Below are 50,347 nucleotides of genomic sequence, written 5' to 3' on the forward strand. Positions count from 1 at the left end.
CAGGTACAATGGGCTTTGGAGACATCCTTTTATCTATACTTAATGGGGCAAGGCTGGACTTAACAGTAATGGGCTACTTCTCGCTGATACCGGGTCTAATCATCTGCCTTACTACATATTTTAAACCCATTATCCTTGATGTTATATTAAATATATACACAGGGCTTATGCTCTTTATAGCCAGCTTCATTATCGTGCTGGATTTAGAACTGTATACACATTGGAGCTACCGAATGGATGCAACTCCATTGTTATATATTGGTAAAGAAGCTGCAGGTTCAGGGGACTTTTGGACTACTGTACTATTGGTCCTGTTCTGGCTCATCCTTTTTGGATTATTTGGATGGGCTTTCTTAAAATATGTTTCCAAAAGAACAAAAAGAATGGAGCCTTCCAATTGGAAAACATCTTTAGTTATCTTGTTATTAACCGCATTATTAATTGCACCGATAAGAGGGACAGTAGGTGTAGCACCAATCAATACAGGAACTGTGTACTTCCATGAGTCTAATATGTTTGCCAATCATGCTGCTATAAATGTGGTATATAATTTTGGGTATGCATTAAGAAAATTTAATCGCTTAAAATACCCAGAAAACTATCTGGCTGAGGATAAAACTAAACAGTATTTCAAGGAGATGAATGAATCTTCTGGTGAAACGGTTAAGCTAATAAATAAGGATCAGCCTAATGTTATTATAATAGTTCTTGAAAGCTACACATTCCGCTTTATTGAACCTCTAGGTGGCTTGCCTGATATTACTCCCAACATTAATGAGTTAGTACATGAGGGAGTTTTGTTTGATAATTTTTACTCATCAGGGGATAGAACAGACTTAGGTATTGTATCAATACTCAACGGTTATCCTCGCCAGCCAAAAGGGTCAATCATCAAATTTCCTAAAAAGACGGCATCCCTTCCTTTCATTAACAAAACACTTAAGTCTAGAGGATATAACACAGCGTTTACTTACGGTTGTAATATCAACTTTGCGAATTTTCAATCTTATTTATCAAATGGGCAGTTTGACAACTTAACCCATAGTCAAGATTTTCCACAAGAACTGAACACCTCTAAATGGGGAGTGCATGATCATTATGTATTTGATAAGTTTTTGGATGAGGCCAACAATACCAATTCTCCTTTCTTTAAAATCATGATGACACAAAGTAGTCATGAGCCTTTTGAAGTTCCAATGGAAACCGTAATTGAGGGTGATGATGACGTTCATAAATTTTTAAATTCTGCCTATTATACAGACAAGTCTTTAGGTGAGTTTATTGCTAAAGCAAAGCAAACTGACTGGTGGGAAAACAGCTGGATAATCATCACGGCTGATCATGGTCATTTTATGCCAGATAATCCTGGAAACACAAATGCTGACAGATTTAAGATACCTATGCTTTGGCTTGGTGGAGCACTAGCTAAACAAGATACTGTAATTCATTCCTATGCCAGCCAAACTGATATAGCAAATACCATCTTTGGCCAGCTTGGCTTTCAAGATGAAAACTTCACATTTAGCAAAAACATTTTAGCTAACGATTACAAACCCTATGCTGTATACATTTTTAACAATGGCTTTGGGTATTTAGATAACTCTCACAAAGTAGTATTCGACAATGTAGGAGGAAATTATCTTATGAAGGAAGGTGCATCAACAGAAAAAGAGTTGGAGTTGGGTAAGGCATATATGCAAACTCTATATTCAGACTTTAATAAACGCTAATTAAGCTTTAGCCATTTTTTGAAATACAATACGCAATGAAAAATAGAGGGTAACACCAAGTGGGATAATAATAATTAACCAGGCGAAAATTCCCATTAAGTGAGCTAACCATAACTGTTTTAAGGCTAACAGAAAATCATTTTTAACCAAATCAACTAGCTCAGAAATGGTATATGGTATTGGATTAACATTTAAAATTTTTGAACCGAGGTTAATTAAAGGAATAATAAGCAGTAACTGAAGTGGGTAAACAATATAATTTATTAGCTGGACAGCTGCTACATTAAGTTTAAAGATGAGTGCAATTAATAGACATAAAACGGTAGTAGTACCGACAACAGGAAACAAACCAAGAATGAAGCCAAGTGAGACCGAAAGTGCAAGACCTGTGGGAGTCATTCCCTGTTTCAAAAAGTCAAGCAATGGCTTTAGCAGCTTGTCGTTTATCTTCTTTTTAAAATTGTTGGCCATCTATGCTTTTGGACTATTTACCGAAGATAATTGTGATATAACACGGATAAAACAAAACACTAATTAATATTTTTTCGTTGTAAGACTTTATATGTCTTAGAACTGGCTTTTTAATAACAGTTAAGAATAAAAAACTCTATGCCATGATAAACTTTTCATTAAGCAGAAAAAAGTGGGTAGTACCAAAAATTAAAGGCAAATACATTGGTCGGGCTTATTTGGAAAACTTCAATAAAGCCCTCTTGAATTTGGAAAAAAATATTCAGGAAGAAGGTAATAGTAGCCATCGCAAAATGGCTACCTAGTTAGCTTCCAATAAAAAAGCCCTGACATATGTCAGGGCTTTTTTATTCAATCGTTTTCTATGGCTTTTTTAGCTTGATTTTCTCACAGAGCCCCCGCTACTTGAGTCGGTTCTAGACTTAGAAGGATTTCCGATATATCTTATGCTTGCTCCACTACTTGCGTGGGCATCAATTTCATTCTTGGCATTTACTTTAGCTCCAGCTCCACTACTAGCTCTTACTCTTACGTTTTCAGCTTCAAGATCATAAGCATCAACACCCCCTGCACTACTCACACTAACTTCAAGGTATTTTGACCTGCCTGCCACTTCAACGTCTCCCGAACTGGAAGCCGAGACACTTAAGTCGTTAACCTCTACAGACACTTCCACATCAGCAGCACTTGACACATCTATTGTCATTCTATCTCCTTTTATCACACCATCAGCGTATACTGTTGATGCACTGCTGGCAGAAATACCTTCCAGTTCCACATAAGTAACATAAACCTTTACAGATATATTTCTATAGCGATTACCTTCTAAATGCACTTTAAGCCTACTACCTCTTACCTCAGTCAATACCTCATCATTATCCAATCCACGGGCTTCAACCTCTACACTTTCTTTAGTGCCCTTTTTTAGGTACAAGTCTATAGCTTGTGAAACCTGTACTTCGTCAAATGACCCAACATCACGCTTTTCTCTTTGCTGACCGTAACTCTGAACTGTGATAAGTAACACAGTAAAGAAAAATCCTATCTTTTTCATAATTGCCAAATTTAAATATTCACCTCAAAGACCAATGAAAAATTAATGGGTTGCATCGAGCCTGAATATTTATAGTTCTGATTCAATTTTCTAAGATAACAAGATAGCATCAATCAGCTTAGAAGGTCACCAAAAATATTAATCGGAAAACTCTGCAACCATTTCGAATTAACGGAGTCATTAACTTATCTAAAACAACAACTTAAAGGTCATGCTCAAAAACTACATTCGCGTAACTGTGCGCAATCTGTTCAAAAACAGTGTCTATTCATTCATTAACATCACGGGTTTAGCAGTCGGCATTGTATGCTGCATATTGATCCTGTTATGGGTAAATGATGAGGTTTCCTATGACAAGTTCCTACCAAAATATAACAAGTTGGCTCAGGTATGGATCAATGCAGAATTTGATGGTAAAATTAACTCATGGACATCAGTGCCTCTACCCACATATGAAGCCATGAAAACGGCCGACACAAAAATCAAAAACTCATGTGTTACGGGCTGGGGGTCCTCTCACCTTTTAACCCTGGGAGAAAAAAGAATTACCAACGATGGTTATTGGGTAAGTGAGGAGTTTCTCGAAATGTTTGAATTCCCTATGGCCTACGGTGACCCAAGTACAGTACTTGATGAACCATCATCTATTGTTTTAACAGAGTCTTTTGCAAAATCATTATTTGGTGATGAAGACCCACTCGATAAAATCATCAGACTGGACGATGAAGCTGATGTAAAGGTAACAGGGATATTAAAAGATGTGCCTTCAAACTCCTCTTTTGAATTTGAATATCTAATACCTTGGAAGCTTCGAGAACAGCTGAATCCATGGGTACGTGAAAACAAAGACAACTGGGGTAATAACTCATTTCAGGTGTTTATAGAATTAGATCAAAGTGATGATTTAATGACTATAGAAAATAACGTTAAAGATATGCTGGTTGAGCATTCGGAGCCCGGATTCATGCGCTACCTGTTTCTCCACCCTGTTGAAAAATGGAGATTGTATTCCAATTTTGAAAATGGTGTGGCAACTGGCGGAAGAAGTGATTATGTTCAGTTGTTTACCGTCATAGCGCTACTAATTATAGCTATAGCCTGCATCAACTTTATGAATTTGGCAACTGCCAGATCTGAACGCAGAGCCAGAGAAGTTGGGATTAGAAAAAGTGTGGGTTCCGGCAGAGGTCAGCTCATCGCGCAATTTATAGGCGAATCAGTTTTCATTTCCTTGATTTCTTATGTGGTAGCTATTCTGTTGTCACTCTTACTCCTGCCTTTTTATAATAATCTTGTGGAGAAAGAGCTTTTTATCGACTTCACATCTCCTCTTTTCTGGATTTTTACAGCAATAGTTATTCTGGTCACAGGAATTATTTCGGGAAGTTATCCTGCATTCTATTTATCATCTTTCAGACCAGCTAAAGTTCTAAAAGGCAAGGTGACTTTAGGTAAAAATGCAAGTACTCCCAGACAGGTTTTAGTTATCCTACAGTTTGGTGTATCGATAATATTGATCATTGGTACGATTGTAATTATCCAGCAAATAAAAATGGCAAAAGATCGAGCGTTGGGTTATGATCAGGAAAAATTAATATCTATTGATAAAACAGGTGAGCTTTCTGACAACTACGATGCATTGAAAACAGAGCTCTTGCAGTCAGGAGCAGTCGCAGGCGTAACAGTATCAAACAGCAAAATCACTTCAATAAGCTCTAACAATTTTCTAGGTTGGCCAGGTAAACCTGATGACTTAAATGTAATTTTTACGACCATCACTACAGAGTATGACTATTGCCAGACAATGGGCATAGAAGTACTTATGGGGCGCGACTTTTCGAAAGATTTTAAAAGTGATACAGCTGCTATAATAATCAATAAAGCCGGGCTCGATTTGATGGGATTGGAAGATCCTATAGGCACACAGCTTGATCTCTGGGGAAGTAAAAGAGAGCTAATAGGTGTTGTGGATAATGTACTAATGGGCTCAGTTTATTCAGAGGTCAAACCTTTGTTTATGATCATTGATGACTGGGGTGGCTCCATTACAGTAAGGCTCTCAGGTGATATTCAGAATTCTCTAGCTACTGTAAAATCAATATTTGAAAAGCACAATCCTGCTTACCCATTTGAGTATGATTTTGTAGATGTAGACTACCAGAAAAAGTTTACAACCATTAATATGACCAGCAGATTAGCTAACTTATTCGCCATATTAACAATTTTTATTACAGGGCTTGGACTTTTTGGATTAGCGGCATATACTGCGGAGCAACGCACCAAAGAAATTGGCATAAGAAAGGTGTTAGGAGCCTCAGTTGGTGGATTGATTCAGTTGATGTCCTACGACTTTTCAAAGCTTGTAATCATCTCATTTTTGCTCTCATCGCCATTGGCATGGTATCTTTTAAACAGTTATTTGGAAAGGTATCCTTTAAGAACAGAAATCATGTGGTGGATCTTCCCCTTGACAGGGTTAATAGCTCTGATTTTTGCCATAGCAATAGTGAGTACTCAAGCCTTGAAAGCTGCAACGGCAAACCCGGTAAAATCACTTAGGAATGAATAAAATTGATCTAAAAAAGTACATCCTGAGGGGTGTTCTTTTTTTAAACAATTCTATTATACAAATAAAAAAATTGGCTATATTGGTAATGTATAAAGAATTTATTTGTCACCCTAAGTGACAATCAAAGGATAAAAAACTAGCTAAAATGATAAAGGAACAATTAAACGTATTAATTCAGTTGGCGGCTAGCGATAGTAATGTTGCTGAAAAAGAAGCTAAATTGATTCAAATGATTGGTGTTTCTAATGGGATACCTAAAGAGGATATCGATGAAATGCTAAAAAACCCATCTCGACCAATTGGAGATTTAGGAACCCTTACTGACGATCAAAAATTTGAGCACCTTTATCAAGTAGTGCAAATGATGAAAATTGATGGCCAGGTTTTTAAAAGCGAAATTGTTTTCTGTGAAGACATAGCTGGTAGACTAGGTTATAAGAAAGGGGTAATTGCAGAACTTTCATCAAAAATATTCAGTGATCCGTCAATAACCGCTGACAGAGATGCTTTGAGAAAGAAAGCGCAGAAATTCTTGAAGTAAGAGGATTTCTTTTAACTAATAAAAAAATGCACGCTAATTAGCGTGCATTTTTTTTGAGTAATGATCTAAAACGGTTCCTTCAAAAGTTTGGTATTCTCCCAAGCAGTCAGCTGTCATACAAGAGTGCACTGGTAGAACTCCAATAACATCTCCTACTTTCCATTTACTTAATTCTTCATCAGGCATGTATATCAACCCATGTTCTTGTGACACACTTTTAAGATAAACACCTTTTACTGGTGCGCTCCAACCATCACTTGAAACTTTAACTATCTGCCCGAAGCTGTTGTGTCCATCAACTTGTATAACATCTTTAGCAAAATGAACACCGCCCCCGTAGATGCATACCTGGTTGTTTTGGCTATTGATAGACACTATAGGACAAGCGACTGCAACACCAACTTCCTCCATAACGCATGAACCGATTTGTTCCTGCATAATATCGTAAAAGACAAAGTTCCCAGGGCTCATAGCATCAATACATTCAAACTTGTCTATAACGCTGCAAGTTGGTGTATCACCATAACATATCTCAGCATCAGGATAAGCTGACTTTATTGGTTTTAAGCATTTAATTGCTTCAGTATATATTTTCGTGATTTCTGCTTCACTTCTTGCTCCATAGGAATGACCAGCGTGCAGATAAAACCCATTGAAGTGCAGCCTTTCAAATGATTTAACCTTATTTACTAGCTGATCAATAACGGCTAAGTCCTTGGCATTAACCCCAGTTCGTCCTTTCCCAGAGTCCAATTCAATTTTTACTCCTAAATCATAATTAAGTTGGCTGGAAAGTAGATCAATAATTTCTGCATTATCAACAAGGACAGTTAGATTAATGCGGGAAGCAAGATCATTGATTAAATCAATCTGTCTGATATTACATGGGAATGCGACTGTTATATTCTTCCAGCCATCTTTAGAAAAATAATCAGCCATGCCCAATGAGCTTACCGTAATATGCTCTACACCTACTTCTTTAAACCATCTGCCTACATCATGGGATTGATGCGTTTTAAAATGAGGTTTGAAAATTAATCCATTAGCCTCTGCTTTATCCGTCATTTTACGGATGTTACTTTTGCAAATGGACTCATCAATCAGAAGTGTGGGCTTAACAATATTCATTATTTCAATTCTTTGTTCTTATAAACTACTTCTCCACCAACAATAGTCATGGCCACCTTAGTGTTTAAAATATCATTTTCTGGAATGGTCATTATGTCATCAGAAAACACAGTAAAATCCGCCAGTTTACCTTTCTCTATTGATCCTTTTACATTTTCCTCGAAAGCACCATAAGCAGCATTCCAAGTGTATGATTTTAGAGCCTGCTCCCTTGTTAGCTTCTGCTCTGGCTCATAGCCTCCTTCAGGAGTACCGGCTAATGTCTTTCTTGAAACACTAGCATAAAATGATGCCAATGGATCTACGGGCTCAACAGGCACATCTGTACCATTCACCAATACTGCACCTGACTCAATCAGTGCCTGCCACATATAGGCACCTTCAACAATACGCTTCTCACCAAGACGATCGATAGCCCAGGGTCTGTCTGAAGACATATGTACAGCCTGCATAGCAGGAATAACCTTAAGCTGACCAAAGCGTGGTATATCATCAGGGTGCAGGTGCTGCGCATGCTCTATTCTGTACCTAACATCACCTACATTTCCATTCTCATCGAATGCACTTTCATAGCGATCTAAAATTTCTTTGTTAGCTCTATCTCCAATGGCATGTGCGCATACCTGGAAACCATGCTCAAGTCCATCTTTTGATGTTTGAGCAACAAACTCCATTGGTAGGGTTGGCATTCCAAAATGTCCGGGGCGATCTGTATATTCCTCTAACAACCAGGCACCTCTTGAACCCAAAGCACCATCACAGTTCAGCTTGACTGATCTAATGGTTAACAGGTTATCAACTGTGTCAATCTCAGGGCCTTTCTCATACCACTCTGCTAAAAGTTCTTTGTCAAAACCCGTAAGCATTACATATAACCTAACACCCAACTTACCTTCTTCTTTGTAACTCTTGTAAAGATCTATTGTCTCTCTGCCTACTCCTGCATCATGAAAACTGGTTATTCCATTTCTCCAGCTCGCCTCAATAGCTAACTGCAGCGCTTGTCTGTCTCGCTCTTCAGTATTTTCAGGAATATTTTTCGTGATTAAAGTCATGGCTCTTTCATTAAATATCCCTGTTGGATTACCCAGCTCATCTCTAATAACCTCACCACCTTCCACTTCTTCTTCTGTCAGGTTTTCTTTAGACATCTGCAAAACTCCTGCTACTTCCATAGCTTTGGTGTTGGCCATACCGGCATGTCCACTGGCATGTCTTAGGTATACAGGATTATCAGGTGAAACTGCACTTAGTTTATCATGAGTCTGAAAACCTTTGATCATTGTTTCATTACTATTATCCCATTTACTTTGGTGCCATCCGCGACCGACAATCCACTCACCAGGTTTAGCATTGGCTACAGCCTCCTCCACTCTTTCTACCAACTCGTCATAGCTTTTAACATCCATAAGGTCAAGGTTCAGCTCATTGTAACCAAGTCCCATAAAATGACCATGCCCTTCTATAAAACCAGGGGTTAGCGTCTTTCCTTCTAAGTCTATGATCTTAGTGTTTTCGCCCTTGTACTTCTCCATATCAGCAGTTGCTCCTACATCGAGAATTCTATCACCAAGCACGGCAATAGCCTCTGCTTTTACATTGTTCTGATCAACAGTATAGATATTCCCATTCTTTAAAATGGTATCTGCAACGGGCAACTCTTTATCACTACATGAGAGTAGCACAATGGACACCATAAACAGATTCAAGAGGTTTTTTAGGTAGTGGTTCATATTAAAGTTTTAATTTTCAGGTTGAATTCAATGTTTTGAATTTATCAAATAGCAGTCAATAAAAATATAAATACTTCCATAATGCTCAAGAAAGCTTTACAAACGGTAGCGGTAATTGTTATTTTATTTTCCAGTCAAAGTGCTTTTTCTCAGGGTGTAGGTGTCTCCTTTTCATACTTTCTCCCTAAAAATGGATATTTCTCTACACCCATAAGTCCATTTTCCTTGCGCGGTTTAGGTGTTAATATTGGTGACTACATGGCTTTAAACAGCGGCTTCTCTCTTTACAGAATGTCTGGGATGAATGTGATTGATATGGGAGAATTAGAAACTAAAGACCCCATTGCAGGACCCAACTTCACGCTACTTGTGCCACTTGAGCTTGTATTGCAGGTTGCCTTTCAAAATCAGGAATTTAAATTAAAGGGCGGTGGCTTTGCCTTTAAATCATTTGATGATAAAATAAACTATGGAAATCTGGATAAAGCCATAAGAAAATATGAAGGCTGGGCAGTGGCCAACTCAAATATTGATTTTGATGCAGGAATTGGGCTAGGTTATTTCTTTGGTGCAGAATATATTATTTACGTCACTCAGCAATGGGGCCTTTCTCTTGAAGCCAACTACTTTATTGGAGATGCAGATTTCCCAATGACCGGCAGCTATACGGGAGGGAATTCTGTTGGGTTTCTAGAAACAAAGCCCATAGACTATAAAGACGCCAAGATGGATTTTACGGGACTAGAAATCTCAATTGGAGTTATTATTACGCAGTAAAAAGGTTTAAGACATAAGATTTAAGTACACTATTCTCATATCTTATGTCTCGTTTCTAACATCTCACTTAAAGATCGCTGTTCTTTAATTTATAATGTATTGCAGCAACAAACAGCACAATGTATAAAATCACAACGGCTACAGCATCAAATGCCACATAGTCTTGTATCTCCTGAAACCAATAGCGTGGAAATGGCACCTCAATCAATGCACTGAAAGCCTGCATTGGGAGGTAGTCCCCTATAAAATCAATACTATCTGGCAACAGGCCAATTATTGTTCCTTCAATTGGTCGGTATAACAGCAACATGAAAACAGTTAAGGCTGACCTCTTAAAAAGTACCGTTAGGAAAAAGGCAAATATCAAATAAGCCAGCAGGTCAAGGAAATAAGCAAACACAAACTCAGAACCTGTAAAAACATCTCCAAAATCTAAGTCCGGGGTATATATCAACCCAGTAACAAGACAAGTAAAGAATACTAAAACCGTAGACCCTATTGATAAAAGTAAAATAGTGGCCAATTTCGATTTAAGAAAATCTACTCTGCTAAAACCGTCAATGATATTTTGTCTTACTGTCTTATAGGAAAACTCATTAGAAACTGAGATTATAATTACAATTGCCAGAAATATCTTTAGAAAGGTGTACACATATGTTACGTTCTGCCAGATATCCGTAAAGTGCAGTACAGGTATTTTCATTGGGTCAAACCCATCAAATTCCGCACCCTTCACTTTTAACCATTTAAGGAATTCAATAACAGTTATCGGAATACTTACTATCAATACTGCATACAGAATATTAAGCACATTGAATGCCCTGTAATTAGTAAGCTTTATGAGGTCTATTTTTAATAATCTAAGCATTGTCTGATACGGCTAAAAGTTCAAGGAATTGTTTTTCAAGGCTCTTGCGCTGAGTCACCAAATGCGACACACTGATACCCTTACTAAATAAGAAAGCATTAAGGTCTGAGGCAGTAACTCCATCTTCAAGATTTACAATATACCTGTTACCTTCCTTCTCAACTTTAAGTGTCTTATCATAACCAGACAGCACCTCCTTAATATTTTCATCATCTGCCATTAGCTCTACAGAAGATGCACCTTTACTCACCTCATCTACACTACCAACATGTATGAGATTGCCTTTTTTAAGCACACAGAAATGAGTACAAACCTTTTGCACCTCATCTAGCAAATGGCTTGCAAGTATTATCGTTTTACCTTCATTAGCTATTTGCTTGATCAGTTCACGTATCTCAGCAATACCCTGAGGGTCTAGACCATTTGTAGGTTCATCAAGTATCATTACCTCTGGGTCGCATAGCAATGCCGAAGCAATGGAAAGCCTTTGCTTCATCCCCAAAGAATAGGTTCTAAACTTATCATCTTTTCTATCCAACAGCTCCACCTTTTTTAAAGCAGGCTCTATATTGGACTTTGGTGCGCCTTTAATCTCGGCAACAATTTCAAGGTTTTTGGCCGCTGACAGGTATGGATAAAAAATAGGCGTCTCTAAAATCGCACCTATCTTCTTACGCATCTCTTTGCTTGCGGGCTCACCAAACCAGGAGAATTCTCCACTGGTTTTATTTATGACATCCAACAGAATACCTAGTGTGGTGGTTTTACCACTCCCGTTGGGGCCTAATATGCCAAACACCTGGCCTTTACTAACCTCTAAAGAAAGGTTATTGACTGCTGTAAGACGGCCATACCTCTTGGTTAGGTTTTTAATTGATAATACTGATTCCAAATTGACTTCTGATTAATTTCTTAATAATACGATAATTCTATGACTATGACTTTCAATCAAAACTTAAAGGGTTGATTTTATGATGATTGGTACTTAGTTCACCTGAATGAATAGCTTATCATTGTTGATAAGTGTTAATGACACCAACAAAATAGTATTTGAATTTATAAAGACTGTTTTGAGTCTTGAGCTAATAGAATGATAAAAGGCAGATTACCTTCTTTTCTTTACTCATTAAGAGCCTTTACTTTTGAAATAATACTCCCAATTTTATTTAGAGGAATAGAGCCTTTGATATCTAAAACTGATACGCTCTCATCATCCTGCATGAGCATAACGATTCCTGTTGTCACACCATCATCTTCTTGAATGTAGGCATTTACATTCATACCCTCGTGGCGCATAGTCATAAGGTCTTCGAAATCTTCATCTTTATAGTCATCTACCAGGTCATTGTAGTCATCTTTATCGAAATCATCTGCCTTCTTATCTACTCTCACAAACTTCATTTTCTCAATTTGCTTTATCATTTCGGCAAATTCAGGATCATCAGTTTGGTTGAGCATTTTTAAAGTGTTGCTGTAGAAAAACAACACAAATGCATCTTCGTGGTCTTTGTGAAATGACTGTGTAGTTTTGCTTTGAGCCACTCCCAACAAGGGTGACATGACTATTAAAAAAACAATGATTCTTTTCATGATAAAAAATTAAAGCCCTAAAGATAATGCCCGCCATTAAAATGGCAGGCAGAAAAATTCTGATTAATATTAAATGCTATGACAAATTAATGAATTAATGCCAGTCATCATGGTTTTTAGCCATATAAGCCAAGTCTTTCATTTCAATAATTCCATCAATATTGATTAAGGTGAAATCATCATTATCACTATTGATTAACATTAACATGTTATTGATCTTGTCACCTCCAGTTTTAGCCATAAAGTAAACTCTGTCGCGGCCTTCACGCACTGTCATAAGCTCTTCATATTTCTCTGACTTCAACTTGTTCTTCAAATCATCGATATCCGCAACTTCAAGTCCTGATCTGTACATTGGTATCGACAATATGTTCATTGATTTGATACCTGAGGCTAATCTACCTATTACCTCAGCATCTTCATCATCATCAGCAAACTGAGCTATGTTGGCAACTAATTCAAAAATTCCTCCATTCAATGACACTACCTTAGCATCTCTATCATTTTTGAACTTGTTGCTAAAATCTTCCACTGCCTTGCTTTGACCAAATGAGAACGTTGCAATTGCAGAGAATAAAATGATTGACATTAACTTTTTCATAATCCTATCTATTTTGAGTTGTAAATTGTTGTTTAAAAGTTGTTCTAGTTGTTTTTATCAAGCTTGTTGAGATTGTCCAAGCCATCTATATCCATAGCTTTAGATATTTTAGCTACCTGCTTAAGGTCTATTTCTCCAAAAATGGTCAGAATAAAGAATTGAGAATCACCGCCCATCAGCATCACCAATTCGCCAATCTTTCCATCCTTTTCCTTAATCATAAACTTCATGTCCTTGTCTTCATCACGTACAGACATCAATTCTTCAAACTCGGCTTTTGGCAGCTTAGACAAGGCCTCCTTGTAAAGTGACTTACCATTGCTGATATCTTCTTTGGCTAATATTTTAAGTCCCTTCAATTTCCCAATAGCATCCATTATTTCTTTATCTTCCTGCGACTCCATTTCTAGGTCAGTAAAAAGACCGAACATGCGGCTGGTGATAGTCACATTAGTAAATGACTGATCATCGGCATATTTTTCAAAAAATCTGGAAATAGCATCTTGTGCATTTAGCTGTACAGCACTGGCCATCATCGCTATTATTACTACTAACTTTTTCATGTCTATATATTTAATTTCTTAATTCTATAATTGATTATCTGCTTTCACCTTCTCCTGAGCTTCATTGAAAGTGGAAAGCTTTCTCACTTCTTTTCTTCCTTTGTTAAAGTTTTTGGAGATCATTTGTAAAGCCTTTTTGGTTTCTTCAAAGGCCTTTTCCGGATCTTCAAATGTATCTGAAACGTAAGGCTTCATCTCCTCTTTGCTTAACTCCTCTTTGATAAAATATCCTGCAGTGATAAGTATTAATCCTACTGCCGCCACTTTGGCTATATTTCCAAACAGAGCAATTATATTTCCTTTCTTCTCAACTTTTGGCTGTACATTTTCTATTTCAGCCATTATCCGCTGATCAAAAAAACTATCAAGCCCTCCTATCTTTTGCTCTCTTTCATAGTGTCTGAAAAGAGGGGCTACCTCAGCATATTTCTTATCATATTCTGTCTTATTGAAATATGCTTTCAGTTCTTTCTCTTCCTCTAATGAAGTTTCGCACTCCCAGTACTTCTCTAACAAGTCGTCTATTCTATTGGAGTCCATAAGCATTCATGTTTAATAAATTTTCTTTTACTGCCTGTCTCGCTCTAAACAAGTTCACTTTCACTTGATTCATATCAATCTCGAGAATGTCACCAATCTCTTTGTAACTGTACCCTTCAACATCTCGCAGCTGTATTATCTGCTTTTGCTTTTCGGGTAATGAAGCTATGAACCTGCCTATATTCTTCATGGTATCATCCATTTCTGTAGAGCGGTAGGGTGTTAAACCATCGCCCTGACTAACATCAAAACCTTCCTGAATATGGTCTGTCATTTTACGAGTCTTAGACTTTATCTTGTCCAATGAAAGGTTTCTGGTTATGCGCATGCACCATGCCTCCATATTTTCCAGCTGGTCCATTTCTTCGCGCTTATTCCAAACTTTAATAAACACCTCTTGCACCACATCTTGAGCTTCATCCTGATCGCCAAGCATCTTAAATGCGAAACGATAAAGTTTATCTTTAGTGGGCAGTACTCGGGTTTTAAAAGCTTCCAAACTCATATTCATAGGCAAGACGACCAAGTGTGTGGGATGTTACAAGGTAATGAAAAAAAAAATTAACATTCTTCGAGATAGTGAATTAAAACTCAAACAGCCAGCACTTTACCTTCCACAATTGGAAAAACTTTATCAGACTTTTTAATAGATAATTTGTGAAGACCAGTGAACTCACCGAAGGCAGGCAACAGCCCTTGTTTATCACCAAAGTGAAAGCAAGGTAGTCTTATTCCTTGTCTGGCTTTGCCTCTTAGTACTACACCAGGGTGAATATGACCGGCAAGATTATAGCCATCGAAAGTCTCCATAGGCTCATGAGAAATAATAAATGGTCCAATTGTCAGCGGGTCTTTATAAATATTAATACCATATTTTGTGTATTGATGTTCACTCATGATATCATGATTACCAATTACCAAGTCAAATGTTATTTCCGGAAACGAGTTTATGAATGTGCCAAAATCCTCCCATGAAGGATTATAATGACTGTGAAACAAATCGCCCATAAACAATACCCTTTCTATCCGTTCTTCTTGAAGCAGTGATATTAGGCGTTCTATGTTTTGGTCATTAGATTTTGAAGGAACAGCTATACCAGATCTTCTAAAATGATTTGCTTTGCCAAGATGAAGGTCGGCAATTAATAGCAATTGGTGCTTTTCCCAAATAATGCCCTTTTCTCCGAGCAAAGTCAGCTTTTCTTTTTTAAGTTCAATTTCAAGCATAGTACTAATTAAGAGTGTCTTGCGTCAATTTAATTTAAACTCAAAAGTCTTTTAGATTAATTATATGTTATCAATATTGTTCATAAATCTATTTAATTTAAAGCTTAACAAGCTTAAAAATGAAAGACAAAAGCAATACTGACAAAGAGCAGCCCAATAACCCTTTGCATGGTGTAAAGCTGGCAGATATCATGGAGCAACTTGTAGACCATTATGGTTGGGAAAAATTGGCCCAAAAGATCAATATCAATTGCTTTAAGAATAACCCCACGATAAAGTCAAGTCTTACATTTTTGAGAAAGACACCGTGGGCAAGAGATAAAGTTGAAAACCTTTATCTGAGAATGATCAGGAAATAACCTCATATCATTTTAAAACCATTACTGGCAAACAGGAGTTACTATAGCTTAAAATAACATTTTATAAATGAAAAAAATCATAGTAAGAACGCTGACAGGCCTACTGTCAATAGTGTTACTAGTAATAATTATTGGAGTTCTATTTATCAACTTCTCACCTGCATTTGGCGATGCTCCCTCTGGTGAGTCCCTCGAAAAAATAAAGGCTTCTAAAAACTATGATGGAGAAAAGTTCGTGAACCTTATCGCCACTGAAGTTCAGACTCCAGATCCTCAAAACGAGCAGTCCATGGCAGGCTTCATTTATAAAAATTTCTTCCCTCCTGAAGACAAGAATCCGTCCAAGCCGCTACCGTCAAAAGTACTTAAAGGCAATGAATTGGAAGAAGGTCATTTCGCATGGCTGGGTCATTCCACAATACTTATGAAGAATGATGGAAAGGTAATTATCACTGATCCGGTTTTTAATAATGCTTCGCCTGTACCTGGTTCCGTAAAGCCTTTTGATATGGAAAATACTCCAACTATTGATGATTTACCATCTAAAATTGATGTGGTCTTGATATCTCACGATCATTATGATCATCTGGATTATAAGGCCATACAAGACTTGGATGAAAGAGTGTCTAAGTTTTTAGTGCCACTGGGAGTTAAGGCACATTTGCTTTCCTGGGGAGTTGCCCAGGAGAAAATTGAAGAAAAAGATTGGTATGAAGGCTTTGAGTATGATAATATAAAGTTCACCTTAACCCCGTCAAGACATTTTAGTGGCCGCGGATTAAGCAACAGTTTCTCAACACTTTGGGGGTCATGGGTTATCCAGTCTGACAGCCTGAACATATTCTTTAGTGGAGACAGCGGCTATTTTGATGAATTCAAAAAGATTGGTGAAAAATTTGGCCCTTTTGACATTGCTTTTATGGAAAATGGCGCCTATAACACCAACTGGAATCAAATACACTTTATGCCAGAGCAGTCCGTACAAGCCAGCATAGATTTAAGAGCAAAGCTCATGTTCCCTATCCATTGGGGAAAGTTTGACCTGGCACTACATAAATGGACGGAACCTATAGAAAGGGCAAGCGATGCTTCGGAGGTGAAAGGAGTGAGATTAGCAACTCCATTTATTGGTGAAATCTTTGATTTAGAAAATCCTCCGAACAGGGTTTGGTGGGAGTTTTAATTACTAATTCGAATGTCTATGAAAGTAATATCGAGCAACAAGATTTATGAAATACTAGAAGTAATTAGAAGAAAACCTCACTTTTATTTAACATCTAAATCCATAACTTCATTACAGAATTTTCTTAATGGCTACTTACTAATGGCTGGTTTTTCTAATGATGCTTACAATTCGGGGGATCCAAAAATTGACGATTTTAAATACTGGATTTTAAACAAAAGTAGCACTCAAGATGGAGTTGGCAACCCTTACTCAAATACCTTACTTCTGGAATGCAAGGGAGATGAAGAATTGGCTTTTGAAAGGTTCTTTGAATATTTGGACGAGTTCAGAAAGCTAAAGAACGATTAATAAATGAGTTAACTAAAAATTCATTAACTCCACTAAGGCCCCAATTGATTTCAGCAACAAATATCTTAATACCTGCCTTAGTTTAAGTATTTTAGAGAAGCATACTCAAAAACACTTCAACATGCAGAACCTCAGTCTTAACAAAAGCTTTCTTGCACTAATCATCCCAACCGCTTTATTTTTTACTCTCATTCTTTTGATTAAGTTAACATCAATCAATGAAACTGGAGTATTGGATTTTGCCATTACAGCCGATTTACTTCTAACAGTACCGTTGGTTTATTTTCTCTTGATTCGTAAAACGGCAATACCTAATACTACTACAATACCTGTAATGATTATTGGGCTTCTTATAGGCTCTTATCTTATGCCGGCTGAAAGTCAGACTTACCTTTCGCTGTTTAAAAACTGGGCCCTACCTATTATTGAGCTTTCTATTTTGGTTTTTGTCATTATAAAAGTAAGAGCTACCATTAAAAAATTTAGAGTAATCAAGGGCAACTCCGATGATTTCTATTCAGCTTTAAAACATACTTGTTCAGAAATTCTGCCTGCGCCAGTTGCAACATTGATGGCTTCTGAAATAGCAGTACTATATTATGGCTTCTTTAATTGGGGCAAAAAAGTTTATAAGGAAAATGAGTTCACTTATCACAAAAATAGTGGAGCTCAGGGCCTGTTTGGTGGATTTATTCTAGTCATTGGCATAGAAACTTTTGTACTGCACAATCTGGCGGCCAACTGGAGTATAATAGCTGCCTGGATTCTTTCCGGCCTAAGTATTTACACAGCCCTCCAGTTGCTTGGATTTGCTCGATCATTAGCAGCAAGGCCAATTACCATTGGTGAGAATAGTGTAAACCTGAAGTATGGAATCATGAATGAGGTGTCTATTCCTTTTGATGAAATAGAAAGTATAGAAATTTCTAGTCGGGAATTAGATAAAGGTAAGCTTGAAAAAAAACTTTCCTTGCTAGGTGAGCTTGAAAGCCATAATGTTATTATTCAATTGAAAAATGAGCACCAACTCGCTGGGCTATATGGAATGAAATCAGAGTTTAAGGTACTTGGATTTTATATTGATACCGCTTTAGAATTTAAGGCCAAACTGGATGATTTAATTCAAATTGGAGATAACAAAAAGGCTTGAGATTCATGTGAACCTCAAGCCTTTTTTAATGTAGCTTAAATTCTTATTCAGACACCTGATTCAAAAGCACCTCAATTCCTTTTTCCAACTGCTGATCTCTACCTTTGTCAATAACACCAGGCATATTCTTTAACAGAATAGTAGGTTCCGTCTGGTTGTTTTCCATCCAGTTGCCTGCCATATCTTTGGCGCTTACCGGTACGGTTCCCCAGTAGCTTCCATCAGACAAACCTTCCCAGCCTGCAAAGCTGCAGGTACCTGGCACAGGCATACCAATAGTTGTTCCTATTTCTAAATCAGTATATCCACAAGCGTAGCAATGACCATCAGAATACATACTTTCATTGAACAGCGAAACCGTTGGCTTGGTCCACCTTGAGGTTGGCTCACCTCCTACCACTTTTTCTGCGGTAGCGTAAGTAATAAAATGTGTTCCTGTAAAGAACATCGCCAAATCAGCAACAAGATCTCCACCACCATTAAAACGGGTGTCAACAATCACTCCTTTGGTGTCAAAATACTTGCCCATCATATCTTCATAAATAGAGCGGTACGGGCCATCTCCCATGCCTGGGATATGTACATAGCCCAATTTTCCGCCACTCTTCTCTTCCACCTCTTTCTGGTTGATTTTAACAAAGCGTTTGTACAATAAACCTCTTTCTTCACCTAATGTGATAGGTTTTACAGTCAATTGTTTTGCTGGCTGTCCGCTAGCACCTACTTCTAAAAGCACAAACTTATCTGCCTTATGATTAAGATAACTGGCAATATCTCTATTGGCTGATATCACTTCTCCATCAATAGACTTGATAATCATACCAGCTTTAATATCTAACGAGGCTTTATCCAAGGGTCCGCCTTTTATTACCTCAGTTATTCTGATACCACCCCCTGTGTAATCATAATCCATAAATATCCCTAATGAGGCTGTTTCATCCCCATTCCTATTATTGCCTCTGTTGCCAGCTCCTGTATGCGAACAGTTCAACTCTCCCAACATCTCAGAGACCATCTCTGTGAACTCATAGGAATTACCCAAATGCGGTAAATACTTTTTATACTGCACATAAAGGCTGTCCCAGTTATTACCATGGAATGTTGGCTCATAAAAGATGTTTTTGGTACGAATGTAAATGTGTTCGAACATGCTCGCTCTTTCTGCATCCTTATCAAAGTACATATCGCCCGCGATCTTGATGCCCTCAGATTTGCCTCCGCTAACGTCTAATTTAGAGATGTTACCTCCTGAAAGTAGATACAGGTTTTCCATCTTCTTATCCCAAACAAGGCTACCGCCTCGTGCATTGAGTTTGATACTTATTTTGGTCTCACGAGTACGTAAATTAGTTTCCCATAAGTTAGCCTTGTCTTCAAACGTTGCCAGGTAATACAGCTTCTCCCCATCTTTGGATAACACCGCATCTCCCAATCTGCTGGAGTGCGTAGTGATTCTTTCTTTTCTATCTTCTAAACCTTCCCAATCAAATTTCAAAGGCTTTACTTCATCTTTAGGTTTATCTTCATCTTTGCCCTTTTTTCCTTTCTTGTCTGTAGACTCATCTTCTTTTTTATCCTCCTTTTGAGCCTCCTCAATGGCCTTCATCAGTTTATAATCTTCTTCTGACATCTTAAATTTATCATAAGCTTCCTGAGTGAAAAACATCGTATAAACATCATCTTCGCTTCTTCCGCTGGTGGCATAACTCTTCAGTCCATTTCTGTTACTAAACCAAATCATCTGCTTGCCTTCATTAGCCCATTTAGGTGCATTATCATAATAACCACTCTCGGTCAGATTTTGCTTTTTGCTGCCATCAGCAGCAAGTAGCATCACCTCACTATTACTCAATGTTTTACTCCAACCCATCAATAGCCATTTGCTATCAGGACTCCATGTAAAATATTTATCACCATCACCCATAGTGAAAAGGTCCTTTGGTGTCATCAGGTCAATTTCACTACCAGATGCGACATCACGAATTTTTAAGGTTTTTCGTCCTGCTATATAGGCTAGCTTCTTGCCATCAGGCGAGTAAGAAGGCAAATAACTATCTGTTGCATTTTCAATAAGGCTAGTTTCCTTTAACAAGGTAGACGCATAGAAAAATGGCTCTTCTGACCTTACCTTTTCAGTTTTATAGATATTCCATTTGCCTTTTCGCTCACTGGCATAAACCACACCCTTACCATCAGGGGTGAAAGTCACAAAGCTCTCCTGCTCGGGAGTATTGGTAATTCTTTTGGTCAGCGAACCATCTACTGAAGTCACAAACACCTCACCTCGGGCAATAAAGGCTATTTCTTTACCATTGGGCGAAACCTCCATCTCCTGGACCCCATCTCTGATGCTGATAAAACTATCTGAATTATCTTTAGCCTGAGTTCTGATATTCACCAGTACTTTTTTAGGCTCTTCTCCCTCTTTCATGGTGTAGAGTTCACCATCATAACCAAAAGAAAGCACCCCATTACCAATGCTTAAAAAGCGGACAGGGTGCGTTTTGAACTGAGTCAGCTGGGTGTCCTGAGCAGGGTTAGCTAATGCCAGCTTATGTACATTAAAATTACCGCTCTTCTCACTCAGATAGTAGATCTGGTCTTCAGCACCATTAAAAACTGGCTGACGATCTTCACCATTAAAGGAAGTGATCATTTTATGCTCATCTGTTGTTGCATCGTACTTCCAAATATCTCTGGTGATAGAAGAAACATGGTGCTTGCGCCATTCATTTTCACCACCTTTTTTATCATGATAAATCATAGTTTTACCATCTTTACTCACTTGTACGAACTCAGCAGGTATGGTGAAAACCTGATCTACCCGCCCTCCTTTCGTGGGCACCTTGTACAATTCTGGTTGTGATCCCGTTGGGAACTGGCGATGCTCGGCTAAATCCTGACGTACTCCACCAAAAATCACTGACTTATCATCTGCAGAAAAGCTATAAGGCTTTTCATCATTGCTATGGAAAGTAAGGCGCGTTGCAGGGCCACCCAAAGCATCCATTACGTAAACATCGAAATTACCATAACGGTCAGATGCAAAGGCGATGGACTTACCATCCTTACTCCAGACAGGCATATAATCATGTGCCTTATGAAAGGTAAGTTGAAGAGCATCTCCACCGGAAGCTGAGACCCTGAATAGGTCACCTTTGTAGGTAAATACGATATTTTTACCATCTGGAGAAATGACCTGATAGCGGATCCATTGTGGAGTTACCTGGCCAAAGCACAGGCCTGCTGCAAGCAATAAAAAAGAAAATGAGAAAAGTGATTTCATATCAATTAAGGGTCGGTTTAGTCTTAATAAGGAATGTTTGGCTAAAGATGAATAAAAAATGCGAAGTATGGAAAACCGCTGTTAATATAAGTCATTAATAATGACTTGATTAAGAATGGTTATTGATATTGTGGCGAGGTGGGTATTATCTCATTCAACTATTCCATATTCTTAATCCGGAATTATTATCAGAGGGTCATTGGTCCAATGTTTCAATAAGAATTAAAAATCCTACAATCCAAGCTTCGGAATTGCAAATTCCGAAGAGCACAATGTAACTATCTAAAAAGCTACACCAGCGGTTAGTCTATAATTCTCTTTAATCCCTACTTTTAAGGATTATGAAAAAGCTATCTCTACTAACTTCAATACTCGCATTATGCACCTCCCTTGTTTCTGCCCAGCAGAAAGAGACTTATGATTACAATCAAGCAAACCGGGAAATGATTCAGTATGGCGTACAGGCCATACTCACCTGCAATGGACTGTTCACTTCAGACCGTACTCTTGAGCAAGTGTACGATCAGGAGCTTAAATACCTTAAAGCACCCATAGGCACTGCTGAAGGTGGAGATTATTTGATAGACTGGAATAATAAAACAGTGACCATCGGTACTACCGAAAATACACCCAATATGAGAGCTGCTTACAGAGAAGGCATTGGCTGCGTTATTCTGGCCCCAGACCAGACATTTGAAATCATTGATGATCTGCCTTTTCAAACCCTGTCTCCACTTTCAGGAGATGCAGCTTCCATACCATGGCCGGAAGGTGATTTGGTAAAAAAGCAAAAGCTGCCAAAATATATTGATAAGGATTTGTTGACAGCAGCTTCCAATTGGTCTTTTGAAAGAGAATCTCCAGAGCAGGTTACACTTAGCTTAATGGTAGTTCATAAAGGCCAGATCATTCATGAACGTTATGCTGATGGTGTGGATATGAACACTAAAACGCGTACCTGGTCCACTGCTAAGAGTATTGCCGTGACTTTGATAGGCATGCTGGCCGATCAGGGGAAGATGGATTTAGATACGCCACTTGGTTTAGAATGGCTACCCAAAGAAGTTACCGCTGACAATGATCCTCGTTCTGAAATAACTTTAAGAAATGTGCTGAACATGTCCAGCGGACTGTATACTGTAGATAGCAGAGGTATGGAATATGCCACAGGGTCAGGATTGGCCTATTGGGCAGGAGCAAGCTCTGTAAATGGAGCCAGAAACAGAGGTCTGATCAGAAAGCCTGGCACCTTTTGGGACTATGAGAACTATGATACCATTCTTGGGGTGCTGGCCATGAAGAACACACTTGGTAATGATGAAACCTATTTACAATTTCCAAGAACCGCTTTGTTTGACAAAATCGGTATGCGTAACACTTTTATTAGCACCGACAGGTTTGGTGATTTCATATTGAGCAGTCAAGTATACACCAATGCTCGTGACCTTGCCAGGTTTGGTATGCTTTACCAACAAAACGGAATGTGGAATGGAGAAAGACTCCTTTCTGAAAAGTGGATAGACTTTGTGAGAACTCCAGCACCTTCTACTGCGGATAGGGGTAACTTCTATGGAGGACAATGGTGGCTGGTTCCAGATGATCGTAATGATGTACCAAAAGATGCCTATTCAACTGCTGGTAACAGAGGTCAGTTTGTGATTGTGGTTCCATCACATGACCTGGTAATTGTTAGAAGAGGCTTAGACTATGGCAGACAAGGTTTTGACCGCTGGGATTTGACGAGAGAGGTACTGAAGGCATTTCCTACTGATTACAAGTGAGCGGAAAAATAAGGTTTAGATATTCTTAGTTGTAAAACCAACAACCTATAAGACAGTAGTAAAATGAAGCAAGTAGAACTATCAGAATTGACCGATCAAGAATTATTGCAAGAGGCAAAAAACATGAAGCCCACAAAAGTTTACGATTCAACCATATTTGGTGTTTTGACTGGGATAGCAATTTACAGTTCGGTCGCCAACGGTTTTGGTTTACTCACTTTTCTTCCTTTGGTATATATACCCATAGCCAATAAAAATAAGGCGAAACGTAAAGAGCTAGAAAGGCTTCTGGAAGAAAGGAAGTTGAAGTAATTTTTTCACGGGTCAACAATAAAATCTATCCAAAGCCTTCCAACCTCTAAGACGAATTCGGTGTCTTAGAGACAGACCATTTTATACATCATGAAAAAACTCTTAGCTTCCTTCGCACTTTTACTTGTACTGTCTGGGTGCAGTACAGATGGCGATCCTCAACTTGAAACATTTACGACAGCTATTGAACCTATTATAATAGGACAAGGCAACCTTTATGGTAATGGAGAAGAAAATATCTCAAAACAAAATCTGCTAATTAATAATGTGGATGATTGGAACCAAATCATCAGCAAGATGAATACTGTGAATACTGAAACTGATAACTTCTCGGAAACCGATATCGATTTTAGCACTCATCAAATAATTGCAATTTTTGATGATATCAAGAGTACTGGAGGTTATTCATTAGAACTGAATCTCACTCAGGAAAGTCAACGGATCGTTGCTGAAATCACTTCTCAGGCTTTCGAGGGCGCTGCCATTACAGTAATCACCCAACCCTATTTAATTGTGAGCATACCACAGTCCGATTTACCTGTAGTGTTTCAATAAAAAAGGTGAGCTTAAAGCTCACCCATATTGCTCTATCACCTGCTTAAGCTGTGCTGGTTGAACCACACCTGACTGCTGCCATTTGATCTGGCCGTTTTTGAATAATATTAATGTAGGTACACCGCGCACATTATACTTAGCTGCAGCAGCCTGATTTTTATCTACATCCACCTTCACTATTCTGGCCTTATCACCTATCTCACCTTTGAGCTCATCTAGCATTGGCGCCATCATTTTACATGGACCACACCAGGTGGCAAAAAAATCGACCAACACAGGTTGGTCACTATTAATCAGTTCACTAAACTTTGACATACTTTATAATTTACATTTAGTAAACACCTTATGAGATAGATAAGATTCCCATTATCACATAAAAATTTCATTATTTCTGCGAGTCGCAATAAGTTATTTATCTTCGCCCTTTTATTGAAGATAGCACGGTGCAGCAAATAGACGAACAACTCAAAAAACTACTTACCCTCCTCAAAAAAGAAAAGGATGCTGATCTCGAGCATTACAAGCTCAAAATGACCAGTACTTCTTACAATGAACGCAGGCGACAAGGAGTTTGTTGGTATCCGGTACACGTAGAAAAAACAGATTTTGATGCTGGTGAAAGGCCTATTTTAAGAGTATCTCGTCCGCCAGAGCACCGTGAGTCGCACATGTTTCAGTCGGGCAAGTTGGTCAGTTTCTTCTCCAATGCACAGGGCAATGACGAAACTTCAGAAGCCATCACTGGTGTGGTCAATTCAGCAGGAGAATCGCATATGATGATCACGCTCAACAGTGACGACAAACCCAGCTGGATTCGTGATGGAAAGTTAGGTGTACAGCTACTCTTTGATGAAAACAGCTATCGCGAGATGGAGCGTACCATTAAGCAACTGATCAAAACAGAAGATTTTAGAGTAAAGCATCTAAAAAATGTATTACTTGGTGACAAGCAGGCACAATTTGATGAAGCAGCACCAATCAACATTCCAGGGCTTAATCCAAGTCAGAATGATGCCCTTAACAAAGTGCTCAACGCTCATGATGTGGCGATCATCCATGGCCCTCCCGGCACAGGAAAGACCACAACAATCATTGAGTCCATCCTTCAAACGCTAAAAACGGAAAAGCAGATTTTAGTTTGTGCACCCAGTAATGCCGCTGTTGACCTTTTGGTAGAAAAGCTAAGTGATAGAGATATTAACGTGCTACGTATTGGCCACCCCGCTAGAGTAACGGAAGAAATGCTAGGCAAAACCCTGGATGCACGAGTTGCTAATCATCCTGACTTCAAAGATTTGAAAGGCATGCGTAAAAAGGCCGAGGAGTTTTTTAGTATGGCAAAAAAATACAAGCGCTCCTTCGGTTATGCCGAGCGTGAACAACGTAAGCTTTTATATGATGAAGCGCATCAGCTCAAAGATGCTGCTGATCAACTTAACTATTACATTACCAACGATATTATAGACAAAGCTCAGGTAATAGCCTGCACCTTGGTGGCTGCCAACAACTACAATATCAAAGGCATCAAATTCAAAACTGCCTTTATTGATGAGGCCGGACAGGCATTAGAACCGGCCTCCTGGATACCGGTACTAAAAGCAGGCAGGGTGATTTTTGCAGGAGATCATTTTCAACTTCCCCCTACCATCAAATCTTATGAAGCGGCCAAAGCCGGATTGGAAGTCACCTTATTTGAGAAAGCTATTAATGGCAACAAGGCCGATGTAATGCTGAAAGAGCAATACCGGATGAATGAGGCCATCATGCAGTTCTCCAGTAATTACTTCTATAAAAATGAGCTCAAAGCCAATGCTTCAGTAGCACATTGGACAGTTTTTCAGGGTGACACCCCCATTGAATTTATTGATACCGCTGGCACAGGTTTTTTTGAAAATGTAGATCCTGAGACGCGCAGCAGTTACAATGATGAGGAAGCCAATTTGCTGCAAAAGCATTTCAACCTTTATATAGAAAATCTGGATGCCATGGATCACCTGAAAGATGTTGACAATATTGGTATTATCTCCCCTTACAAGGCTCAAGTCACCAGATTAAAAGAACGATTTGCCGCAGAAGGTGCTGTTCCAGAAGTATTAAATAAAAAAGTCGTAGTCAATACCATTGATGCTTTTCAGGGTCAGGAACGAGATATCATTTACATCAGTCTGGTGCGTTCTAATGAAAGAGGGGAAATCGGTTTTCTATCAGATACCAGAAGGATGAATGTGGCTATAACCCGAGCCAGAAAAAAACTGGTATTGATAGGTGATAGTGGCACCATTGGGCAAAACCCTTTCTATGCCGCCTTTCTCGATTATGTTAATGAGAATGGGTATTACAGAAGTGCCTATGAGCTAATGAGTTAAAAAGTACTATTTAAGGTAAAAAATTACATTACCGCTAAATATACCTTTCCGTATTTCAGCTTAATCATCATCATGATTATATTGCATTAAAACAATACTAAAATCATGTTGTCCAGGCTTTTTACATTATTACTCACCCTTAGCTGTATAACAGGTTACAGCCAAACTGAAAAATCCATTCTTTATGAAGTTTCCGGCAACGGGCTGGAACAATCATCTTACCTGATGGGAATTGTCAACTTTCTGCCTGCAGATCAGTTTAAAGTGCCTTCTAAAGTCAAGGAAGTTATGTCTAAATGCGAGGTATTTGTTACTAAAACAGACAATAACAAAAAGACACAAAAGAAATTTACTGAAGCCGTAAAAATCCCTAATAATGGTTGGATCAATGATTATTTAACCGATGATGAGTTAAATCAACTTCGTTTGCTCATGCTTCTGGATTTAGAGGTAAAAGAGCATGCCTATCATGATTTTTATAGCAGATTACAGCCTATCATTTTAGTAACCACCACTGCCGCACTCCATCTTAAGGAAAACATAGTTTATACAGAACAAGTACTTCATGATGTGGCGCACAACAACAAGCTAAAGACAGAATCATTGGGTACAATTCAGGAAGAGATAGATGCATTTCAAAAATTTCCGATTGAAGATCAGGTGGAGGCGTTAAAATATACTGTCACCAACTTTTACGAGCATATCAATGATTACCAAAAAATGGTAGATGCTTATATCAATGATCAGGATCTGGAATTTGTAAAGAACGAAACCTTTAAGGCTACCAATGAGAGCCAGGCTTTTAAAACTGTTTATTACGATTCAAGAGCACTGGAATGGCTTCCTAAAATAGAAAAATTGATGCGCGACAAACCAACTTTCGTTGCATTGGGTGCGCCATACCTAATGGGTAGCGTAAGCCTGATCCAGCTTTTAAGAACAAAAGGTTTTGATGTAAAACCAGTTAGTGTTAAATTTTAAAAACACTAATCACTTCATTCAATCTACAGCTCTATGAAAATCAAATTGATATGCTTATCATTAGCACTCATGGCTATCTCATGCAAAAAAGAAACTCCGAAGTATAATTCATATACCGAATACCCGTCCATAACAGAAACTGATCTATGGCCAGAGTACTCAACTTCTAAGACAACGTTTAAGCTGTGGTCACCAGCGGCAGAAGAAGTCAGTCTTTTATTTTATGATAAAGGTGATGGTGGTGAGGCTACAGCAACCCAACCGATGGAAAGAAATACTGATGGCTTATGGGAAATTTCAGTTGAGGGTGATTTGCATGGGCAGTATTACACTTATCAGGTGAAAGCAGATGGACAATGGTTGGAAGAAACTCCTGGCATTTATGCTCAAGCCGTTGGCGTGAACGGTATGCGCGCTATGGTGGTTGACTTGAACAAGACCAACCCTGACAGTTGGGGTAATGATAAAGGTCCTGCGATCAAAAAGCCCAATGAAGCGATTATTTATGAACTGCATGTTAGAGACATTACAATCGATAAAAGCAGTGGATCGTCACACCCAGGCAAGTTCATCGGATTGGTTGAAAAAGGCACCATTGGTCCGGATAGTGTAAAAACTGGTATTGACCATATTTCTGAACTCGGAGCAACGCACGTTCACTTGCTTCCTTCATTTGATAATTACTCTATCAAAGAAGATCAGCTGGACAGCCCGCAGTTTAACTGGGGCTATGATCCTCAAAACTACAATGTGCCAGAAGGCTCCTTCGCTACTGACCCTTTCAATGCTGAAGTGCGCATTAAAGAATTTAAGGAAATGGTCAAAGGTTTTCATGATAATGGTATCGGAGTAATATTGGATGTAGTATACAACCACACCGGAAGAACAGAGAACTCCAATTTCAACCTTGAGGCACCCGGCTATTACTACAGACAATGGGAAGACGGAAAATGGTCTGACGCCTCGGCCTGTGGTAATGAAACAGCCTCAGACCGACCGATGATGCGCAAATTTATCATCGAGTCTATTTTATATTGGGCTAAGGAATACCATTTAGATGGCTTCCGCTTTGATCTGATGGGTATCCACGACATTGAGACCATGAATGCTGTTGCAGAAGCTGTTAGAAAGGTGAATCCTAATATCTTCATTTATGGAGAAGGTTGGACTGCCGGAGACTCTCCCCTTCCAGAGCCAAGTCGTGCGTTGAAAAAATACACATATGAAATGCCTTTGATCAGTGCTTTTAGTGATGACCTGAGAGATGGCTTAAAAGGATCTGTATTTGATGATAAAGATACTGGCTTTGTCAGTGGTAAAGCAGGAATGGAAGAATCTATTAAGTTTGGTGTAGTTGGTTCCATCGAACATCCACAAATTGATTATAAAGCTGTCAACTATTCTGATGCCGCATGGACAACAGAGCCGTGGCAGGCAGTGTCGTATGTGTCTTGCCATGACAACCATACCATTTATGACAAGCTAAAAATCTCTAAACCTGAGACTAGCGAAGAGGATATTATTGAGATGGATAAATTGGCCAATGCTATTGTATTGACCTCCCAAGGGATGTCCTTTTTACACGCTGGCTCAGAGCTATTAAGAACCAAAGGTGGTGAGCATAACTCCTACAACCTACCCGATAGTGTCAACAAAATTGACTGGAACTGGAAGTCTGACAACAAATCAGTTTTCGAATATTATAAAAACCTTATTGCTCTTCGTAAAAATCATCCCGCCTTCTTTATGCCAACTGGCGAGTTGGTAAGAGAACATTTGGCTTTCTTTAAAACAGAACCTGGAATTGTAGCCCATACTATTAGCGATAATGCCAATGGTGATAGTTGGAAAGATATATTGGTGATCTACAATGCGAATGAAGAAGAGGTTTCTGTAAATGTACCTGGAGAATGGAGCGTTGCTGTTAAAGGTGACTACTTCAATGAAAAAGGCATTGAGAAGGTAAAAGGAACTGTAAAAGTACCAAGACTTTCTATGTTGGTGGGGTTTAGGAAGTAAAAGACAATTGCTAAATGTAACACCATGAACAGAAGAGACTTTATCCAAAGAACCAGTCTTATTGGAGCCGCAGCATTGCTACCATTGCCAACTTTCTCAATGATGGAGAAACCAAAGTACAAAATGGGCTTGCAGCTATACACCATTCGTGATGCCATGGCTGCAAATCCTCTCGCTACTCTCAAGGCAGTAAAAGCTATGGGCTATGAAGATTTTGAAGCTTATGGTTTTGATAGTGAAAAAGGCACTTTCTATGGGTACAAATCGGCTGAGTTTAAATCAATTCTTGATGATCTTGAACTGTCCGTAACCAGTGGGCATTATGGGTTTTCACCTTATCTTGATAAATCCGAAGATGAATTAAAGCGATTTGTTGACTTATGTATTGAAGGTGCCCACGCTTTAAACTCACCATATATCACCTGGCCATGGATAGCTCCCGAGCAAAGGACAATGGATAATTTCAAACTGATGGCCAAGCTGCTTAACATCATTGGTGAGCAGGTGACAGCCTCGGGTTTGGGTTTTGCTTATCACAATCATGGTTTTGAATTTGAAGATCACAATGGCGATAATGGATATGATATCATTCTTAATGAGACAGATTCGGATCTGGTCAAACTACAAATGGATATGTATTGGGTAATGCACTCGTCAAACACTACTCCTAAAGAACTGGTTGACAAGCATCCAGGCCGTTATGTTATGTGGCACATTAAAGACATGGATAAAGTTAGTCGAGATTACTCTGAATTGGGTAATGGTTCCATTAATTATGTTGATATACTGCCCGACCCAGAAAAATCGGGATTAGAATTTTACTACCTAGAGCAAGGCGGAAATTTTGAGAAAAGCTCTATGGACAGTGTGGCTACAAGTGCTAAATATTTTAAAAAGCATTTACAGAAATTTCTATAAATGGTGTGAGTTGATTTTAGCAAATGAGCTGATCAATAAAAAAACAATACCTTTACCCTATGTCATTTATTGAAAATCCAATATATGTACTCGGGGTTTTGTGTTTGATGGTAATACTTTCTGTGTATGCTGGCAACACAAAGTTTGGTGAAAAATTCGGAGCGGCATTGCTGGTCATCATCTTTACCGCTGTAATCGCCAATCTCAACCTTATACCTTCAGCTTCTAATAGTATCGACCTGTATAGTGGGATATTTACCTATCTGGCACCAATTTCAATCTTTTATCTATTGCTTCAGGTCAACCTCACTTCACTGAAAAAGGCTGGTGCACCCATGATCATCCTATTCCTCATCGGGTCATTTGCTACAACCATAGGCATATTATTGTCTTGGTATATTGTGTCACCACAAAATACATTAGGCGCTGATGCCAGTACCGTAGCAGGAATGTTAACAGGCACATACACCGGAGGAAGTGTCAATTTTAATGCCGTTGCCTTGGAGTATGACTTTCAGGAAAAAGGAATTTTATATGCCGGCACCATAGCGGTTGATAATGTTGTCACTACCATATGGATAATAATTACCCTTACCATCCCTACCCTTCTCAGGAGATTTTGGATGGATAAAAAAGTAAAAGTAAAAGAACATAAATCCAGCTTAAGCGATATCGACCAAATGGATATGCGCTCATTTATGTGGCTCATCTTCTTAGGAGTAGCGGCTTATTATGTTTCAGAACTGACAGCAGAATTGCTCCCAAGTATTCCCTCGATTCTAGTACTATCCACTTTTGGGATTCTTTTAGCACAAACCAAATTCATCAAAAGCCTTAATGGCAGTCACACGCTGGGGCTTTACCTGGTGTATATATTCCTGGCGGTCATTGGTGCATATTGTGAAATAAGCTCAGTTATTGAGCTTCAGCAGGTTGGAATAACGCTTCTAATATTCACGTCACTGGCTGTTTTTCTTCATGGCACTATTAGTATTATTATTGGAGGTCTTGTCTACAGAGACTGGGAAATGGTGGCTATATCAAGCCAGGCAAATGTTGGTGGTGGCACCACCGCTATGGCGCTTGCTGAAACCTTTAATCGTAAAGAACTAATCTTGCCAGCCATACTGGTCGGCACGCTGGGCAATGCCATAGGCACCTATCTGGGGTTTTTAGTTATTGGTATTTTATAGATTTAACCAATAGGTAATCTTAAAAACCAGTGCTCTATTCTTCTTAATAAAGCTTGTTTCTCCAAACTGATCTTCAGTGCCATAATTGTCAGTATACACTAAGAATATATCTGAAACCGGTTTAAATCGCCATTGTAGCCTTGCATTGATATTAACATTCTCAATCTGGCTGTTGTATTGCACGAATGTCGTAAGGAAGAGCTTCTTAGTCATGGTAAGATCAAACCTGGGTCCTATTAAAAACAGATCAGCACTATTATAGGGAGCGGGAAGCTCAATCTTATTATAGTTTACAGTTAATGCTAAGGCTCCATAAGGCTGAAATCTCATATTAATATCGCTTCTTAAATTATACCGACTCCCGTTAAAGTATTCACCTATGTAACCTCCCAGGGAATAGCCTATTTTCCTTCTAAAATCAGATTGATAATTGAACTCAAATGAATTGTAGGTATAATCAGTACCCGCTGCTAATTCTATTCCTTCTGTACGTGTTGGATCAAATGGTTCAAACAAAAATGTATAGCGTTGATTTACAGACAGTTGAATACTTCCTGTATTTTGAAGTTGGATGTTATAGTTAGTGGAGTATCTGTGATCGGTTTTTTTACCTTGTTTCCAAAAGTATTCTGCATCTGCTGTTATACTATGCTGATTAATCCAACTTGATTTTGGGAAAAAGTTATGGCCAATTTCAGGGTTAATTCTAAAAAAATCATTCCTAGGTGCGTAACCCACATGGGCGTCATACTCATCACCAACTAAAACCTGAGCATAGCTAAATGTCCAGGTTTTTGAATTATAAAGGATATAGGCAGCATGAGAAAAATTACCATCACCCCCATCTTGATCAAACTCCCGATGATAGAAAATCTTGCCCGTCCACTTATTATCCATCGATGCAAGGTTATAATCTATACCCAACACCCTTGAGTAGTTATTCTTATCTATAGAAAATTCACCTGTGCTATCTTCTACCACCTGACGGTTTACAAATATTGCTCCAATGTTAGACCTACCAAAAACCTTTCTTTGCAAGGCTGCCACCGTGTAATTCGTACTTGGCAAGTTGATATCCTCTTCTTTTGCAGCCTGCATGTTCAAAACGCCAATACGCCAATTATTATCTAGTTTGCCACTCAGTCTGGCGCCAAAATGGATTTTGTTTTGGATATTTTGACCTGTGGAAGTGTCGATGGCTACTCCTATCCTTCTTGAGAAAAATGGTCGTGACAGTGGGTGTCCAAATTCAGCAAAGAGATCAGCATTTTCTAAAAAGAACTGCCGTTTTTCCGGGAAGAAAATCTCAAATCGATCTAAGTTTGTCACCTGCTGATCTACCTCCACCTGAGAGAAATCAGGGTTGATGGTTAGGTCCAGATTCAGAGAGGGGCCAATACCAATCTTGGCATCACCGCCAACAGACACATTGCTCTGCGCTTCGTTTTGTTCAGGATCATCAAAGTCCCTATTAATGCCGCTGGCTACGTATGGTATCAACACTACATTGGTAGATGGCTTTTTTAGTGGTTTGTCAAAAACCAATCGATTCATAAATGCCAAAGAAAAAATTCTGAAATTCTGCGGTGTGGCGGCTGACACTGATCGTTCACCCGTTTCACTATCCACCCTGTAAAATTTAATATTCCACTTACTTGCATCCTTTTTATATCGTAAGCTTTTAAAAGGAATGGCTCCTTCTGCTATCCAATAACCTTCATATTGTTTGGCCTCTACCTTCCACTTATTATCCCATGATAAGTCCAGATCGTCACCTCTGGTTCCACCGTTAGAAAGTAAACCTTCCCGCTGCACTCCAAAAGGGTTTACACCAAACTGAAAGGCATTGGTATTATCTAAGAATGTATCAATGGTAAAGACAAGGGCGTCATTAGCAGCTCCTCTGAAATCCCTTCTTAAAGATGGAGTCACGTAAGTCCTGTCCTTTTTTTGTGCATACATTTTACCGGAGAAGTAAATATACTGATCATCATAAGTAATCCTTACTTCCGTTTGCGACTCAGCTTTCAAAGAATCGGTAGGGAACTGCTGCATAAAATTGGTAAGCACCTGAGCTTGCTGCCAGTCAGCTTCATCCAAAACCCCATCAAGCACAATCTTTTGAGTGCTCTTTTTTACAAAGTAGCCGCCATCTTGAGCTTTTACTTGTCCGAAGCTTATAATAAAGAGGAGAAAAGCAATTCTATACACGAAAACAAAAATAACCCAATATGGGTGACTGCTCGTGAATATTTTACCAATGGTCAATTGGTTATATAAACCATTTACCTCTCAAACCAACAAATAGTAACTGACGGAAAAAATATTTAAATTATCAGTGTAACCATTTTGGGGTTACGCAGTTTCCCCTTCGAACCCAGAATAAAAAAAGTATTGGAAAGTATTGGCGACAATGCCTTAATGTTGAAAGTCAAGACAGGTGAATTAGACCATTTGGGCTTGTTATACGAACGCTACAAGCGGCCACTATTTGGCTATTTCTATCATATGAATAATGATAAGATGCTAGCGGAAGATTTAGTGCAGGCGGTATTTATGAGAGTGATTAAGTATAAACACAGCTTTAGAGGTGACGGTAAATTTAAAACCTGGGTGTTTCATATTGCACGCAATGTGAATACTGACCACCATAAGAAGCATAAAAATTATACCGATGATATTGAAGACGAGCATAATGAGCTTCCCGAAATGGAAACGGGAATACATGCTAAAGAAGAGCAGCTCACACAAATGGAAAGAGCATTGACAATGCTTGATAAGGATAAAAGGGAATTACTAACCCTTAGCAAATTGAAGAGCATGAAGTACAGGGAAATAGGTGAACTCTATGACAGCACCGAAAGTGCGATCAAGGTGAAAGTATTCAGAGCCATGCAGGCGCTAAAAAAACAGTACGAGGCATTAGAAATGACAGAATAATGGAAAATCAGGATATAAAAATATTGATCGAAAAGTTCAACTCAGGCAGGCTGAGTGATAAGGAAGAACTGGCTTTGGAAGAAATGATTGCTACCGGAGAATTGAGCCTTGATGAGCTGCATTTTAATCAAAACCTTGAGGCTATTCCTACTCCGGAACCCGGTAAAAAAATGGATGAAGGGTTTTACAGCATGTTGGCTGATGAAAAATCGAAAATCAATGCTAAACCTACTTTGTCTATTATCGAGTGGTGGAACAGCATTCGCCAGAGTCAATGGCAGTGGGCTTATAGTTTTGTAATTCTAGCTATCGGACTAATAGCTGGTTATTTAATTAACAAACCATCATCAAACAACATAAGCACTTTAACTGCTGAAGTGCAGGAGATGAAAGAAATGATGATGCTCTCCATGTTGGAGAAGCAATCTACGACCGAGCGGTTAAAGGCGGTAAGCCTAACCTCTGACATGCCAGATACCAGTGATAAAGTGGCTGCCGCGCTAATTAATACACTAAGAACAGATGAGAATAACAATGTGCGCATGGCGGCTATTGAGGCATTGGCTAAATACACCAATATGCCGACTGTGAGGAAGGAGATCATTGCTTCGATCCAATATCAGGACTCACCTTTAGTGCAGCTGGCTTTAGCAGAACTGATGGTGGCTATGGAAGCCAAAGAAGCACCAGATGCCTTTAGAGAATTGTGGGAAGAAGACAATACGCCAAAGGAAGTTCAGGAGGCGATAAAAACTAAAATGCAACAATTGATTTAAAACAATAACAACTCAAAATAAAATGAAAACAATAACAACACTCAGTATTATGTTAGCTTCGGCCTGCGGTCTTCAGGCCCAGCAACACACCGAAACGGTAAAAAAGGAGTTAAAATTTGAAAAACCCAGCAGCACCAATGTGCTTTATATCGCCAATATCAATGGGGATATAGAAGTAGAAGGTTATGATGGAGCTACTATTCAAATTGAAGCTTACAAAAAGATTGTAGCTAAATCTGATGCCCGTTTAGAAGAAGGAAGAAAAGCAGTTCAGGTAAGTATGATTGAATTGATGGACACACTTATCGTTTACGGTTCTCAGCCGTGCTGCCCATTTACCCAAGCTTTTGACAGAAGCCAGAGCAAAGGTGGGTGGGACTACCACTGGTCAAGACAGAATGACGGTTGCAGAGAAAATTTCAAGTACAAAATTGACTATAAAGTCAAAGTGCCGAAAAATACCAGCCTGATGGTTTCTACAATCAATGATGGTGACATCATAGTGGGCAATGTTTCCGGAGAGGTAAAAGCTTGGAACGTTAACGGCTCCATTGCTTTGAATAAAGTGGCCGATGCTACTTATGCCAATACCATCAATGGCGATGTGACTTTAAACTTTACCAATAACCCTAAGAAGGATGGTCGCTTCTATAGTCTCAATGGTGACATCAATGCCAACTATCTACCAGGGCTGTCTGCAGATATGAGCTTTAAAAGCTTCAATGGTGAGTTCTACACTAATGTGCAGTCGCTAGAGCAGATGCCTTCACAGCTAAAAATGGAGAAAGCCAGTAAAGGTAAAGGCATTGCCTATAAGCTGGATGGAAAAACTATGATGCGGGTGCGCAATGGCGGTATCTACCTCGATTTTGAAACCTTTAACGGGGATGTTTATGTCAAAGAAAATTAATTGTATGGAGGCCATACAGCCAATAATTGAGAATAGACTATCGCTACCTGAAAACAGGTATCAAATCTCAAAATCTGTAATTACTAAAAAGCATTTAATAACGAATAAAAATAGAAGGATGAAAAATATAAAATCAATAGCATTAACAGCAATAGTGCTACTATCAAGTGTGGTTGGATTTGCTCAGGACAAAGGAGAAATAGTTATTCCGTTATCTAACCCCGGTGCTGCATGCAGCCTGAAGGTGGATGTTAAAAGAGGCTCTATCTCCGTGCAGGGCACCGACAGAAAAGATGTGCTGGTAAAATACGAAGCCATGGAGTCTAAAGAGAAATCTAAAAGCAACAGCTCTAAAAACGGTTTACAAAAAATCTCCAGTGGCTCATTAGACCTTGAAGCACGTGAAAGCAACAATCAGGTAATTGTAGATTCAGATTCCTGGAATAAAGGTTTGAACCTTACCATTGAAGTGCCTAAGAACATTAATCTGAACCTTGATACTTATAATGGTGGAGACATTTATGTAAACAACATTACTGGCGAGGTGATTTTAGAAAACTACAATGGCGAGATTTCCGCTAAAGGCATCTCTGGCTCAGTATCCGCAGACACTTACAATGGTGAAATCACCATAGAGCTTTTAAAAGTAACTCCTGATACGCCTATGTCATTCCAGACTTATAATGGTGATGTGGACATCACCTTCCCGGCCAGCTTTAAGGGAGATTTAAAAATGAAGACCAATCAAGGTGAGATCTATTCAGGTTTTGAGATGAGCATGGTAAAGTCTGATCCGGTAAAGAAAAATGACAGCAAAACTGGCACCTACAAGGTGTATCTTGACGACTGGGTGAGAGGCAAAATCAATGGTGGCGGACCGGAGATCACTATGAAAAACTACAATGGCGATATCTATCTAAGAAAACAATAAGGTATTTTAATCAGAATAGGAAAACCACCCCGCATGTCGGGGTGGTTTTTTTAATAAGCTGTCATTCACAGGCCAGCTTAGATTGACGGAGTAAAATATATAATATTTACCTTCATATTACTTTTGAAAACAATTAAGACCAATGTAAAATAATTTATATTATATATTCATAAAAAACATAATGGATATAACATAGCTTTTTTTATCATGATGTTACCGTCAAGTTGAAGGCAATATTTTCTTGAATTATAAAATGAATGAAATAGAATATTTATACAATTTTTTCACTTTTTTATTAACACTGCTGTTTTCGCTGTATCTGTTTTTCAATAAAACAAAGGAGCGTTCAAGTAATATCTACATCGGCTATTTTATTTTCTATATGGGCTTAGAAAGCCTTGATTCACTTTTGGTTCAGTCGTCATTTTATCTTGATAACCCAAATTTATATTTATTAATCCCTTGCCTTGGATTGTTATTGTATCCTGTCATTTACTATTATATCAAGACTACTGCCTTCAAAGGAATTAAGCTAAAATGGCTGGATTTGATTCATTTCACTCCCTTCTTGGTGATTTTGGCAGTTCTCCTTTTTGAATATTATTTACAATCTACAGAAGCCAAAGTGGAAATAATGACTAATCGTGGTGATATGCCCTGGTTTATTAGTATGATTTATTATGTATTGAGAATTCAAGGATTGATATACATGATCCTATCTATCAAAATAATTTTAAGATTTAGAGCTATAGTAAGAGAAAATTACTCAACAAAAAATAAGAGGGATTATAAGTGGTTGTTACAACTTACCATCGTATTTGTTTACTACGCACTATCTACATTGGTTTTTAATATTAATCGTTTTGGTCTCCATCTCCTCTCCAATGAAGTAGTTTTTTATATCTCAGCATCAGTCTCGCTTATATTTCTTATTTGGATTATATATAAGGCATTGTCACAGCCATATATTTTTAATGGTGTTGATGTCAATATTAAATTGCTTAAAGAATACCTTGCTGAAAGGGAGGAAAGCAAAGAGTTACCAATGCGAGCAGAAGATAATACTCAAAACCTGGCCATAAAATCAAAACTGGAGGCATATATGGACACGCATGAAGTTTACCAGAATCCATCCTTGACAATATTTGAACTTTCGAAAGGAATTGGTTTATCAAGCTCAGAATTGTCACACTTCTTGAATAAATATATGGGCAAGAATTTCTTCGAATTTACTAATGAATACCGCATTGAAAGGGCAAAAAAAATGCTAAAAGATACTGAGAATAGGCAATTGACTATTCTGGAAATACTATATTCCGTAGGTTTTAATTCAAAATCTTCTTTTAATACAGCTTTTAAAAAGTATGTAGGCAAAACTCCAACTGAGTACCGTAATGAGTATGTAAAATAGACAGTTACAGAAAAGTCGAACGTAGCATTATAAAAAGTCGAACCCATTTTATCTAAAAATAATGGTTCGACTTTTTTATTAGGTCGACTGGCAATTGACCTTGAGTGATATTTGAACCCTCATTATCTAAACTCAAATACCATGAAAAAAATAAGTTCGCTTGTCATTATAATGCTTGTATCATTGCTGGCTTCGGCACAAGACAAAATTGTTAAAACTACGTTGAGTGATTTAGAGCAATCAGTGAATAACGGTGACATAGACCAGTCACTAACCTTCTTTAATCATGATAAGGCCAATTTGAATAAAGAACAAAAAAGATATTTGACCAATCTGGCTAAGCGAGACAGCCTGGAATATAGTTTGAATGTTCATACAATACTCCATTCGGAAAATAACAAGGCCGCTACTGCAATAGTATTGGAAACAGCCCAATATTGGAAATATGGTAGGACAAAAACAGATATTGGTTTTAAGACCTATAATTTGAAGCAAATTAATAATCAATGGGTGATTGATGCAGTGGAAGAACGAGTGTATTTAAAAGGAAAGCACCATCATATTGAGGCAGAATTCTCACCCAAAGAAGGAACCATGAAGGCGATGGCTGCAGTTGACCTTGAAATAGTAGAGGATGGTGAAAAGACAATTCTTTTTTGGCTAAACAGAGGTTTAAAAATAGATAAAATTGAAGATGCTAAGGGCAATGCCATTTCATTTAAACGCAAAGATCTTGCGGTAATTATTCCCTGGAAGCGAGAGCTCAAAAAAGGGGAAAGTCTGTCTTTGACTATCAATTATTCAGGGTACTTCTATAATGAGTTTAAAGAACTAGGTTATGGTTTAGTAAATATCAGTGAAGAAGGAGTATTTGGTAGCTGGGGAACAGATTGGTATCCCAAACTAAATGGCACGTTGTCTAAGGCAAAAGCATTGCTCCAATACACAGTTCCTTCTGAATTAACAGTAGCATCAGTAGGCCGTTTCGAGGGAAAAATTGAGCATAATGGTAAATCAACCTACACCTACAAGGTGACTACCCCTATGGATTACACTTTTAATGCCAACCAATTTGTTCATTACAGCAATGAGATTGATGGGATACAAGTAAATGTCTATTTACTTAACGGATCTTTAGAAAAAGCGGAAATGTATGCGGATAGGGCTAAAGAAATGATTGAGTACCTCATACAGATTTATGGAGTTTTTCCTTGCGATAGTTATGGGATTTCTGAAGTGCCGATGGAGAAAGTGTTAGGTCTTGGCGGTTCTGGCGGGCAAGGATTGAACTATTACCCCACACATACATTGAGAGATGATACTTTTGAGTTCCCGCTTATTGCTCATGAGGTAGGACATATATGGTGGGGTGGTCTGGTCAATTGTGATATACATTCTGGCAAGCTCCTTGAAGAAGGTATGGCGCAGGTAAATGCATTACTTTGTTATCGACATTTTTACGGTGAAAATTCTATGTGGGATTTTATCAATAATGGAAGTAGCATGTTCTCTAAATCGGCAAAATTTTATTTTAGGCAGTTCAATAGCAACAATGACTTCCCCATTGGTGTGTATGATGAAGAAAGGTCACATGACTATGCTGTAATATCTTACCTAAAGCCGCACTTTATCATGGCTATGCTGATGGAGACTGTTGGATACCCCACTTTTATTAAGGGAATAAAAAGGATAATAGCTGAATATTCTGCTAACAAACGCTTGAATATTGAGGCAATAAGAGAAGTTATGGAAGAGGAAAGCCATCAGGATTTAGGGTACTTCTTTGATCAGTGGTTTTATAAGGCAGGTGCACCAGAGTTTGCTTTACAGTACAAAGCGACCAAAACAGAAAATGGTAGATATCTTGTAGAAGGAAGGGTCAATCAGTTAAGGGAAGTGTTTAAGGTTAATGCAGAGATCGTACTATCAAACGATTTGAATACAATCACAAAAAAGCTCGACATTGAAGAATCAACTACCTCGTTTTCTTTCCTTATTGATTTTGAACCCAAATTGGTTCAATTTGACCCTCATCATAAAATCCTCCGATGGTCGGACAAGGTAAATCACTTGAATTTGCTGAGTGAAGGGCTAAAAGCATATTACTCAGGGAACAAACAACAAGGGCTTGATAAGCTTAATTCATATATTCAACACTATCCTTATGACCCAACCGGGCATGTGCTGATAGGAGAAATATACGTAAATGAAAAAAAGTATGATTTGGCAAGAAAGCACCTTCAGTTTGCTATTGATGAATATGAAACACGTGGCACAATGTCCTATAGTACTCCCCTGGCCTATGCCATATTAGGAAATTTGAACGAAATAGAAGGAAAGCTTAATGAGGCCAATAGATGCTTCACTAAAGTACTCAGCATGGTAAATATCGAAGGATCACATTCGATGGCTCAACAGTATTTTTCTAAGATCAATAAATAACATAGTTTAATAAGAATGTGAAAAACTTTCCATTTTAGAAGGATAAAATGAGTATAATGGCAACTGAAACTTATACCTGCCGGTAACATTTCATGGACTAAACGGGCGTGATAGTGGTGAAATCAGAAGGTATGCCTAGATTCATAATGGTAAAGGTTTGAAAGCCTTTTAAAGCATCAAGTGATCTACATTGTATACTAAATACTAAACCATTACCTACAAGCAAAAATAAGACTCAACATGAAAAGAACCCCTCTCTGGTCTAAGCATCCCGCTTAGACCTCAGCTATTCCAGATTTATAGTCTGGAATTTTTATCGAAAGATCCGTTAAACCCTCTTCTCAAAACATAAACTATTCTCTACTCCGGCATACTGCCCATAGTTGGGTATTCTTTTATAACCTCTTCTTTCATAGAGGGCCAATGCCTCTACCTGTTTCAGTCCGGTCTCTAACACACAGGAAGTATAACCCAGCATGCGGGCCCATTCTTCCAATTCTGCTAAAATTTTAGAGGCTATACCGCTACCGCGGTGTTCGGGTAAAACAAACATCCTCTTTACTTCAACAGCCTCTTTTGAAAACTCTTTGATAGCACCACACCCCACGGGTTGGTCATTTTGATAAGCTACGACTGCATATTTAATACTGTCAATTTTATTGAATTGATCATAAAAAGCATGGTCATCACCATCCTTTATGGCCAGATCAGCATCCAGGTGGCTTACCAGGTTAATGAAATCAGTATTTTTTGAGTCGGTTCTTAGGAGTTTCATGATCTGTAAAAGTTTCAAAAGAGATTTCGGACAAATTTCACTTATAAAAAGGCAAGTCAAAATTTTCCAGAATGACGAATCAATTTATTTAGTCAAAAACGGCCACTGCCCTTACTGGTGATCCTGTACCTCCTCTAATCTTCAGCGGCAGCCCGATAAATTTAAAGCTGCCCCTGCCTACTAAAAGGTGCAGATTAATCATATTTTCATAATGGGTAAAGCCCATCGCTCCACAAAGGCGGTGCACTTCTCTGTTAGACACCCCAGAAACACCGGGCGCCATTGTTTCCACACCAAAGGCAGCAATCTTCTGATCACCGAGCCATTTCGTAGCTTCAGCACTCAATCCTGGTCCTTTTGGCCAGTCCTCACTATCAAAATATTTCCTATAATGGTCGGTATAGATCAGCACGGTGTCACCCTTTTCAATGATGAGGTTATACTCTTTCAGCGCTGCCTCTAAATCTTTAATCTCAATCAACTCTTGCTTGCCTTTAGCAGATAGGTCAAGGCAAATGCCTCGAGTATAAAACATGCTCAAAGGCATGGTGTCAATAGACTGCCCCTCTTGCTCTATCGACATATGGTTTAGGGCATCTACATGGGTGCCTGTGTGCTCGCCCATCTCCAACAAGTTGACACTGGGTGTTTGCTTCTCAGAATTTTCAATGCCCATCCATTCTTCGTGAGAGACATACATTGATATAGATACCTGTGGTAATTTCTTGAAAACAGGCATTCCAGAGTATATCTCCTGACTTAAATCTATAATCTCAGCCACAGCTATTGACTTATTCTACTTCCAGCACCAAGTCATCCTGGCTCACCATATCGCCAGCCTTCAGTTGTATATGAGCTACCTTTCCAGCTCTTGATGAAGTAATGGTAGATTCCATCTTCATTGCTTCGATAGAGAATAAAGGCTGATTTTCTTTCACCTTGTCACCTACTTTCACCATAACTTCGGCTATTCTACCCTGCAGTGGAGCGCCAATATGGTTAGGGCCGCTTACTTTTACATTGGCAGATTTTAGAGATTTTACTGACTTATCTTTAACCTGAATCACCCTGGCCTGTCCATTCATTTCAAAATAGACATTGCACATTCCGCTTTCATCTGGCGCAGACTTATAGAGTTTTTTGATAATAATGGCCTTACCCTTACCTATCTCCACAAAGATCTCCTCATTATTTTTCAAGCCATAAAGGAAAGATGTGGTTGGTAATCTCCACACTTCACCATACTCCTGCCAGTACTGATAAAACTCTTTAAATACTTTAGGGTACAGCTTATAAGACAAGAAATCCAGCTCATCACAATACTCATCAAACTCCTTATGAAAAGCGGCATACTCTTTTGTAAAGTTAATGGGCTCCAAATGTGCATTTGGCCTATCAGTAAATGGTTTTTCGCCTTTAAGGATAATTTTGGCAACATCTGCCGGAAAACCTTTATATGGCTGACCCAGCTCTCCTTTAAACAAGCTCACCACTGATTCAGGAAATGAAAGTGACTCACCACGCTCCATAATATCCTGAGTAGTAAGGTTATTTGAAGTCATGAATAAGGCCATATCCCCCACTACCTTAGATGAAGGCGTTACCTTAACGATGTCACCAAAAAGCTGATTTACAGCAGCATAATTTTCCTTAATCTTTTCAAACTTGTCTTCTAAACCAAGCCCTCTGGCCTGAGGTCTTAAATTAGAATACTGTCCACCAGGAATTTCATGCTCATAAACTTCAGCAGTACCTGCTTTCAGACCTGACTCAAATGGATAGTACCATTCGCGAACAGTTTCCCAGTAGTTGGAATATTTATTTAGTGACTTTAAATCAATTTCATTTTCTCTTTCATGTCCCTGCAGGTTAGCCACAAATGAATTGAAGTTGGGTTGCGATGTTAGCCCTGACATAGAGCTCAATGCCACATCTACAACATCTACACCCGCATTGACAGCCTCCATGTAGGTTAAGCTCTGAATGCCAGCCGTATCATGCGTATGCAAATGAATAGGAATATCAATGGCCTTTTTCAGTTCAGTAATCAGGAGTTTGGCACTCGATGGCTTAAGCAGCCCCGCCATATCCTTAATGGCCAAAATATGAGCTCCTTCATCTTCCAGCTGGCGTGCCAGATCAAGATAGTACTGAAGGTCATATTTGGTATCTTTTCTTTGTATATCTCCAGTGTAGCAAACGCAGGCCTCAGCTAATGCTTCGGTACGCTCACGTACAGTTTTGATGCTCACTTTCATGGCCTCAACCCAGTTAAGAGAATCGAAAATCCTGAAGATATCTATCCCTGTCTCCCAGGATTTTACAATAAACTTCTCTATCAAATTATCCGGATAAGCCTTATAACCAACCCCGTTAGATCCGCGAAGTAGCATCTGCAACAAGACATTTGGCATAGCAGACCTGAACATTCTCAATCTATCCCATGGGTTTTCATGCAGGAAGCGCATGCACACATCAAAAGTGGCCCCACCCCAAACTTCCATACTGAATATGTTAGGATGCTGCTTAGAGAAGCCTTCAGCTACTTTTAACATATCTATGGTCCTCACACGGGTAGCCAACAACGACTGGTGCGCATCCCTAAATGTCGTATCTGTGTATTGAATGGGCTTTTCCTGTTTCAACCACTGAACGAAATTATCCCTGCCCATTTCGTTAAGCCTGTCTTTGGTACCCTTGGGGTGCTTAGAAAGCTTGTCATAAACAGGCACTTTAGCAGGACGAAGCACTTGACTTTCATCCACTCTTTTCACCATTGGGTTGCCATTAACAGCAACCTCAGCCACGTAATTCAACAGCTTGGTACCTCTGTTAAACCTTCTCGGCATTTTAAAGAGATCAGGATGATCTGCAATGAAATTCACCGTGGATTCGCCCTTATAGAAGGTCGGTGTGGTGATAACATTCTCGAGGAAAGCAATATTGGTTTCTACACCCCTGATTCTAAATTCACTCAATGCCCTTGATAGTCTTTCAGAAGCTCCTTTTAAAGTACGGCCCCATGAGGACACTTTTACAAGCAGTGAATCAAAGAATGGTGAAATGGTAACACCTGCATAGCAGTTACCGGCATCCAACCTGATGCCAAATCCACTGGCACTTCTATAGGCGATGATAGTTCCATAATCAGGTTTGAAGTTCTCCGCTGGATTTTCTGTAGTCACGCGGCACTGAATAGCATAGCCATTACACTTAACATCCTCCTGGCTCTTAATAAATATTCTAGGATCAGGCAGATCATGTCCTTTTGCAATCAAGATTTGTGAACGAACAATATCAATTCCAGTAATCTCTTCAGTAATAGTGTGCTCTACCTGTACACGAGGGTTTACCTCAATAAAGTAAATATTCTCGTCTTTATCTACCAAAAACTCTACTGTACCTACGTTATTATAGTTTACGGACTTGGTTATTGCCAGAGCATATTTATAAAGTTTATCCTTAGTCTCCTGCGATATAGTAACACAAGGTGCTATCTCAACCACTTTCTGGAACCTACGTTGCACAGAGCAATCACGCTCAAACAAATGCACCAGATTGCCATAATTATCCCCCATAATCTGCACTTCGATGTGCTTTGGGTTATCAATATATTTCTCAATAAAGACCGTATCATCACCGAAAGCATTACCTGCTTCCTTTCTCGCCTCCTCAAAACCTTTAACTAATTCTTCATCATTGCGGATAACGCGCATGCCTCTTCCTCCACCACCAGCAGCAGCTTTCAGCATTACTGGGTAACCAATTCTCTTAGCTTCTTTAAGCGCTATTTTGTCATCTGTCAATTCCTCTTCACTATCCTGAATGATAGGCACCTTCGCTTCTATAGCTACTAGCTTAGCAGCAACCTTATCACCCAATTTCTCCATCACCTCTGGTTCTGGCCCAACGAATATGATACCTTCTTCCCTACACCTTCTTGCAAACTTTACATTTTCAGATAAAAACCCATAGCCTGGATGAATAGCATCCACATCATTACGTTTTGCTACAGCAATTATCTCTTCAATATCCAAATATGGTTTTAGAGGATCATCATCAGCTCCAATTTGATAGGCCTCATCGGCTTTATACCTATGCAAAGAATAGCGGTCTTCATAAGTAAAAATGGCTACTGTTCGAATTTTTAATTCTGATCCTGCACGGAGTATTCTGATGGCTATCTCGCCTCTGTTAGCTACTAATAGCTTTTTGATTTCTTTAAGTTTTATTGACATCGAAAAAGTAAAATGTTAGAAGATTGGTGAAAAGTTAAGTCATAACTTTGGTTTACCAAAAAAGGATTATCACCGATTGTCATTATTCTTTATATTTAAGTGCATAAATTGAATAAAATGAAGTTATCCACTAAAGTATTGCTCGGTTTGCTCGCCATTTTGCTGGCAGCACAGCTATTTCAAATTGACAAAGAAAACCCGGTTTATAATCTGGAAAATGATTTACTGGCTCAGGTGGATGCACCTGGTGAAGTAAAGACTATTTTAAAGCAGGCATGTTATGATTGCCATTCTTATGAAACCAAATATCCATGGTACACCAGTGTGGCACCGTTATCCTGGTGGATTGATGAGCATATTCAGGATGGAAGAAAGCATTTCAACTTTTCTGAATGGGGCAACTATGACCTAAAAAAGAAAAAACACAAACTGGAAGAGTTGATTCATGAGGTTGAAGAAGGTGAGATGCCATTGAATAGCTACACTTGGGCTCATAGTGAAGCTAACCTTTCAGAGGAACAAATTGAGGCACTGATAAGCTGGACAAAGGCGACAATAGAGGATTTATAAATGGACAGTGAAGAACAAGGAAAAATAGAAATACCGAAAGAGTTTCATTCGTTTTCAACAGGAGCCCCTTTTGAGCGTTGCATTGAATGCGACAAAAATCTGATTGAAGGGGAGCAGGAGTACTTCATCGAAAAGGCCGTTAAGCAGTATGAAGGCTTTAGTGCTCATGATGTGATTTTTGAATATGCCATTTGCCTTTCTTGCGCTGAAAGAATGCGTAATTCTATGTCCAAAGAGTCTATGAAGAGCATTGAGCTGTACTTTTCTCAAAACCTTGATTTTGGTAGACGCATGAAGCTCATTCAGGATAATATTGAAAACCCCATTGCGTGGATGGATGAATGTTTATTGAAGGGCACACAAAAGAATACAATAAATGAGTATCAGATTTATGCTCATTGTAAAGGGAATCATCTTGATGTTTCACAAATGCCTTATATGGTCAGTGGAGCGGCATTAGAAGAGATTTCTTCCTTATTATCTAATGAGACGCTTGATGAGCTAGATGGCTTCTCTCAAAAGCATTTTGGACCGCCACCTGAGTTGGCTAACCCAACACCTTTTAGAAGAGTAGTATTGATTTAATCCTTAGGTTTGATCTCTCCGATCTCTCCATTACCACCAACTTTAGTAGTAATGTCTCTAATAACCTTGTCCAATTCTGTAGTAGAGGTGAACAGATGAGAAACAATATCTGCATCCTTCTTAGGCAATTCTGAATGCTTTAGAAGCTCTATTAGTCCCAAAATATTAGCTACAGGAGCTCTTAACTCATGGGCATGGAAAAATGCATAATCGGATAACACCTTATTTTGCTCTCTTAATTGCTCTGTTCGCTGCCTGATTTTCTCTTCAAGATTCTGATTAGAGCTTTCAAGATTTTCATTCATCTGCTGAAGTTTTACAGATTGCGTTTGAAGTTCATCTGCCTGTTTGGCAATCTGCTCACTCTTAGATTGCAATGACTTATTGGCCTGCTTTTGAACTGTTCTCTGATTATAGAATGCATTTGCCAGCGCTATGGTTAATATCAAAAGCATGATAACAGCAATGATCATCGTATTCTTTTGCTTTACATCTGCCTTCTTTGCTTCATTATCCTTTTGCAAAATTTCAGTTTCGTACTCAGTCTGGATTCTTGCCAGCTGGGCTGATTTTTCTAAATTAAAAACACTATCCTTTAACTGTGCGTGTTTTTTATAGTGATAATATGCTCTGGCATAATCTTCATTTAGAGAATCTACCTCAGACAGGTATTTCAATAGATTAATTTTCACATCGCTTGCACTTGCACTCTCTGCACTTTTAAGGCCTTTTCTAAAATACTGCTCTGATGAATCCAGTTGATTTAAAGCCATATATGTACGGCCAAGATTTGTATATACGTAAGACAATCCCCTTACATCTTCACTTTTCAGTCTGGCATTAACTGCTAATTCAAAATACTTTATTGCTCTTGAATAATTATTCTGTTTAAAGTGTATGAGGCCTAAACCGTCATATGCATAAGCGAGAACGCGCTGGTCATTTAACTTTTGAGCTCCTGCAATAGCAATATTGTAATTTTCCTCTGCGCTATCATACTGTCCCATCAGAGTATATAGCTCACCCAAATTGCTATTAGACAAAGGTGACCCACCTACACCATATAATTTTTCCTTTAATGATAGCGCATGCTTAAGGTAGTCTAAGGAATTCTGATATTCTCCCAGCTTTTTATAGACCTCACCAATATTATTAAGGCAATCTGACCTGCCCTTCAAATCATCAAGTTTTTGGTATTCTTTAAGTGCATCTAAGTAATGTAAAAGAGCTTGTTCATAATTACCAAACCCCCAATAAACACCTCCCATCACCGCCAAAGAACGTGCCTGTCCTCTGACGAATTCCATCTCTTTGGCAGCATTGTAAGCAATGGTTACATCATCCTTAGCTACCAGAGGATTAATACTTATATTGTTAAAGGCTATTTCATTGAGCAACATAACGCGTAATGAATCATCTTCAGCAGTTTTTAGTGCTAGCACCAAACTGTCTAATTGTACCCGCTGAGCCAGTGCTGATGAAAAAAGAGCGATAACAAGTATGACTAACAATCTTAACCTTAGCATAGCCACAAATATACTAATTTGATATACTCTTACGCTGAGCGCATAAATTAATCACTTTTCGTTGAGTCCGTTATTAGGATATGAGAGAGACGGTTAAAGAATATCAAACTAACTACAGTGCGAGGGCAATATAGGTCTAAGGTTTAATTTCTCCATTGCCACTTACTTTAGTGGTAATATTTCTTATCACCTTGTCTAACTCAGAAGTCGCGGTATACAAATGTGCTACAACATCTAAGTCCTTTTGCGGTAGTTCTGAATGTTTAAGCAGTTCAATAAGTCCTAATATATTGGCTACAGGAGCCCTTAACTCATGCGCATGGAAAAACGCATAATCAGACAGCACCTTATTCTGTTCTCTGAGTTGTTCCGTTCTCTGTCTTATCTTCTCTTCCAGGTTCTGGTTTGAGTTTTCAAGATTATCATTCATCTCCTGAAGCTTCACAGATTGTTTCTGTAGTACTGCCGCCTGACTCTCTATCTGCTCACTTTTTGATTTTAAAGCTTTATTCGCATTCTTCTGAACAGTTCTCTGATTGTAAAAAGCATTGGCCAAAGCAATAGCCAGTATCAGCAACATAATCACCGCAATGATCATGGTGTTCTTCTGTTTTACATCAGCCTGTTTTGCTTCATTATCTTTCTGCAAAATTTCTGTTTCATATTCAGTTTGTATTCTTGCCAGCTGTGCCGATTTCTCTAAATTAAAGATGCTATCCTTAAGTTCTGTATGTTTTTTATAATGATAAAAGGCTTTAGGGTAATCCCCGTTCAGAGAGTCTACTTCGGATAAATTCTTGTAAACATCTATCAAAATATCATCGGCATTTAACGTAATAGAAGTAGCCAGACTTTTTCTTAAGTAATACTCAGCGGAGTCAAGTTCATTAAGGCCTTGAAATGCACTACCTAAATTGAAAAGAGCATAAGCAATACCTCTTTGGTCATCTAGCGATTGTTCTACTTTAATAGCCTCTTTAAAGTAGCTGATGGATTTATTAAACTGACTGGTTTTCAAATACAATGAACCTAGCCCATTGTTAACGTAAGCATAAATGCGACTACCCTCCTCAATTTTACCATTTAAAGCTGCCATATAACTGTTCTCGGCATTTTCGTATTGACCCATTAGGGTATACAATTCACCAAGATTACTATTAGCCAAAGGAGAGCCTCCAACACCGAGTACAGACTCCTTGAGAGATAGTGCATGCTTAAGGTAGTTTAAGGCGTTATCATAATCGCCAATCTTTTTATATACCTCTCCAATATTATTAAGACAAATTGAACGACCTATAACATCATCAAGCTTCTGATATTCCTTTAAAGCCGACAAATAGTTCTCCAATGATTTTTGATAGTCACCAAATCCCCAATAGGCGCCACCTGTTACAGTT

Annotated in this window: 44 protein-coding genes; 24 read left to right on the forward strand and 20 right to left on the reverse strand. The window is 38.6% G+C overall.

Annotation, left to right across the window (positions count from 1 at the left end):
• Positions 1-1,730, forward strand: a 1,730-nt coding sequence (locus tag E1140_RS17895; protein ID WP_155187220.1) for an LTA synthase family protein, incomplete at its 5' end; no start/stop codon positions are given.
• Here the strand turns inward: E1140_RS17895 and E1140_RS17900 are convergent.
• Both E1140_RS17900 and E1140_RS17905 read right to left on the reverse strand, forming a co-directional pair.
• Positions 1,731-2,201 (reverse strand): DUF2062 domain-containing protein, encoded by a 471-nt coding sequence (locus E1140_RS17900; protein ID WP_155187224.1) that lies wholly within the window; start codon positions 2,199-2,201, stop codon positions 1,731-1,733.
• A 373-nt stretch (positions 2,202-2,574) separates the two neighbouring features.
• The gene (locus E1140_RS17905) at positions 2,575-3,255 is read right to left on the reverse strand and encodes a head GIN domain-containing protein (RefSeq protein WP_155187227.1); all 681 of its coding nucleotides are present in this window, start codon (positions 3,253-3,255) and stop codon (positions 2,575-2,577) included.
• 211 nt (positions 3,256-3,466) lie between these two features.
• Here E1140_RS17905 and E1140_RS17910 point away from each other — a divergent pair, with 211 nt between their 5' ends.
• A complete protein-coding gene (locus E1140_RS17910; RefSeq protein WP_155187230.1) occupies positions 3,467-5,824 on the forward strand; it encodes an ABC transporter permease in 2,358 nt (785 codons plus the stop codon).
• A 145-nt stretch (positions 5,825-5,969) separates the two neighbouring features.
• Positions 5,970-6,365, forward strand: coding sequence for a TerB family tellurite resistance protein (locus E1140_RS17915; protein WP_155187233.1), 396 nt, complete (start codon positions 5,970-5,972; stop codon positions 6,363-6,365).
• Between the two features lie 33 nt (positions 6,366-6,398).
• Here the strand turns inward: E1140_RS17915 and E1140_RS17920 are convergent, their stop codons facing one another.
• Together E1140_RS17920 and E1140_RS17925 are read right to left on the reverse strand one after the other, a co-directional pair.
• Complete coding sequence (locus tag E1140_RS17920; RefSeq protein WP_155187236.1) at positions 6,399-7,493, reverse strand: alanine racemase; 1,095 nt, start codon at positions 7,491-7,493, stop codon at positions 6,399-6,401.
• On the reverse strand, positions 7,493-9,226 hold the full coding sequence (locus E1140_RS17925; protein ID WP_185153663.1) for an amidohydrolase: 1,734 nt from the start codon (positions 9,224-9,226) through the stop codon (positions 7,493-7,495). Before E1140_RS17925 ends, E1140_RS17920 begins: the two co-directional genes overlap by 1 nt.
• Before the next feature lie 81 nt (positions 9,227-9,307).
• On the opposite strand from E1140_RS17925, the gene E1140_RS17930 reads away from it, so the two are divergent.
• A complete protein-coding gene (locus E1140_RS17930) occupies positions 9,308-10,003 on the forward strand; it encodes a hypothetical protein (protein WP_155187239.1) in 696 nt (231 codons plus the stop codon).
• 67 nt (positions 10,004-10,070) lie between these two features.
• Here E1140_RS17930 and E1140_RS17935 read toward each other — a convergent pair whose 3' ends face one another.
• From E1140_RS17935 to pdeM, 8 genes are all read right to left on the reverse strand, one after another.
• Positions 10,071-10,871: a hypothetical protein gene (locus E1140_RS17935; RefSeq protein ID WP_155187242.1), complete on the reverse strand. Its 801-nt coding sequence runs from the start codon at positions 10,869-10,871 to the stop codon at positions 10,071-10,073.
• The gene (locus E1140_RS17940; RefSeq protein WP_155187245.1) at positions 10,864-11,763 is read right to left on the reverse strand and encodes an ABC transporter ATP-binding protein; all 900 of its coding nucleotides are present in this window, start codon (positions 11,761-11,763) and stop codon (positions 10,864-10,866) included. Before E1140_RS17940 ends, E1140_RS17935 begins: the two co-directional genes overlap by 8 nt.
• Before the next feature lie 227 nt (positions 11,764-11,990).
• Complete coding sequence (locus E1140_RS17945; protein ID WP_155187248.1) at positions 11,991-12,461, reverse strand: DUF4252 domain-containing protein; 471 nt, start codon at positions 12,459-12,461, stop codon at positions 11,991-11,993.
• A gap of 94 nt (positions 12,462-12,555) precedes the next feature.
• Positions 12,556-13,062 (reverse strand): DUF4252 domain-containing protein, encoded by a 507-nt coding sequence (locus tag E1140_RS17950; protein WP_155187251.1) that lies wholly within the window; start codon positions 13,060-13,062, stop codon positions 12,556-12,558.
• A 44-nt stretch (positions 13,063-13,106) separates the two neighbouring features.
• Positions 13,107-13,625 carry a DUF4252 domain-containing protein gene (locus tag E1140_RS17955; RefSeq protein WP_155187254.1) on the reverse strand — a complete coding sequence of 173 codons (519 nt, stop codon included), beginning with the start codon at positions 13,623-13,625 and terminating at the stop codon, positions 13,107-13,109.
• A 24-nt stretch (positions 13,626-13,649) separates the two neighbouring features.
• Positions 13,650-14,165 (reverse strand): hypothetical protein, encoded by a 516-nt coding sequence (locus E1140_RS17960; protein ID WP_155187256.1) that lies wholly within the window; start codon positions 14,163-14,165, stop codon positions 13,650-13,652.
• The gene (locus E1140_RS17965; RefSeq protein WP_155187259.1) at positions 14,152-14,670 is read right to left on the reverse strand and encodes an RNA polymerase sigma factor; all 519 of its coding nucleotides are present in this window, start codon (positions 14,668-14,670) and stop codon (positions 14,152-14,154) included. The genes E1140_RS17960 and E1140_RS17965 overlap by 14 nt, the downstream gene beginning before the upstream one ends.
• Before the next feature lie 86 nt (positions 14,671-14,756).
• Positions 14,757-15,392 (reverse strand): ligase-associated DNA damage response endonuclease PdeM, encoded by a 636-nt coding sequence (gene pdeM / locus E1140_RS17970; RefSeq protein ID WP_155187262.1) that lies wholly within the window; start codon positions 15,390-15,392, stop codon positions 14,757-14,759.
• A 119-nt stretch (positions 15,393-15,511) separates the two neighbouring features.
• On the opposite strand from pdeM, the gene E1140_RS17975 reads away from it, so the two are divergent.
• The 4 genes from E1140_RS17975 to E1140_RS17990 all read left to right on the forward strand — a co-directional run bounded on the left by E1140_RS17975 (position 15,512) and on the right by E1140_RS17990 (position 18,435).
• Positions 15,512-15,751 carry a VF530 family protein gene (locus E1140_RS17975; RefSeq protein WP_155187265.1) on the forward strand — a complete coding sequence of 80 codons (240 nt, stop codon included), beginning with the start codon at positions 15,512-15,514 and terminating at the stop codon, positions 15,749-15,751.
• A gap of 67 nt (positions 15,752-15,818) precedes the next feature.
• Entirely contained in the window at positions 15,819-16,934 is a 1,116-nt protein-coding gene (locus E1140_RS17980; protein ID WP_155187268.1) for an MBL fold metallo-hydrolase, read from the forward strand.
• Between the two features lie 18 nt (positions 16,935-16,952).
• Positions 16,953-17,285 (forward strand): hypothetical protein, encoded by a 333-nt coding sequence (locus E1140_RS17985; RefSeq protein WP_155187271.1) that lies wholly within the window; start codon positions 16,953-16,955, stop codon positions 17,283-17,285.
• Positions 17,286-17,481: 196 nt separating this feature from the next.
• A complete protein-coding gene (locus E1140_RS17990; protein ID WP_246203020.1) occupies positions 17,482-18,435 on the forward strand; it encodes a hypothetical protein in 954 nt (317 codons plus the stop codon).
• 43 nt (positions 18,436-18,478) lie between these two features.
• On the opposite strand, the gene E1140_RS17995 is transcribed toward E1140_RS17990, so the two are convergent.
• Positions 18,479-21,721, reverse strand: coding sequence for a S41 family peptidase (locus tag E1140_RS17995; protein ID WP_155187277.1), 3,243 nt, complete (start codon positions 21,719-21,721; stop codon positions 18,479-18,481).
• Positions 21,722-22,062: 341 nt separating this feature from the next.
• Here E1140_RS17995 and E1140_RS18000 point away from each other — a divergent pair, with 341 nt between their 5' ends.
• The 3 genes from E1140_RS18000 to E1140_RS18010 all read left to right on the forward strand — a co-directional run bounded on the left by E1140_RS18000 (position 22,063) and on the right by E1140_RS18010 (position 24,369).
• Positions 22,063-23,502: a serine hydrolase domain-containing protein gene (locus E1140_RS18000; RefSeq protein ID WP_155187280.1), complete on the forward strand. Its 1,440-nt coding sequence runs from the start codon at positions 22,063-22,065 to the stop codon at positions 23,500-23,502.
• A 63-nt stretch (positions 23,503-23,565) separates the two neighbouring features.
• Entirely contained in the window at positions 23,566-23,814 is a 249-nt protein-coding gene (locus E1140_RS18005; RefSeq protein ID WP_155187283.1) for an FUSC family protein, read from the forward strand.
• Between the two features lie 90 nt (positions 23,815-23,904).
• Positions 23,905-24,369, forward strand: a complete 465-nt coding sequence (locus tag E1140_RS18010) for a protease complex subunit PrcB family protein (protein WP_155187287.1) — start codon at positions 23,905-23,907, stop codon at positions 24,367-24,369.
• Positions 24,370-24,387: 18 nt separating this feature from the next.
• Here E1140_RS18010 and trxA read toward each other — a convergent pair whose 3' ends face one another.
• Entirely contained in the window at positions 24,388-24,684 is a 297-nt protein-coding gene (gene trxA, locus E1140_RS18015; RefSeq protein ID WP_155187290.1) for a thioredoxin, read from the reverse strand.
• A 128-nt stretch (positions 24,685-24,812) separates the two neighbouring features.
• On the opposite strand from trxA, the gene E1140_RS18020 reads away from it, so the two are divergent.
• From E1140_RS18020 to E1140_RS18040, 5 genes are all read left to right on the forward strand, one after another.
• Positions 24,813-26,735: an AAA domain-containing protein gene (locus E1140_RS18020; RefSeq protein WP_185153664.1), complete on the forward strand. Its 1,923-nt coding sequence runs from the start codon at positions 24,813-24,815 to the stop codon at positions 26,733-26,735.
• Between the two features lie 105 nt (positions 26,736-26,840).
• A complete protein-coding gene (locus E1140_RS18025) occupies positions 26,841-27,716 on the forward strand; it encodes a TraB/GumN family protein (RefSeq protein WP_155187293.1) in 876 nt (291 codons plus the stop codon).
• A 33-nt stretch (positions 27,717-27,749) separates the two neighbouring features.
• The gene (gene pulA / locus E1140_RS18030; RefSeq protein ID WP_155187296.1) at positions 27,750-29,735 is read left to right on the forward strand and encodes a type I pullulanase; all 1,986 of its coding nucleotides are present in this window, start codon (positions 27,750-27,752) and stop codon (positions 29,733-29,735) included.
• Between the two features lie 24 nt (positions 29,736-29,759).
• The gene (locus tag E1140_RS18035; RefSeq protein ID WP_246203022.1) at positions 29,760-30,653 is read left to right on the forward strand and encodes a sugar phosphate isomerase/epimerase family protein; all 894 of its coding nucleotides are present in this window, start codon (positions 29,760-29,762) and stop codon (positions 30,651-30,653) included.
• A gap of 59 nt (positions 30,654-30,712) precedes the next feature.
• Positions 30,713-31,846, forward strand: coding sequence for a DUF819 family protein (locus E1140_RS18040; RefSeq protein WP_221412718.1), 1,134 nt, complete (start codon positions 30,713-30,715; stop codon positions 31,844-31,846).
• Here the strand turns inward: E1140_RS18040 and E1140_RS18045 are convergent.
• On the reverse strand, positions 31,841-34,057 hold the full coding sequence (locus E1140_RS18045; RefSeq protein ID WP_221412719.1) for a DUF5916 domain-containing protein: 2,217 nt from the start codon (positions 34,055-34,057) through the stop codon (positions 31,841-31,843). The two genes, E1140_RS18040 and E1140_RS18045, sit on opposite strands and share 6 nt — an antisense overlap.
• Before the next feature lie 183 nt (positions 34,058-34,240).
• On the opposite strand from E1140_RS18045, the gene E1140_RS18050 reads away from it, so the two are divergent.
• The 6 genes from E1140_RS18050 (at position 34,241) to E1140_RS18075 (ending at position 41,256) form a co-directional block, all read left to right on the forward strand.
• The gene (locus E1140_RS18050) at positions 34,241-34,786 is read left to right on the forward strand and encodes an RNA polymerase sigma factor (protein ID WP_155187302.1); all 546 of its coding nucleotides are present in this window, start codon (positions 34,241-34,243) and stop codon (positions 34,784-34,786) included.
• Entirely contained in the window at positions 34,786-35,562 is a 777-nt protein-coding gene (locus E1140_RS18055) for a HEAT repeat domain-containing protein (RefSeq protein ID WP_155187305.1), read from the forward strand. Before E1140_RS18050 ends, E1140_RS18055 begins: the two co-directional genes overlap by 1 nt.
• Before the next feature lie 22 nt (positions 35,563-35,584).
• Positions 35,585-36,472, forward strand: a complete 888-nt coding sequence (locus E1140_RS18060) for a DUF4097 family beta strand repeat-containing protein (protein ID WP_155187308.1) — start codon at positions 35,585-35,587, stop codon at positions 36,470-36,472.
• The gene (locus E1140_RS18065; protein WP_155187312.1) at positions 36,456-37,403 is read left to right on the forward strand and encodes a DUF4097 family beta strand repeat-containing protein; all 948 of its coding nucleotides are present in this window, start codon (positions 36,456-36,458) and stop codon (positions 37,401-37,403) included. The genes E1140_RS18060 and E1140_RS18065 overlap by 17 nt, the downstream gene beginning before the upstream one ends.
• A gap of 253 nt (positions 37,404-37,656) precedes the next feature.
• Positions 37,657-38,814, forward strand: a complete 1,158-nt coding sequence (locus E1140_RS18070) for a helix-turn-helix domain-containing protein (RefSeq protein WP_155187315.1) — start codon at positions 37,657-37,659, stop codon at positions 38,812-38,814.
• Between the two features lie 141 nt (positions 38,815-38,955).
• A complete protein-coding gene (locus tag E1140_RS18075; RefSeq protein ID WP_155187318.1) occupies positions 38,956-41,256 on the forward strand; it encodes a M1 family aminopeptidase in 2,301 nt (766 codons plus the stop codon).
• Positions 41,257-41,584: 328 nt separating this feature from the next.
• On the opposite strand, the gene E1140_RS18080 is transcribed toward E1140_RS18075, so the two are convergent.
• The 3 genes from E1140_RS18080 to E1140_RS18090 all read right to left on the reverse strand — a co-directional run bounded on the left by E1140_RS18080 (position 41,585) and on the right by E1140_RS18090 (position 46,269).
• Entirely contained in the window at positions 41,585-42,031 is a 447-nt protein-coding gene (locus E1140_RS18080; protein ID WP_155187322.1) for a GNAT family N-acetyltransferase, read from the reverse strand.
• Positions 42,032-42,119: 88 nt separating this feature from the next.
• Positions 42,120-42,812 carry a cyclase family protein gene (locus E1140_RS18085; RefSeq protein WP_185153665.1) on the reverse strand — a complete coding sequence of 231 codons (693 nt, stop codon included), beginning with the start codon at positions 42,810-42,812 and terminating at the stop codon, positions 42,120-42,122.
• Positions 42,813-42,822: 10 nt separating this feature from the next.
• Positions 42,823-46,269 carry a pyruvate carboxylase gene (locus E1140_RS18090; protein ID WP_155187325.1) on the reverse strand — a complete coding sequence of 1,149 codons (3,447 nt, stop codon included), beginning with the start codon at positions 46,267-46,269 and terminating at the stop codon, positions 42,823-42,825.
• Between the two features lie 117 nt (positions 46,270-46,386).
• Between E1140_RS18090 and E1140_RS18095 the strand changes: the two genes are divergently transcribed.
• On the forward strand, positions 46,387-46,839 hold the full coding sequence (locus E1140_RS18095) for a heme-binding domain-containing protein (protein WP_155187328.1): 453 nt from the start codon (positions 46,387-46,389) through the stop codon (positions 46,837-46,839).
• The gene (locus E1140_RS18100; RefSeq protein ID WP_155187330.1) at positions 46,840-47,424 is read left to right on the forward strand and encodes a hypothetical protein; all 585 of its coding nucleotides are present in this window, start codon (positions 46,840-46,842) and stop codon (positions 47,422-47,424) included.
• Here the strand turns inward: E1140_RS18100 and E1140_RS18105 are convergent.
• Positions 47,421-48,950, reverse strand: a complete 1,530-nt coding sequence (locus E1140_RS18105; protein ID WP_155187333.1) for a tetratricopeptide repeat protein — start codon at positions 48,948-48,950, stop codon at positions 47,421-47,423. The genes E1140_RS18100 and E1140_RS18105 overlap by 4 nt on opposite strands.
• Positions 48,951-49,086: 136 nt before the next feature.
• Positions 49,087-50,347: tetratricopeptide repeat protein (locus tag E1140_RS18110; protein WP_155187336.1), on the reverse strand; the 1,261-nt coding region annotated here is incomplete at its 5' end.

It is taken from the genome of Fulvivirga lutimaris (assembly GCF_009711525.1).
Classification (GTDB): Bacteria; Bacteroidota; Bacteroidia; order Cytophagales; family Cyclobacteriaceae; genus Fulvivirga; species Fulvivirga lutimaris.

Excerpts from the sequence above, each read along its gene's own strand:
- E1140_RS17900 (WP_155187224.1), bottom strand. The coding sequence starts at position 2,201 with ATGGCCAACAATTTTAAAAAGAAGATAAACGACAAGCTGCTAAAGCCA.
- E1140_RS17905 (WP_155187227.1), bottom strand. The coding sequence starts at position 3,255 with ATGAAAAAGATAGGATTTTTCTTTACTGTGTTACTTATCACAGTTCAG.
- E1140_RS17910 (WP_155187230.1), top strand. The coding sequence starts at position 3,467 with ATGCTCAAAAACTACATTCGCGTAACTGTGCGCAATCTGTTCAAAAAC.
- E1140_RS17915 (WP_155187233.1), top strand. The coding sequence starts at position 5,970 with ATGATAAAGGAACAATTAAACGTATTAATTCAGTTGGCGGCTAGCGAT.
- E1140_RS17920 (WP_155187236.1), bottom strand. The coding sequence starts at position 7,493 with ATGAATATTGTTAAGCCCACACTTCTGATTGATGAGTCCATTTGCAAA.
- E1140_RS17925 (WP_185153663.1), bottom strand. The coding sequence starts at position 9,226 with ATGAACCACTACCTAAAAAACCTCTTGAATCTGTTTATGGTGTCCATT.
- E1140_RS17930 (WP_155187239.1), top strand. The coding sequence starts at position 9,308 with ATGCTCAAGAAAGCTTTACAAACGGTAGCGGTAATTGTTATTTTATTT.
- E1140_RS17935 (WP_155187242.1), bottom strand. The coding sequence starts at position 10,871 with ATGCTTAGATTATTAAAAATAGACCTCATAAAGCTTACTAATTACAGG.
- E1140_RS17945 (WP_155187248.1), bottom strand. The coding sequence starts at position 12,461 with ATGAAAAGAATCATTGTTTTTTTAATAGTCATGTCACCCTTGTTGGGA.
- E1140_RS17950 (WP_155187251.1), bottom strand. The coding sequence starts at position 13,062 with ATGAAAAAGTTAATGTCAATCATTTTATTCTCTGCAATTGCAACGTTC.
- E1140_RS17955 (WP_155187254.1), bottom strand. The coding sequence starts at position 13,625 with ATGAAAAAGTTAGTAGTAATAATAGCGATGATGGCCAGTGCTGTACAG.
- E1140_RS17960 (WP_155187256.1), bottom strand. The coding sequence starts at position 14,165 with ATGGACTCCAATAGAATAGACGACTTGTTAGAGAAGTACTGGGAGTGC.
- E1140_RS17965 (WP_155187259.1), bottom strand. The coding sequence starts at position 14,670 with ATGAGTTTGGAAGCTTTTAAAACCCGAGTACTGCCCACTAAAGATAAA.
- pdeM (WP_155187262.1), bottom strand. The coding sequence starts at position 15,392 with ATGCTTGAAATTGAACTTAAAAAAGAAAAGCTGACTTTGCTCGGAGAA.
- E1140_RS17975 (WP_155187265.1), top strand. The coding sequence starts at position 15,512 with ATGAAAGACAAAAGCAATACTGACAAAGAGCAGCCCAATAACCCTTTG.
- E1140_RS17980 (WP_155187268.1), top strand. The coding sequence starts at position 15,819 with ATGAAAAAAATCATAGTAAGAACGCTGACAGGCCTACTGTCAATAGTG.
- E1140_RS17985 (WP_155187271.1), top strand. The coding sequence starts at position 16,953 with ATGAAAGTAATATCGAGCAACAAGATTTATGAAATACTAGAAGTAATT.
- E1140_RS17995 (WP_155187277.1), bottom strand. The coding sequence starts at position 21,721 with ATGAAATCACTTTTCTCATTTTCTTTTTTATTGCTTGCAGCAGGCCTG.
- E1140_RS18000 (WP_155187280.1), top strand. The coding sequence starts at position 22,063 with ATGAAAAAGCTATCTCTACTAACTTCAATACTCGCATTATGCACCTCC.
- E1140_RS18005 (WP_155187283.1), top strand. The coding sequence starts at position 23,566 with ATGAAGCAAGTAGAACTATCAGAATTGACCGATCAAGAATTATTGCAA.
- E1140_RS18010 (WP_155187287.1), top strand. The coding sequence starts at position 23,905 with ATGAAAAAACTCTTAGCTTCCTTCGCACTTTTACTTGTACTGTCTGGG.
- trxA (WP_155187290.1), bottom strand. The coding sequence starts at position 24,684 with ATGTCAAAGTTTAGTGAACTGATTAATAGTGACCAACCTGTGTTGGTC.
- E1140_RS18025 (WP_155187293.1), top strand. The coding sequence starts at position 26,841 with ATGTTGTCCAGGCTTTTTACATTATTACTCACCCTTAGCTGTATAACA.
- pulA (WP_155187296.1), top strand. The coding sequence starts at position 27,750 with ATGAAAATCAAATTGATATGCTTATCATTAGCACTCATGGCTATCTCA.
- E1140_RS18035 (WP_246203022.1), top strand. The coding sequence starts at position 29,760 with ATGAACAGAAGAGACTTTATCCAAAGAACCAGTCTTATTGGAGCCGCA.
- E1140_RS18040 (WP_221412718.1), top strand. The coding sequence starts at position 30,713 with ATGTCATTTATTGAAAATCCAATATATGTACTCGGGGTTTTGTGTTTG.
- E1140_RS18055 (WP_155187305.1), top strand. The coding sequence starts at position 34,786 with ATGGAAAATCAGGATATAAAAATATTGATCGAAAAGTTCAACTCAGGC.
- E1140_RS18060 (WP_155187308.1), top strand. The coding sequence starts at position 35,585 with ATGAAAACAATAACAACACTCAGTATTATGTTAGCTTCGGCCTGCGGT.
- E1140_RS18065 (WP_155187312.1), top strand. The coding sequence starts at position 36,456 with ATGTCAAAGAAAATTAATTGTATGGAGGCCATACAGCCAATAATTGAG.
- E1140_RS18070 (WP_155187315.1), top strand. The coding sequence starts at position 37,657 with ATGAATGAAATAGAATATTTATACAATTTTTTCACTTTTTTATTAACA.
- E1140_RS18075 (WP_155187318.1), top strand. The coding sequence starts at position 38,956 with ATGAAAAAAATAAGTTCGCTTGTCATTATAATGCTTGTATCATTGCTG.
- E1140_RS18080 (WP_155187322.1), bottom strand. The coding sequence starts at position 42,031 with ATGAAACTCCTAAGAACCGACTCAAAAAATACTGATTTCATTAACCTG.
- E1140_RS18090 (WP_155187325.1), bottom strand. The coding sequence starts at position 46,269 with ATGTCAATAAAACTTAAAGAAATCAAAAAGCTATTAGTAGCTAACAGA.
- E1140_RS18095 (WP_155187328.1), top strand. The coding sequence starts at position 46,387 with ATGAAGTTATCCACTAAAGTATTGCTCGGTTTGCTCGCCATTTTGCTG.
- E1140_RS18100 (WP_155187330.1), top strand. The coding sequence starts at position 46,840 with ATGGACAGTGAAGAACAAGGAAAAATAGAAATACCGAAAGAGTTTCAT.
- E1140_RS18105 (WP_155187333.1), bottom strand. The coding sequence starts at position 48,950 with ATGCTAAGGTTAAGATTGTTAGTCATACTTGTTATCGCTCTTTTTTCA.